Source organism: Klebsiella sp. MBT K-1 (genome assembly GCF_002556465.1).
Classification (GTDB): domain Bacteria; phylum Pseudomonadota; class Gammaproteobacteria; order Enterobacterales; family Enterobacteriaceae; genus Klebsiella; species Klebsiella grimontii.
Genome location: NZ_PDEL01000012.1, coordinates 1 through 55317 on the forward strand (window position 1 = coordinate 1; position 55317 = coordinate 55317).

The 55317-nt window shown below is 55.4% G+C and carries 60 protein-coding genes and 1 pseudogene (1 of these 61 only partly in view); 28 read left to right on the forward strand and 33 right to left on the reverse strand.

All coding sequences use genetic code 11. From position 1 onward, the window contains the following. Positions 1-192 (forward strand): carbohydrate porin (locus tag CMQ96_RS18360; protein WP_141522395.1); only part of this gene is annotated, 192 nt, incomplete at its 5' end. Between the two features lie 65 nt (positions 193-257). On the opposite strand, the gene CMQ96_RS18365 is transcribed toward CMQ96_RS18360, so the two are convergent. The 13 genes from CMQ96_RS18365 to CMQ96_RS18425 all read right to left on the reverse strand — a co-directional run bounded on the left by CMQ96_RS18365 (position 258) and on the right by CMQ96_RS18425 (position 11075). Then, positions 258-1217 carry a DUF523 and DUF1722 domain-containing protein gene (locus CMQ96_RS18365; protein WP_049131434.1) on the reverse strand — a complete coding sequence of 320 codons (960 nt, stop codon included), beginning with the start codon at positions 1215-1217 and terminating at the stop codon, positions 258-260. 14 nt (positions 1218-1231) lie between these two features. Further along, positions 1232-1765, reverse strand: a complete 534-nt coding sequence (locus tag CMQ96_RS18370; protein ID WP_098067125.1) for a DUF3833 domain-containing protein — start codon at positions 1763-1765, stop codon at positions 1232-1234. After that, positions 1762-2286 (reverse strand): hypothetical protein, encoded by a 525-nt coding sequence (locus CMQ96_RS18375; protein WP_049131433.1) that lies wholly within the window; start codon positions 2284-2286, stop codon positions 1762-1764. The genes CMQ96_RS18370 and CMQ96_RS18375 overlap by 4 nt, the downstream gene beginning before the upstream one ends. Next, positions 2283-2768, reverse strand: coding sequence for a DUF2878 domain-containing protein (locus CMQ96_RS18380; RefSeq protein ID WP_024358384.1), 486 nt, complete (start codon positions 2766-2768; stop codon positions 2283-2285). The genes CMQ96_RS18375 and CMQ96_RS18380 overlap by 4 nt, the downstream gene beginning before the upstream one ends. Further along, a complete protein-coding gene (locus CMQ96_RS18385; protein WP_098067126.1) occupies positions 2765-3985 on the reverse strand; it encodes a cyclopropane-fatty-acyl-phospholipid synthase family protein in 1221 nt (406 codons plus the stop codon). The genes CMQ96_RS18380 and CMQ96_RS18385 overlap by 4 nt, the downstream gene beginning before the upstream one ends. Then, complete coding sequence (locus CMQ96_RS18390; protein WP_024358382.1) at positions 3982-4704, reverse strand: DUF1365 domain-containing protein; 723 nt, start codon at positions 4702-4704, stop codon at positions 3982-3984. The genes CMQ96_RS18385 and CMQ96_RS18390 overlap by 4 nt, the downstream gene beginning before the upstream one ends. Position 4705: 1 nt before the next feature. Then, positions 4706-5965 (reverse strand): NAD(P)/FAD-dependent oxidoreductase, encoded by a 1260-nt coding sequence (locus CMQ96_RS18395; RefSeq protein WP_049086786.1) that lies wholly within the window; start codon positions 5963-5965, stop codon positions 4706-4708. Continuing rightward, entirely contained in the window at positions 5962-6681 is a 720-nt protein-coding gene (locus CMQ96_RS18400) for an SDR family NAD(P)-dependent oxidoreductase (RefSeq protein ID WP_064342559.1), read from the reverse strand. The genes CMQ96_RS18395 and CMQ96_RS18400 overlap by 4 nt, the downstream gene beginning before the upstream one ends. After that, entirely contained in the window at positions 6678-7112 is a 435-nt protein-coding gene (locus tag CMQ96_RS18405) for a nuclear transport factor 2 family protein (protein WP_024358379.1), read from the reverse strand. Before CMQ96_RS18405 ends, CMQ96_RS18400 begins: the two co-directional genes overlap by 4 nt. 264 nt (positions 7113-7376) lie before the next feature. Further along, positions 7377-8105, reverse strand: a complete 729-nt coding sequence (locus tag CMQ96_RS18410; RefSeq protein ID WP_004139240.1) for a MerR family transcriptional regulator — start codon at positions 8103-8105, stop codon at positions 7377-7379. A 99-nt stretch (positions 8106-8204) separates the two neighbouring features. Further along, positions 8205-8537 carry a DUF1294 domain-containing protein gene (locus CMQ96_RS18415; RefSeq protein WP_098067127.1) on the reverse strand — a complete coding sequence of 111 codons (333 nt, stop codon included), beginning with the start codon at positions 8535-8537 and terminating at the stop codon, positions 8205-8207. An 81-nt stretch (positions 8538-8618) separates the two neighbouring features. Beyond that, positions 8619-9806 carry an MFS transporter gene (locus tag CMQ96_RS18420; protein ID WP_176518992.1) on the reverse strand — a complete coding sequence of 396 codons (1188 nt, stop codon included), beginning with the start codon at positions 9804-9806 and terminating at the stop codon, positions 8619-8621. A gap of 132 nt (positions 9807-9938) precedes the next feature. Further along, a complete protein-coding gene (locus CMQ96_RS18425) occupies positions 9939-11075 on the reverse strand; it encodes an alpha/beta hydrolase (RefSeq protein WP_098067129.1) in 1137 nt (378 codons plus the stop codon). Positions 11076-11237: 162 nt separating this feature from the next. On the opposite strand from CMQ96_RS18425, the gene CMQ96_RS18430 reads away from it, so the two are divergent. Then, a complete protein-coding gene (locus CMQ96_RS18430) occupies positions 11238-12122 on the forward strand; it encodes a LysR family transcriptional regulator (protein WP_004139230.1) in 885 nt (294 codons plus the stop codon). A gap of 64 nt (positions 12123-12186) precedes the next feature. Here CMQ96_RS18430 and CMQ96_RS18435 read toward each other — a convergent pair whose 3' ends face one another. Then, complete coding sequence (locus tag CMQ96_RS18435; protein WP_098067130.1) at positions 12187-13098, reverse strand: LysR family transcriptional regulator; 912 nt, start codon at positions 13096-13098, stop codon at positions 12187-12189. Positions 13099-13256: 158 nt separating this feature from the next. On the opposite strand from CMQ96_RS18435, the gene CMQ96_RS18440 reads away from it, so the two are divergent. Next, positions 13257-14237: a nitronate monooxygenase family protein gene (locus CMQ96_RS18440; protein WP_098067131.1), complete on the forward strand. Its 981-nt coding sequence runs from the start codon at positions 13257-13259 to the stop codon at positions 14235-14237. Between the two features lie 103 nt (positions 14238-14340). On the opposite strand, the gene CMQ96_RS18445 is transcribed toward CMQ96_RS18440, so the two are convergent. Beyond that, entirely contained in the window at positions 14341-15270 is a 930-nt protein-coding gene (locus CMQ96_RS18445) for an aromatic alcohol reductase (protein WP_098067132.1), read from the reverse strand. 140 nt (positions 15271-15410) lie between these two features. Here CMQ96_RS18445 and CMQ96_RS18450 point away from each other — a divergent pair, with 140 nt between their 5' ends. The 5 genes from CMQ96_RS18450 to CMQ96_RS18470 all read left to right on the forward strand — a co-directional run bounded on the left by CMQ96_RS18450 (position 15411) and on the right by CMQ96_RS18470 (position 19511). Then, positions 15411-16316 carry a LysR family transcriptional regulator gene (locus tag CMQ96_RS18450; protein ID WP_004139221.1) on the forward strand — a complete coding sequence of 302 codons (906 nt, stop codon included), beginning with the start codon at positions 15411-15413 and terminating at the stop codon, positions 16314-16316. A gap of 690 nt (positions 16317-17006) precedes the next feature. After that, positions 17007-17195, forward strand: coding sequence for a cold-shock protein (locus tag CMQ96_RS18455; protein ID WP_071830654.1), 189 nt, complete (start codon positions 17007-17009; stop codon positions 17193-17195). Positions 17196-17411: 216 nt separating this feature from the next. Further along, complete coding sequence (locus CMQ96_RS18460) at positions 17412-18041, forward strand: winged helix-turn-helix transcriptional regulator (protein ID WP_004139219.1); 630 nt, start codon at positions 17412-17414, stop codon at positions 18039-18041. 125 nt (positions 18042-18166) lie between these two features. Next, positions 18167-18748, forward strand: a complete 582-nt coding sequence (locus CMQ96_RS18465; protein WP_024358371.1) for an outer membrane beta-barrel protein — start codon at positions 18167-18169, stop codon at positions 18746-18748. A gap of 199 nt (positions 18749-18947) precedes the next feature. Further along, positions 18948-19511, forward strand: a complete 564-nt coding sequence (locus CMQ96_RS18470) for a DUF1440 domain-containing protein (protein WP_024358370.1) — start codon at positions 18948-18950, stop codon at positions 19509-19511. A gap of 56 nt (positions 19512-19567) precedes the next feature. Here CMQ96_RS18470 and CMQ96_RS18475 read toward each other — a convergent pair whose 3' ends face one another. From CMQ96_RS18475 to CMQ96_RS18485, 3 genes are all read right to left on the reverse strand, one after another. Then, positions 19568-19870: a PTS sugar transporter subunit IIB gene (locus tag CMQ96_RS18475; RefSeq protein ID WP_024358369.1), complete on the reverse strand. Its 303-nt coding sequence runs from the start codon at positions 19868-19870 to the stop codon at positions 19568-19570. 177 nt (positions 19871-20047) lie between these two features. Next, the gene (locus CMQ96_RS18480; protein WP_004139207.1) at positions 20048-20239 is read right to left on the reverse strand and encodes a hypothetical protein; all 192 of its coding nucleotides are present in this window, start codon (positions 20237-20239) and stop codon (positions 20048-20050) included. Between the two features lie 154 nt (positions 20240-20393). Continuing rightward, positions 20394-20588: a hypothetical protein gene (locus CMQ96_RS18485; protein WP_014229113.1), complete on the reverse strand. Its 195-nt coding sequence runs from the start codon at positions 20586-20588 to the stop codon at positions 20394-20396. 275 nt (positions 20589-20863) lie between these two features. Here CMQ96_RS18485 and umuD point away from each other — a divergent pair, with 275 nt between their 5' ends. After that, the gene (umuD, locus tag CMQ96_RS18490) at positions 20864-21286 is read left to right on the forward strand and encodes a translesion error-prone DNA polymerase V autoproteolytic subunit (RefSeq protein WP_004139203.1); all 423 of its coding nucleotides are present in this window, start codon (positions 20864-20866) and stop codon (positions 21284-21286) included. After that, positions 21286-22551, forward strand: coding sequence for a translesion error-prone DNA polymerase V subunit UmuC (gene umuC / locus CMQ96_RS18495; RefSeq protein WP_004139201.1), 1266 nt, complete (start codon positions 21286-21288; stop codon positions 22549-22551). The genes umuD and umuC overlap by 1 nt, the downstream gene beginning before the upstream one ends. Before the next feature lie 47 nt (positions 22552-22598). On the opposite strand, the gene CMQ96_RS18500 is transcribed toward umuC, so the two are convergent. Both CMQ96_RS18500 and CMQ96_RS18505 read right to left on the reverse strand, forming a co-directional pair. Continuing rightward, positions 22599-23690, reverse strand: a complete 1092-nt coding sequence (locus CMQ96_RS18500) for an oxidoreductase (RefSeq protein WP_004139200.1) — start codon at positions 23688-23690, stop codon at positions 22599-22601. Next, complete coding sequence (locus CMQ96_RS18505) at positions 23683-24426, reverse strand: DeoR/GlpR family DNA-binding transcription regulator (protein ID WP_064342564.1); 744 nt, start codon at positions 24424-24426, stop codon at positions 23683-23685. Before CMQ96_RS18505 ends, CMQ96_RS18500 begins: the two co-directional genes overlap by 8 nt. A gap of 619 nt (positions 24427-25045) precedes the next feature. Between CMQ96_RS18505 and CMQ96_RS18510 the strand changes: the two genes are divergently transcribed. The 4 genes and pseudogenes from CMQ96_RS18510 to dbpA all read left to right on the forward strand — a co-directional run bounded on the left by CMQ96_RS18510 (position 25046) and on the right by dbpA (position 28836). Continuing rightward, positions 25046-25654 (forward strand): helix-turn-helix transcriptional regulator, encoded by a 609-nt coding sequence (locus tag CMQ96_RS18510; protein WP_098067181.1) that lies wholly within the window; start codon positions 25046-25048, stop codon positions 25652-25654. Positions 25655-25995: 341 nt separating this feature from the next. Next, positions 25996-26979, forward strand: a complete 984-nt coding sequence (gene zntB / locus CMQ96_RS18515; protein ID WP_004139195.1) for a zinc transporter ZntB — start codon at positions 25996-25998, stop codon at positions 26977-26979. Positions 26980-27257: 278 nt separating this feature from the next. Beyond that, a pseudogene (locus CMQ96_RS29015) lies at positions 27258-27422 on the forward strand (hypothetical protein); the annotation flags it as partial. A gap of 40 nt (positions 27423-27462) precedes the next feature. Beyond that, entirely contained in the window at positions 27463-28836 is a 1374-nt protein-coding gene (dbpA, locus tag CMQ96_RS18525; protein WP_098067133.1) for an ATP-dependent RNA helicase DbpA, read from the forward strand. A gap of 43 nt (positions 28837-28879) precedes the next feature. On the opposite strand, the gene ttcA is transcribed toward dbpA, so the two are convergent. The 5 genes from ttcA to nifJ all read right to left on the reverse strand — a co-directional run bounded on the left by ttcA (position 28880) and on the right by nifJ (position 35924). Next, a complete protein-coding gene (ttcA, locus tag CMQ96_RS18530; RefSeq protein WP_004139190.1) occupies positions 28880-29815 on the reverse strand; it encodes a tRNA 2-thiocytidine(32) synthetase TtcA in 936 nt (311 codons plus the stop codon). A 193-nt stretch (positions 29816-30008) separates the two neighbouring features. Next, positions 30009-30443 (reverse strand): universal stress protein UspF, encoded by a 435-nt coding sequence (gene uspF / locus CMQ96_RS18535; protein WP_004121089.1) that lies wholly within the window; start codon positions 30441-30443, stop codon positions 30009-30011. Positions 30444-30525: 82 nt separating this feature from the next. Further along, positions 30526-30738 carry a KTSC domain-containing protein gene (locus CMQ96_RS18540; RefSeq protein WP_004139189.1) on the reverse strand — a complete coding sequence of 71 codons (213 nt, stop codon included), beginning with the start codon at positions 30736-30738 and terminating at the stop codon, positions 30526-30528. Positions 30739-30892: 154 nt separating this feature from the next. Further along, complete coding sequence (ompC, locus tag CMQ96_RS18545) at positions 30893-32041, reverse strand: porin OmpC (protein ID WP_098067134.1); 1149 nt, start codon at positions 32039-32041, stop codon at positions 30893-30895. A 355-nt stretch (positions 32042-32396) separates the two neighbouring features. Continuing rightward, complete coding sequence (gene nifJ / locus CMQ96_RS18550; RefSeq protein WP_004139184.1) at positions 32397-35924, reverse strand: pyruvate:ferredoxin (flavodoxin) oxidoreductase; 3528 nt, start codon at positions 35922-35924, stop codon at positions 32397-32399. A gap of 458 nt (positions 35925-36382) precedes the next feature. Between nifJ and CMQ96_RS18555 the strand changes: the two genes are divergently transcribed. From CMQ96_RS18555 to CMQ96_RS18595, 10 genes are all read left to right on the forward strand, one after another. Next, a complete protein-coding gene (locus tag CMQ96_RS18555) occupies positions 36383-37084 on the forward strand; it encodes a S24 family peptidase (protein ID WP_049090298.1) in 702 nt (233 codons plus the stop codon). Positions 37085-37511: 427 nt separating this feature from the next. Continuing rightward, the gene (locus CMQ96_RS18560; protein ID WP_004139179.1) at positions 37512-37874 is read left to right on the forward strand and encodes a hypothetical protein; all 363 of its coding nucleotides are present in this window, start codon (positions 37512-37514) and stop codon (positions 37872-37874) included. Between the two features lie 76 nt (positions 37875-37950). Beyond that, positions 37951-38343 carry a phage holin family protein gene (locus CMQ96_RS18565; RefSeq protein ID WP_004139178.1) on the forward strand — a complete coding sequence of 131 codons (393 nt, stop codon included), beginning with the start codon at positions 37951-37953 and terminating at the stop codon, positions 38341-38343. Then, positions 38333-38605, forward strand: a complete 273-nt coding sequence (locus CMQ96_RS18570) for a phage holin family protein (RefSeq protein WP_024358358.1) — start codon at positions 38333-38335, stop codon at positions 38603-38605. The genes CMQ96_RS18565 and CMQ96_RS18570 overlap by 11 nt, the downstream gene beginning before the upstream one ends. A gap of 7 nt (positions 38606-38612) precedes the next feature. Further along, a complete protein-coding gene (locus CMQ96_RS18575; RefSeq protein ID WP_064410614.1) occupies positions 38613-39155 on the forward strand; it encodes a glycoside hydrolase family 108 protein in 543 nt (180 codons plus the stop codon). Positions 39156-39384: 229 nt separating this feature from the next. Beyond that, a complete protein-coding gene (locus CMQ96_RS18580) occupies positions 39385-40539 on the forward strand; it encodes a tail fiber domain-containing protein (protein ID WP_098067135.1) in 1155 nt (384 codons plus the stop codon). 3 nt (positions 40540-40542) lie between these two features. Continuing rightward, entirely contained in the window at positions 40543-40677 is a 135-nt protein-coding gene (locus CMQ96_RS28910; protein WP_255256991.1) for a hypothetical protein, read from the forward strand. Then, entirely contained in the window at positions 40667-42664 is a 1998-nt protein-coding gene (locus CMQ96_RS18585; protein WP_255256992.1) for an S-type pyocin domain-containing protein, read from the forward strand. Before CMQ96_RS28910 ends, CMQ96_RS18585 begins: the two co-directional genes overlap by 11 nt. After that, the gene (locus CMQ96_RS18590; RefSeq protein WP_024358354.1) at positions 42661-42933 is read left to right on the forward strand and encodes a hypothetical protein; all 273 of its coding nucleotides are present in this window, start codon (positions 42661-42663) and stop codon (positions 42931-42933) included. The genes CMQ96_RS18585 and CMQ96_RS18590 overlap by 4 nt, the downstream gene beginning before the upstream one ends. Before the next feature lie 410 nt (positions 42934-43343). Next, positions 43344-43616, forward strand: a complete 273-nt coding sequence (locus tag CMQ96_RS18595) for a DUF333 domain-containing protein (RefSeq protein ID WP_024358353.1) — start codon at positions 43344-43346, stop codon at positions 43614-43616. On the opposite strand, the gene hslJ is transcribed toward CMQ96_RS18595, so the two are convergent. The 3 genes from hslJ to CMQ96_RS18610 all read right to left on the reverse strand — a co-directional run bounded on the left by hslJ (position 43613) and on the right by CMQ96_RS18610 (position 45815). Then, positions 43613-44053 carry a heat shock protein HslJ gene (gene hslJ / locus CMQ96_RS18600; protein WP_004139159.1) on the reverse strand — a complete coding sequence of 147 codons (441 nt, stop codon included), beginning with the start codon at positions 44051-44053 and terminating at the stop codon, positions 43613-43615. The genes CMQ96_RS18595 and hslJ overlap by 4 nt on opposite strands. A 125-nt stretch (positions 44054-44178) precedes the next feature. Next, a complete protein-coding gene (locus CMQ96_RS18605; RefSeq protein ID WP_004139156.1) occupies positions 44179-45168 on the reverse strand; it encodes a 2-hydroxyacid dehydrogenase in 990 nt (329 codons plus the stop codon). Positions 45169-45317: 149 nt separating this feature from the next. Further along, a complete protein-coding gene (locus tag CMQ96_RS18610; protein WP_049130350.1) occupies positions 45318-45815 on the reverse strand; it encodes a DedA family protein in 498 nt (165 codons plus the stop codon). 195 nt (positions 45816-46010) lie between these two features. Between CMQ96_RS18610 and CMQ96_RS18615 the strand changes: the two genes are divergently transcribed. From CMQ96_RS18615 to CMQ96_RS18625, 3 genes are read left to right on the forward strand one after another with little or no spacing between them, the layout of a single operon-like run. Continuing rightward, positions 46011-48650 carry a YdbH family protein gene (locus CMQ96_RS18615; protein ID WP_098067136.1) on the forward strand — a complete coding sequence of 880 codons (2640 nt, stop codon included), beginning with the start codon at positions 46011-46013 and terminating at the stop codon, positions 48648-48650. Then, positions 48650-48835 carry a YnbE family lipoprotein gene (locus CMQ96_RS18620; RefSeq protein ID WP_004121063.1) on the forward strand — a complete coding sequence of 62 codons (186 nt, stop codon included), beginning with the start codon at positions 48650-48652 and terminating at the stop codon, positions 48833-48835. The genes CMQ96_RS18615 and CMQ96_RS18620 overlap by 1 nt, the downstream gene beginning before the upstream one ends. A gap of 7 nt (positions 48836-48842) precedes the next feature. Then, positions 48843-49166, forward strand: coding sequence for a YdbL family protein (locus CMQ96_RS18625; protein WP_098067137.1), 324 nt, complete (start codon positions 48843-48845; stop codon positions 49164-49166). On the opposite strand, the gene feaR is transcribed toward CMQ96_RS18625, so the two are convergent. After that, the gene (gene feaR, locus CMQ96_RS18630) at positions 49167-50075 is read right to left on the reverse strand and encodes a transcriptional regulator FeaR (protein WP_024358350.1); all 909 of its coding nucleotides are present in this window, start codon (positions 50073-50075) and stop codon (positions 49167-49169) included. 235 nt (positions 50076-50310) lie between these two features. Here feaR and CMQ96_RS18635 point away from each other — a divergent pair, with 235 nt between their 5' ends. Next, positions 50311-51810, forward strand: coding sequence for an aldehyde dehydrogenase family protein (locus CMQ96_RS18635; protein ID WP_098067138.1), 1500 nt, complete (start codon positions 50311-50313; stop codon positions 51808-51810). Positions 51811-51940: 130 nt separating this feature from the next. On the opposite strand, the gene CMQ96_RS18640 is transcribed toward CMQ96_RS18635, so the two are convergent. The 4 genes in view from CMQ96_RS18640 to CMQ96_RS18655 are tightly spaced (at most 27 nt apart) and all read right to left on the reverse strand, a layout consistent with a single transcriptional unit that may run on beyond the window. Then, a complete protein-coding gene (locus CMQ96_RS18640; protein WP_049086817.1) occupies positions 51941-52672 on the reverse strand; it encodes a class II aldolase and adducin N-terminal domain-containing protein in 732 nt (243 codons plus the stop codon). A 4-nt stretch (positions 52673-52676) separates the two neighbouring features. Further along, a complete protein-coding gene (locus CMQ96_RS18645; protein ID WP_098067139.1) occupies positions 52677-53507 on the reverse strand; it encodes an ABC transporter substrate-binding protein in 831 nt (276 codons plus the stop codon). 23 nt (positions 53508-53530) lie between these two features. After that, the gene (locus CMQ96_RS18650) at positions 53531-54403 is read right to left on the reverse strand and encodes a phytanoyl-CoA dioxygenase family protein (RefSeq protein ID WP_049086819.1); all 873 of its coding nucleotides are present in this window, start codon (positions 54401-54403) and stop codon (positions 53531-53533) included. Between the two features lie 27 nt (positions 54404-54430). Continuing rightward, positions 54431-55317: the 3' portion of an amino acid ABC transporter permease/ATP-binding protein gene (locus CMQ96_RS18655; protein WP_024358339.1), read on the reverse strand. 634 nt of this gene lie beyond the right edge of the window; the window shows 887 of its 1521 coding nt (coding positions 635-1521); its start codon lies beyond the right edge, outside the window; its stop codon occupies positions 54431-54433.

The window sequence follows — 55317 nt, forward strand, 5'->3', positions numbered from 1 at the left end:
GATAACCACGGCTGGAAGCTGACGCTGTCGCAGAACATCGCCATCGGAATGGGGCCGGAGTTCCGCCCGATGCTGCGCTTCTACGTAACCGGCGGCCAGGTGGATAACAAGCGCACCGCGAAGGTCAACGGCACCAAAGATGAACAGCTGGATTCGCTGAACGTCGGCGGCATGTTTGAAGCGTGGTTCTAAAAGCTGACGGATTCACCAGGGGAAACAGGCTGGCGCGCGCCAGCCTGTCCGCTCGCTCAGCCCTCTCAATGCACCGTCAGGCGCAGGGCCAGGTCCTGCGGGTAGGGGTCAAAGTAGTTCTGCGCCTGTAGGTAACGATCCGGATATTCGGCCAGATAGTGCTTAAGCAGCGTTATCGGCGCAAGGATGGGCAGCAGCCCGGAGCGATAGTTAAGGATCACCTCCCGCAGCTCGCCGCGCTGGCGGCTGTTTAGCTGGTTACGAAAGTAGCCCTGAATATGCATCAGCACGTTGGTGTGGTTTTTACGCGAGGCGGGCTGCTTGAGGATCGCCATCAGTTTTTCGCGGTACACCGCAAAGAAAGCCTCCAGATCCTGCCACTCGTGGAGCGACGCAACGAACGGACCAATCTCGCGATACCCCGGCTGATGATGGGCCAGCAGCTGAAGTTTATAGCGACTATGAAAATCCAGCAGCGCACGACGCGTGAGGCCATTTTTGCGCAGGCTATTCAGCTCGTGCAGGGCGAAGACCCGCTCGACGAAGTTTTCACGCAGCGCAGGATCGTGCAGGCGACCATCCTCCTCAACCGGTAGCCAGGGGTATTTCTCCATCAGCGCGGCGGTAAACAATCCTGTGCCTTCTTTACGCCCGCGGTTGCCCTTTTCATCGTACAGCCGAACGCGCTCCATGCCGCAGCTGGGCGATTTGGCGCAGACGATAAATCCCGACAGTTCGCCCAGCGTGGAGAGATGGGCGTTGGCGAAATCGGCCATCTTCTCCGTCACGTCGTCGTGCGGGGCATGGCTAAAGCGCATGCGAAGCTCCCCCTCGGTCGTCTGCACCAGCCGCAGCGCCGGGCGCGGAACGGGCAGGCCGATAGCCATCTCCGGGCAGATGGGTTTAAACGCCACCCACTGCGCGAGCTCATCCATTACAAAGCCCATTCGCTTGTGCCCGCCGTCGAATCGCACGGCTGAACCGGTTAAACATCCGCTGATCCCAATGACAGGTTGCGTGTTCATGGCGTTGTCCTCTTTTAATGTACCGCTCGGGTGAAGAAAAGGGTCACCGTGGCGACGGTAATGCCGAATTTCTTCATCTCGGTTTTGTTGAACAGATGCGCATCGTCCTGCAGGAACATCCAGTCGTCGAAGTGCAGCAGCCAGGTGCTTCCGCTGGCCGTCACGTTCATGCTGTAGCGCCAGTGAAAAGCGTTGCCCGCCGCCTTGCCGGTCGCCACCCCGGCGATGTCGCCCGCGGTGCCTTCATAACGGTCGGCGCCGATACGGCGAATGCGCCATACCCGCTGCTGCTTTTCGCCGTCGTCATAGACAAAGCGCTCGTGAAGCGTCAACGTGTCGCCAACCACGTCGCCGTCAATCGCCACGTGGAAGCGGCGCAGCTGCTTGCCGTTGCGATCCTGAATCATCCCCCAGGCTTCCGTTTTGCCCTGAAAGTAGCGGAAAATGTCCAGTGCCGGCTGCTGCTGCCGATAGTCGGCGACTTCAGCGCTGCAGCCCGCCAGCGCCAGCATCAGCAGCGCGAGGCCAAAGGTCAGAATGCGTTTCATGGTGTACCTCCGATCAACTGCTGACGCAGTTCGGGATAGGTGGTGCCGGGATCGAGCCAGATAGCGAGAAAGCGCGTACTGAACGCTGCCGACTGGCGCGGCCCCAGCGCAGTAAACGTGGGCTGCGCGGCGCTGGCGCGATACCAGAACTGGCCCTCGCCGCCGCTCACCACGAACGCCAGCTGCGTGCCCGATGCGACGTCCGGCCAGAGTCCTCGCAGCATGCGCAGCCAGGCCTCGCTTTGCGGCTCCTGTTGCAGAATGCCCTGCGCCCGCCACTGGTCGCGGGTAGCCTCGACCAGCTCGTCGCGATCGATGCTGCGCTGATAGGTGATAATCAGCGCCCGATCCTGATGCGGGCCGTCATACCGGCCGTCCGGCGTGCGTAGCTGCGAGGTATAGACGGTGAAGGGCCCCCAACTGAGGGTCGCTTCGCCAACGCGGGGCCACTCCAGCCAGTCGGCTGCGTGAGCAACTGGAGAGAATGCCGCCAGCCACAGCAGTAATAAAGCCGTTCTCATTGCCGCCTCCCCATCACCATATGGAACACGAGCATCATTGCCAGCCAGCCGCAGGCCATCGCGCCGAAGACAGCCGCCGTCGGCGCCAGCAAAGTCATCGCTCCCAGATAGGCGCCGAGCAGGTATGCCGTCGGGCCGCCAAAGGCCGCCGCCAGGGCCAGCAGCCATCCTGGCAACGTCGCGGCACAGATCAGGCGGATCCAGACGACGGCGAACATCAGCCACAGCGCGGCCATCCACAGGGGCAGCAGGGTATCGCCGTTAAAATCGACCAGCCCCGATAGCGCCCAGATCGTATCCAGCCCGCAGCCCGCGGCAGCCAGCAGCAGCGCAGACGCACGGTATTCTGGCGGTAGCCGTAGCCAGCAGAGGATTGCCAGCGCCAGCCAGATGAACAGACCGCGCTCGCGAAACAGCACCACCAGCGTCCAGTAGAGGTCGAACGCGATGGCCGTCAGCAGGAGCGACGCCGGGCGATTCATACCCGCTCCGCGGTGAGCTGTACAACGCTGATGGTGCGGGCGTTAAACCCGGCTTCGCAGTAGCCGAAGTAGTAGAGCCACATGCGGCGGAAGCGGTCATCAAAGCCGAGCTTCTCAATGTCCTGCCAGGCGTGGGTAAAACGCTGGCGCCAGTGGGCCAGGGTGCGGGCGTAGTCCGGTCCCATATCAAACAGATCGCGCACCACAAAATCGGTATGCCGCGTCATCAGTTCGTTCATTACGGTGATGCTGGGCAGAAAGCCGCCGGGGAAGATGTAGCGCTGAATAAAATCGACGCTTTTGCTGTAATCGCGATAGCGCTGATCCTGGATGGTGATGGCCTGGATCGCCATTCTTCCCCCCGGACGCAGGCGCGCCTGGCAGGTGCGAAAGAAAGCCGGCAGATAGCGCTGTCCCACGGCTTCAATCATCTCCACCGACAGCAGCTTGTCATACTGGCCGGTGAGATCGCGGTAATCGCAGAGCAGCACCTCGACGCGATCCTCCAGCCCGGCGCGGGCAATTCGCGCTTTGGCCCACTGGAACTGTTCCTGTGACAGGGTGGTGGTGGTGACCCGGCAGCCGTAGTGGCGGGCGGCGTATTCGGCCATCGCTCCCCAGCCGGTGCCAATCTCCAGCAGACGATCGCCGGGCGTAAGCGCCAGGCGATCGCACAGGCGCGCCATTTTGGCCCGCTGAGCCTGGGTCAGATCCTGGCCGTCGTCGGTAAACAGCGCGCTGGAGTAGAGCAGTTCGTCGTCAAGAAAGTGGGCGTAAAAGTCGTTACCCAAATCGTAATGGGCGGCAATGTTCTCCCGTGCCTGCGCGCGCGCGTTGCGGCGCGTCCAGTGGCGTAGCCGCGCCACGGGTTTGCCGAGCAGGCGGAAGCCGCGCTCCAGTCGTCCCAGCACCTGGCCATTACGCGCCAGGATCTGCAGCAGCTGCGTCAACTGCTGGCTCTCCCAGTCGCCGTCCATCCACGCCTCCGCGGCAGCGAGGCTGCCGCCGGTCAATAAGCGCCAGTAGACGTCCGCGGAAAGCACCCGCGCCTCGGCGCGCAGCGCGGCGGCGGGGTCGCCAAAATGAAAGGTCTGCGCCCCTTCGCGCACGGTGAGCGAACCTTCGCGAATGCCGCTCAACAGACGAAAGAGCAACCAGCGCGCGATACGCACATTGCGCGGAATATCGGGTTCAAGCGCAAAGACGGGATCGGTCATGAGCGTTCACTCCTGCTGACAGGATGGTTATACAGCGGCACGCGCTTGAGCCACAGCCGCAGCGCCTGCCAGTAGATCGCGAGGACGGTTTTCAGCGTCATCAACGGAATGCGCAGCAGCAGCCCGCGCAGGCTGGCGCGCGTCAAAGGCACGCGGCTCAGGGCCAGCGTGGCGTCGAAGATTTTGGCGGTCTGATGGTTCTCAATATGCATGTGCAGCGTTTTACCCGGGCTGTTAAAGCGCCAGCAGTAGACCATGTCCATCGGGTTAAACGGGGAGACGTGAAACGCTTTCGCCAGCGGGCGCGCCCGTTGACCGTCTACCGCGTAGTAATGACGCTCATTCCACGGCGTGTTGCGTACTTCGGCCAGCACCCAGCGCAGGGCGCCGGCGCCGTCATAGCAGTAGTAAAAGTTGACCGGATTAAAATGAAAGCCCAGGTAGCGCAGCTGGGTCAGCAGCATGACGCGGCCCTCCGGGCGGCAGCCGGTCAGGCTTTCCAGGCGGTTCAGAACCTGCTGTTTTAACGGCGTGCCCAGCGGATAATCCGCATCGTAAAAGGCGGCGGCGGCAAACCGATTGCGGCGGATGCCGACGGCCGCGAGCGCATCCAGTTCGTCCAGGTCGAGCCAGGCCATAAAGATGCGATAGCGAAAGTGGTGCGCCTTCGGCTGGAGACGGCGGTGGCGTAATACGCCCTCATAGAGGCAGCTGTTCATTTCAGAAGTTCTCCGCCGCCGCGATGCCGTTGACCACATCGAGGGCGCTGCGCACGCCATCTTCATGAAAACCGTTATACCAGTACGCGCCGCAGAACCAGCTCCGCTGGCGGCCGTTAATCTCCTCGCGGCGCATCTGGGCGGACCAGCTTTGCGGATTAAACAGCGGATGTTCATAGACCATGCGCTTCCAGACGAAGCGCGGGTCCACCGGCGTTGGCGGATTGAGGGTGACGCAGAACAGTGGGGCGTCGGCGGGCAGGCCCTGAAGAATATTCATGTTATAGGTGACGCAGGCGCTGGCCTGATCCTGCTCGCTCAGGCGATAGTTCCAGCTGGCCCAGGCGCGCTTGCGCGTCGGCAGCCAGCGGGGATCGCTATGCAGGACCACTTCATTTTGCTGCCAGCCGATATCTCCCAGAATCTCGCGTTCGGCGGAGGTCGGGTCCGCCAGCATGGCCAGCGCCTGGGCCGAGTGGCAGGCGAAGATCGCCTGATCGAAATGCTGCTCCCCCGATGCCAGCTGGAGCGTGACGCCCTCCTGGCGACGGATAACGTTTTGCACCGGCGCATTGAGGCGAAGGCGCAGGCGATCGCCACGCTGAGCCAGCAGGGCGCGCACGTATTCGCGCGAGCCGCCGGGCACCACGTACCATTGCGGACGCTGGCGGATATCGAGCAGGCCGTGGTTTTCAAAAAAGCGCAGAAACAGCGCCAGCGGGAAGCGGCGCATCTCCTGCAGCGATGAAGACCAGATCGCGGCGCCCATCGGCAGAATGTAATGGCGAGCGAAAAAGGGGCTAAAGCGGTGCCGCTCAAGGAAGGTCTGTAGCGTGGCGCCCGGGTCGAACGCCCCCGCCAGAGCCTGTTTCGCCTGACGATTAAAGCGGACGATCTCCGTCAGCAATCCCCAGAAGGCCGGCTTTACCAGGTTGCGCCGCTGGGCGAAAAGCGAGCTCAGGCTGTGGCCGTTATACTCCAGCCCGCTCTGCGGGTTGTGTACCGAGAAGCTCATTTGCGTTTTTTGACCGCTGAGTCCCAGCTCGCTGAGCAGCCCCATAAAGCGCGGATAGGTGCGATCGTTGTAAACGATGAACCCGGTATCGATGGCCCATGTGCCCTGCGGCGTGGCGATATCCACCGTGGCGGTGTGTCCCCCCGGCGTGGATGCCGCTTCGAACAGGGTGACCTGGTGTTGTCCGGCAAGGCGCCAGGCGCAGGTCAGACCGGCAATGCCGCTGCCAATAATCGCGATATTCATGAGCGTACCATCCTGCGCAACAGTAGGCGTTGCAGACCTTCGGGAAGCCCTGCCAGCAGGCGCAGGAGCATGCCAAAGCCTGTCGGGAAGACGATATGATTTTTACCTTTCGCCAGACCGCGGCGAATCGCCTTTACCGCGTGCTCCACGCTCACCTGGCCGGGCATGGAAAAATCGTTTTTGCGCGTCAGCGGGGTATCGACGAATCCCGGCGAGACCACCGTGATGGCAATGCCTTTCGGCTCCCAGTCCAGGCGCAGGCTGTTGGCAAACCAGGTTAACGCCGCTTTGGAGGCGCCATACGCCTCGGCGCGAGGAAAGGGCAGCCAGTGCGCCATTGAACTTACCAGCACCACGCGATTGCCGACAGACAGCTGCGGCTGAAGCGCCTCCAGGCAGTTCACCGGCCCGAGAAAGTTGGTGGCGATCGTCCGTTCCACCAGCGCGGCATCTACCGTTCCGTGGTCGAGGTATTCGCAGGTCCCGGCGCAGAGAATGATCAGATCGGCCCGGCACTCCGCGAGCGCCTGGCGACAGGCCTCCCTGTCCGTCATATCAAATGAGCGGAGGCTGATGTTGGGGCTGTGCCGCTGTAGCGCTGCCAGACGCGACGGATCGCGACCGCAGGCGATGACGGGGTGGCCGTCCGCGGCGAAGGATTTGGCGAGTCCGGCGCCAATCCCGGAGCTGGCGCCAGTGATAAGCACCGTCATCATGTCCGCACCCTCCGCTTGACGCCGCGTACCGCCCAGCCCAGCAGGGGAAGATGTTCGTACAGCATCTCCCCGGCGTCGTAGTAGTCGCGCTGGTGAATAATCCGCTCCTCTTCAACCGTAACCATCGAGCAGCCCGCAAGTTCTAACGCCTTCCCGCCGTCCAGGCGCGGATGCGACCAGTGCATGGTCCAGGCGACGGCAAACCGCTGAGCGTTGCAGACCGGCGTATCGATGTCGAAACGGCACCGCGCCACGTTGGCTAACAGATGGGAAAAATACCCCTGGATCGCGGACAGCCCCCGATGCTGGCCAAACGGATCGATCAGTACGGCATTCGCATGATAGAGCGCGGCCAGCGCCGAGGGCGGCTGGGTATCCAGCATGGCGTAGTACTCAGTAAAACGACTGAGAACGGAGGGCGAAGGACTCATGGCTCACATCCCGAGTGAATCAATATAGCGTATTTAAAACTTACACAATTAATAATATTTGTCCAAGTTTTGGTTGGAGTATTTTTTATTTTTATTAAAAATCAGATGGTTATTTTTATCTTTGCAGCGCAGGTTTTGAGGCTTTAACGAGAGGCGAAAGGGTATGTCCGCCGCGCCTTACGCGGACAGGGGGGCGCATTTTACGTACAGAGGATCGGTTTACGGGGGATATGACGAAGGACGTGTTAGCCGCGGCGCACTAAATTACAGCGCGACAATCTCCAGAGAGACCACCTGCTGCTGCCAGCGTTCGACCTGCTTCTGGCGAGCAGGAGAGAGTTTACCGGTCGTCACCAGCAGCCATTTGCGCTCCGGCAGGATCTCCGGCGCCAGGGTTGCGGGGGGCGCCGGAAGGACGTCGATGCGGTGGCCCTGTCCGGTGCGTTTGAGCGCTTCAAGCCAGATTTCGCAGGCGTCTGTCAGGTGCCAGCCGGTGATCAAATAGTTATCGCCGGGCGCCTTTTTGTCCCCTTCGAGGCAGAAGGAGGTGTAGGCGATGATGATACCGTCGAGGATTTCGCGCAGCGTCATAATTGCCGGTACGTTGGCGGAGACCTGGCTGCGCAGCGGGCGCAGCACCTCGGTGACCAGCTCGGGGCGAGGGGATTCGCGCCCGGCGTCGTAAATCAGCTGGCGCAGGGATTCGATTTTCCCCTCTTTCAGGCGCTGGAGCATGTTCTCCTGCAAGGTGAGCCAGTTATTCGTCCGCCGCGCGCCGGGACGCGCCAGCAGGGGTTTCACCTGGCTGACGGGAACCCCTTTTTTGACCCAGTCGAGAATTTTAAGCGCCTGCTGGATATCGTCATCGTTGTACAGGCGATGGCCGCCGTCGGTGCGCTGTGGCTTAAGGAGGCCGTAGCGACGCTGCCAGGCGCGGAGCGTCGTCGCGTTAATGCCGCAAAGCTGCGCAAATTCACCGATGGAGTAGGTCATAAGGGACACCTGATAATCAACAATACTCTCAATATACTACGAATAGCGGCGGGTTGAGTGCATTCCCGCGCTTTTGCAAGCCGTTAGCCTCGCCAAAACTTAGTGAAAAGAAAAAGGAGAGAACACATAAATCGCTGCCATCCCTACGAGACTGGCGATCGCGCTGATGATGAACCAGGTCCTGAACGGCTGCTTTTGCGTTTTGTGGCGGAACAGCTGCTGACCCGCTATCGCGCCAGCCCAGCCGCCCACGAACCCAAACACCAGCAACGTGGACTCCGGTACCCTGCGCGCCGCCATTTTATCCACGCCGTAAATCGCCAGCGTCAGGACGTTGACCAGCAGGAGCCAAATAGCAAAGGGCCAGGACGTAAAAATGCTGCCGAGCGCCGCAGCGATCAGGAGCAAATAACAACACCGATTGAGATTCATATTTTTAGCCGCAGTTTTTCAGCGCGTATTGAAACCGCATTATACGCACGACCCGCGGCGAGAAAAACCCGCGGCCTTAGCCTACTTCCTCGCCTGGCGGCCGGTGAGCGCCGTTATTCCGACCGCGGCAAGCAGCAATATTCCACTTAATCCAAAAGCACTTTGCCACCCCATGCGGTCAAATACCACGCCTCCTGCCGTCGAACCCAGCGCAATCGACAGCTGAATCACGGCGACCATCAATCCGCCACCCGCTTCCGCGTCGTCGGGCAGCGTCCGCGCTATCCACGTCCACCAGCCGGTTGGCGCCGCCGTCGCCAGCATTCCCCACAGGCTTAACAGAATGGCTACGGCCCAGGCGTGGTGTCCTGCCAGCAGCAACGTTCCGGCAATCGCGGCCATCAGTAAGGGGAGGGTGATTAAGGTCTGATAAAATCGGGCGGTGAGGAGTGGTGAAACGCCCAGGGTGCCGATAAAACCCGCGATGCCTATCGCGAGCAAAATCAGGGACAGGCCAGAGGCGCTGACGCCGGTTACCGTTTCCAGAAACGGCCGCACGTAGGTAAAGAGGGTAAACTGCCCCATAAAGAAGAGTCCGCAGGCCAGCAGGCCGATAGTGATGATGGGCGTTCTGAACAGGCGAAGCGCGGAGCCGCGCGGCCGGCTCGCGTTATCGCTTGCCATCGCGGGCAGGCTGACGCACTGCCAGATGAAGGCGGCTATCGCCAGCGGCGCCAGGCATAAAAAGGCACCGCGCCAGCCGACGGTTGACCCCAGGTAGCTGCCCAGCGGCGCCGCCACGACGGTCGCCAGCGCGTTACCGCCGTTGAAAATCGCCAGCGCGCGGGGAACCTGGCGCTGCGGCACCAGCCTGATGGCGGTGGCCGCCGACATGGACCAGAATCCACCGATGACGATACCAATCAGGGCCCTTCCCGCCATATAAACCGCATAGCTGGACGCCAGCGCGACAATCAAACCCGACGCCGCCATCAGAACCGTCAGCCCCAGCAGGAGATATTTACGATTCAGGCTCCCGGCAAGGTTGGCGATAGTCAGGCTGGTCAGGACCGCCAGGGCGCCGGAAATCGCAATGCCCTGGCCTGCCAGCCCCTCGGTGACGTTTAAATCTCTGGCAATCGGCGTCAGCAGGCTGACCGGCATAAATTCGGAAGCGATGAGGACAAAAACGCACAGCGTCATGGCAAATACGCCGCCCCAGTGGGCGTGCGCTGGCGTGGGGGGGGTAGTACGGCTCAGTGTGGACATGATCTGCATCCCGGAATATTTTCCCGGCCCGCTTCAGGCGCGGCCGGATCAGACGCTATTGATGAAAACGTGGATAAAGGTAAAGCGCGGGCGATGGAACGCCGCCCGCGAATACCGGACGGCTTTCGGTCGTTATCTCAGGCTGGTTTTGAAAAACTGTTCAAATTTGGCAAACGGAATTTTACCGGCCGCATTGTCATAGAGATCGACATGGTTCGCGCCGGGGACGATTATCAGCTCTTTCTCTTTGCTGCCGATGGCCTTAAAGGCGTCTTCGGCAAAATAGCGGGAATGCGCTTTTTCGCCGGTCACGATCAGCGTCGGGATGGTGACTTCATTGGCATAGCTCAGCAGCGGCATATTCATAAACGACAGCGGCATGGTCGCATTCCACGCGCCGGTTGAGTTGACGGAGCGGGCGTGGAAACCGCGCGGCATCCGGTAATAGTCAAAAAACTCTTTCAAAACCGGGTTCGGGTTGGCGGGTAAGGTTTCTGGCAAGATACGATCGCCCGCGCTGGCGTTGCCTTTCTCATCGACGTAAATATCATGTCCGCCCGGCGCGTAGGCGCCGTTTTCCGCATCCTTCCAGCGCTGTTCGTTGAGGTAGCGCAATACGGCGCGGCGATCGGCGGTGGTATAGCGATCTTTACCGTCGCCAACGCCATGGCCCATCGCGCGGCTCATGTCGTACATGACGCTGGTGGCCACCGCTTTCACGCGGGTATCCATCGCGGCGTCGTTTAGCGCCATGCCGCCCCAGCCGCAAATGCCGAGCAGCCCGATACGGTTGCGGTCCACCTCGCTTTGCAGACCTAAGAAATCGACCGCCGCGCTGAAATCCTCGGTGTTGATATCCGGAGAGGCAACGTTACGCGGATAGCCGCCGCTTTCGCCCGTATAAGAAGGATCGAAGGCAAGAGTGACGAAACCCTGTTCTGCCAGGGTCTGCGCATAGAGACCGCTGGACTGCTCTTTCGCCGCGCCGAAGGGGCCGCTGACGGCGATCGCCGCCAGCTTGCGCTCGCCGCGATCTTTTGGAATGTAGAGATCGCCGACCAGGGTGATCCCGTAGCGGTTCGGGAAGCTCACCTTACGGTGATCGACTTTCGCGCTTTCCGCGAAGGTTTTGTCCCATTTTTCGACCATCGAAACGGGCGCGTTTGGATTGGTTGTCTCGGCATAGCTCATGGTGGTGACTCCACTAAGTGACGCGCATAGCAGCATGGCAGGCATGGCGGCCGTCAGTTTTCTGGTAAACGCTTTCATTAATCATTCCCCTAAAACAGGTTCCAGGTACAGGTTGCATAAGGGCAACGCTGCGGTGTTTTGTTGCCATGCGCCGATTATAGTTAGCAGTAATAGTGCTGATTAGAGGGTGAAAAGTGCTAAGATTGATATCATATTGTTATGAATGGCGAGAAGGAAACGATGGCGAAACGGGAAAACTATAACGATCTGTACCTGTTTATGCTGGTGGTGCGGGAGGGCAGTTTTACCGCCGCGGCGCAGCGGCTTGGGCTGGCGCAATCCGGCGTTAGCCGTTCCGTTCGTGAACTGGAAGAGCGGCTGGGCGTGCAGCTTCTGGTGCGTACCACCCGCAAACTTTCGCTCACCCAGGCGGGCGAGCAGCTCTATCGAACCGTCGAATCCGGCTTTGATGCGTTAGACTCGGGGCTATCCACGCTGGCGTATTATCGCCATACCCCGTCCGGTACCGTCCGCATCAATGCCAGCCAGCACGCCATTGATAAAGTGCTGCTGCCGAAGCTGGCGGTCTTTAAACAACGCTATCCTGATATCCGCCTGGAACTGATCAGCGAAAGCCGGTTTGTCGATATTATCGCGGAGCGGTTTGATGCCGGGGTGCGTCTGGGGCCGGAAGTCGGCGGCGGCATGGTGGCGGTGCGCATTTCGCCCGATATGGAGATGGTTGTTGTCGGCACGCCCGAGCATTTTCGCCGCTACGGCTTTCCGCAAACGCCCGCAGATTTAGTGATTCATCCCTGCATCGCCTATCAGTTTGGCGACGGCAGCCTGTACGCCTGGGAGCTCGATCAGGACGGTAAAAAAATCACCCACCGTCCGCAGGGGCAGTGGGCCTTTGCGGACAGCTATATGGAGGCAAAAGCCGCCAGGTTGGGTCTGGGTCTGGCTTATGTCCCGCAGGAGCTGGTCGCCGACGACTTAGAGCGAGGCGCGCTTATCAGAGTTTTGCAACGCTACAGCCAGCGGCTGGAAGGCTCTTTTCTCTATTATCCCCATCGCAACGTGTCGCCCGCGCTGCGGGCGGTGATTGATACCCTGAGAATTTAAGCCGTCAATCCTGAGGGGTGTAACCTTCTCCGGGGTACTTTCTGGTTGATGACAGGCGCTACCGTTATTGTTTAACGTCGCATCGCACCTTTTGTAATAAGCTCTCTAGCCACTCGGTAAACGCCCGCACTTTGCGTGAGAGATGGCGGTGCGGGTACAAGAGTGACAGTTTGCGATCGGGGGAGGGATTGTCGGGTAAGACTTCCACCAAAAGGCCGCGGTCGAGATAAGGCTGTAAAAAAAGGTTCATCCCCTGGACTAATCCCAGCCCCGCCAGGCCTGCCGATAAATAGGTTTCAGAGTTATCGATGACCAGCTTACCGGGAAGCGTCATTTCGGCGATACCTTCTGGCGTCGCAAAGGTCCACGGCATAATTTGCCGGCTGCTGCTGTTAACCCAGTTGATAGCCTGATGATCCTGCAAATCCTCCAGCGTTTGCGGCGCGCCGTGGCTCGCAATATAGGCCGGGCTGGCGCAGGTCGTCATTTTGATGCTGCCCAACTTGCGGGCGATATAGTCCCCGTCGTCCAGTTCTCCCACCCGCAGCAGGCAGTCAAGCCCATCGCGCAGCATATCCTGACGACGGTCTGAGCTACTGAGGATGATTTCGACGCCAGGATGCTGACGATAAAAATCAGGCAGATGGGGAACGACCAATAACGTCGCAAAAGCGACAGGCATGTCGACTCGCAGCTGGCCGTGCAATACCCGGTCTGTACTAAACGATTCCAGCAACGCATCCGCCTGGGAGAGCAAAGGTTTGCTCTGACGGTAAAACGCTTCCCCGTCAGGCGTCAGGTTAATACGACGCGTTGTCCGCTGCAGCAAACGCGTGCCGCAGTGCTGCTCAAGTAGCTGCAAGGCTTTCGTAACGGCGGGACGATGAATCTGCAGGTTCTCCGCCGCCTGAGTAAAACTGCCCGCCTCGACAATTTCAATAAAAATGCGAATCGATTCAAAGAGATTTATTTGCATAGCTGGCTTCTTTTGCCCACATCGGGAGATTTTATTGTTACTTATTTTATAATAGTGATGAACTTTTTTGGCTATTTTTCTAAACAATGTAACGGCCTACACTCCTTCCACAAAGAAAATGAACCGCGCCATAGCGCTATTGTGAAGGATATTGCACCATGAAAAATAACCGTATCTGTCAGATCCTGAATATAGAAAAACCGGTGATTCAGGGGCCGCTATCGTGGCTGACCGATGCCCGTTTAGTCGCCGCCGTCAGCAATGCCGGCGGGCTTGGCGTGCTGGGGCCCAATGCCGGTTTATCCGCTGAGACCGCGGTTTCCACGCCGGAAGAAACCGCTGAAAAAATGCGCGAAGAGATCCGCAAAACCAAACGGCTGACCGAAAAGCCTTTCGGCGTGAACCTGATCCCAACGCCTGAAAATGATATCTGGACCCCGCCTATTCTGCAGGTGATAAAAGAAGAGGGCGTCAGGGCCGTGGTGTATACCGGTTACGGCGAAGGGGCGCTCATACCGGCGCTGTTCAACGAATTAAAAGAGGCGGGTATTGCTGTTATTTACCGTGATATCAATCCGACGCCTGAAAATACCCGCCTTGCTGAAGCCGCTGGCGCCGATATCATCGTCGCGACCGGCTTTGATGAAGGAGGGACATTGCCGGGCACCGCGCTGGGAACCTTTTCAATTGTGCCGCTGATCGCCGATGCGGTGAAGCGCATTCCGGTGATGGCCGCGGGCGGTATTACCGACCATCGTACCGCCAGAGCAGCGCACGCGCTCGGCGCGGAAGGGATATTTGCCGGTTCGGTTTTTATCGCGACGGAAGAAAGCAGAGTGCCAGCCTCGGTCAAAAATAGAATTATTGCCGCCAATGGCCTTGATTTGCGGCTTTTCCGCACGCTGCCGCATTACTATCGCTCGCTGCCGGGCAGGCTGGCCGAAAAACTGGTGTCGATGGATAAAGCCGGCGCCAGCCGCGAGGCGCTCGGCGAAGCCATGGGGGGATTACGCGGTTTGCGTATCGGCATGCTGGAAGGCAACGCTGATGAAGGCTATATCTCGCTCGGCACGGGGATCGGCAACATCCGCAGCGTCAAAAGCGTAGCAGAAGTGGTCGATGCCTTAACCGTGGACTGAGAGCGGGGCAAAAGAGCCTCGCTCGCACTTAATACTATGAGGATGGCTTATGTGCTGATGATAGCCATTCTCATCGCAATGATGTCCTGTGAAAGAAAATGGGTTAAATAACGCTTCTAAGCCAGGATTCAATATCCTGGGTTGGAATATTATTTTGTACATTCCAGGTTTCACTCATCGGCCACCACATCCCATCTCCGCGTGCGAAGGCGACGCGATAGCGAAGCATCCGATCGTCCGGCTTCATACGCAGCTGTTCCAGTAGCGTGGGCAGGGTAAATACCTGCCGGGTAAAGGTTCGCTTTGTTACGCGCTCAACGGTGTCCGCCAGTTTTCCATAAGAGGTCGTTTCTCCGGCGACAAAGACCACTTCATTGATTAATCGGGGTTCAAACAAATAAATGGCGGTGGTCAGGCGGCCAATATCCGCAGGTGACGTCACGGTGATTTGCGTATCCCATCCCCCGAGCGCGTTGAGGGTATTTTGGGATAAATTGACCACATCGAACGCCGGCTCGAAAAGAAAACTGGTAAACATGCCGGTTGAAATAATCACCCATTCCGTGGCGGTCTGAGCGCGTAATAACGTTCTGACGTCATACTGCTCGTCCCACACGGGTTGGCCGCTACCTTTTCCGACCGCATCGTAATTCACCCCAAACTGCCAGGGAAAATAACGTTTCACCCTGGCCTCCAGCGCCGCCCGGGTAATTTTTATCTGCGTACCCGCCCCAGCGACAAATCCCATACAGTTGATGATGGTAGCAAAATTCGCAAAGAGGTCTTTTAGCGAGGCTGGCGTACTGGATGCAACGTCGACGGCGATAAATTCCGCCCCCCTGTCGGCCAGTTTTTGATGAGCCGTGGAGCGCAGTTTTCCCCGCGCATCCCACGAGTCGGGCGACACGATAACGCTGACAGCGCCATTCCGTTGAATGACCGCCGGCACCAGCGAGTCGAGCACGGCGGTCCCGAGTTGTCCCGCTCCCAGCACCAATATTTTTTCATCTGTAGCGACATTATGCTCTTCCATTTTGACTCCTTATTCATTTAATCACGGTATTACGAGCTTTGGATGAAGCTTAGGCCGACGAGCCTGATTCGATAAGTACGCGGGGATAAGTTAGACTGTTCGTAGAAATGGAATAATCACGAGATGCCTTACGGGGAAAGATGGATAAGCTGGAATCAATGCAGGTCTATATGTGTGTGGTGGATACGCATAGTTTCGCCAGAGCGGCGGAGGCGCTTGGGCTGCCGCGCTCTACGGTGTCGCGGGTGATTAAGACGCTTGAAGCATACCTGGGGATTCAGCTTTTACAGCGTACGACCCGCAAGCTTAGCGTTACGCCTGACGGCCGCCACTATTATGCCGAGTGCAAAAGGCTTCTGGCTGAGATCGCCACGCTGGAGTCCTCTTTCCCCGGGCGGTCCGCGCGGCCCAGAGGCCGTTTCAAAGTCGGCATGCCGCAGTCCCTTGCGCGGCAGAGTATTATCCCCAGGCTCCCGGCCTTTCTGCAGCAGCATCCTGGTCTGGAGCTGATACTTTGCTCAAGCGATAGCGTGGAGGACATCATTCAGGAAGGGTATGACTGCGCGATCCGCGCGGGCAGGATCGACGATTCAACGACCCTGGTTGCCCGGCCGCTCGCCAACTTTTCATGGCGGGTTCTGGCCTCTCCGGCCTATATTGCCGCTTATGGTCAGCCGGAAACGCTCGGTGATCTGGAAAGGCATCGCGCTGTTGGCTATCTGGATCACCGCACCGGCAGAACCATCGAGTGGTTTTTCACGCTTGCTGAGGAGGATTACGCGATCCGCATGAAAGAGACCCTGGTCGTCGATGATACGGACGCCTACATACAGGCCGCAATACAAGGACTTGGGTTAATCCGCGTCGCCAGCTATCTGGCCAGGCCGTACCTGCGCAGCGGCGAGCTGGTTGCCTGTCTGGATAACGTCTCTTGTGCTTTACCGCTTTCGCTGGTTTATCCGCAAAATAGGTACCTTCCTCCTGCGGTTCGCGCGTTTTATGCCTGGAGCAAAGTGGTTTTGCAGCAGGCGGCCGAGGAGGCCTAATTTCGCGGCATGGCTTTTTTATCTGCGCCCAGCCGGCGAGGGCCGCGGAAACGTCTTTATGCTATGACCATCCGTTCGCGGTAGCGCTGAAAATAAAGCTTGCTATCGATCGTCATCTATGTGATTAATAGCAGGTCGATTTACTACACAGATCCAGTAATAAACGGTTTAGTGAAGCAGTTCTCATCTCAAGCGTTATCCATAGATAATCCTTCTTTAGACTCTCCCTATCGTGATTAATTAAGCTCTGTGAAGCGAATAATTTTAAAGTTTTTTGAACCTGCGACAACGATGACGGTCTAAACCCGAGTAGACAGGTTCACAAACCGGCAAACGGCGATAGAGAAGGGGTAGGCCCGGAATCTTCCGTTTAGCGTGCAAAAGTGCATAAGAGATAGCGTTATCCCAATAGCACAAGATTATTTTATTGAAATCTACCGAACATTACGTGCCCTAGGGCAAACTAAGAAACGAACAACATTAAAAAATCGCTGGTGCAGTAATAGAATTCAGTCTGAAGTGCGCTTCAGAGGTATCTATAAGCAGTAATGACAATGATGTCATTGTTATTCTCAACCATTCAGAGCAGCGTTTTTACGCTGTTACAGAAAAGCCGGGAAGGCGTTTTCTGTGAAATATGGCTAAATGTCCCTGCGGTAGAGAATGTTGTAGCAAAAAGAGGCTAACATCATGATTGACCACATTCATTTCAGATGCCCATGCTGTCATGGGTCGCAGTACAGAACATCCACCTACGATGTTTCTGAAAAAAATCCGTTTGGCGCGAAATGCATTTTTTGTAAATCCGCGATGATTACATTCGATAATATCGCAGCGCATATTTCCAGAAACTCAGCATCGCTTGAGTTACGGAAGTAAGATCGGGCCCTCGAAAAGGGCCTTTGATATCTGAATCGTAAGCGTTATTACCATTTCGATCGGGCTGCCTGCGGGCAGCTTTTTAGTTTGTTTAAATTTAAATCAGGCCGGACTTTTCTTGTCTTTGCAGATGTGAGTAAATGCGTAGTCACGCAATTCTTACGGAAATCTTGTTGCGTTCTATAATTTTTAAACCAGAACTAATCAGGTATTTCTATGCATATCCTACCGCCCGTCCGCCCGGAAGAGAGTATCCAGCGTTTAACGGCGCTCCTGACGCCAATAGCCGAAAAAATGATCGTCGTGCCGCGAAAACGTATGACCTGGACGCATAAAAATCAACCGCAGCTGTACCTTTTCCTCAACGGAGAGCTTTCTATCCTCAGAGCCTCGGACGGTCTGCTGATTGTCACGGTTTACCACCCGCATCTGTTTGGTATTGCCGAGATGATCCAGCCGGTACGCGGCCATCAGCTGCGGGCGGAAACCGAGTCGACAATACTGCGCGTTGATGCGCAAAAGGCGATGGAAACCTTTCGCCAGCATGGCGTCTGGGAAGATGTCGCCTCATTGTTGTCGTACCACACGGCTTATCTTTTCTATCGTGATGCATTAGTCGTCCAGCAGCGGACCTACGCCGTTATTCGCAACCATTTGCAGGAGATGGGGCAGCTTCCCGAAGAGACGCGGATGCGCATATCTATTCTGGATTATATTCAGGAGCGTACACACTTATCACGTAGCAGTGTATTAAACGTATTATCGGCGTTAAAAAGTGGTAACTATATTACGTTTAAACGCGGGGGGTATTTGATTGGCGTGAATAAATTACCCGAGCGGTTTTAAGTCTGGCGGGTTGTCCAAAATTAAATAAGAAAACGATTATCAGCGCGGCGTTAATATTTTATTGTAGGCCCACTTAATTTTTGACGATGACATTTATTCGACAACGGGTCGACAACGAGATGATTATGAAAAAGACGCTTATTACGTTAATTATTGCTCATGCTTTTACGGCGACGGCCGCTTTTGCTGCTGCGGAGACAGGAACCTGGTACGCGGGATCTAAATTTGGCTGGTCGCACTACGGCGATTCCAGCACCGATCGGCAAGTCGATGTCGACCGCGATAACGTCGGCGGCGGTGTGTTTACCGGCTATCAGATTAACCCCTGGCTGGCGGTTGAAGGTGGCTATGACTATTTAGGCAATATGGGCATTAATGGTCGCCATGGCGCATCCGGTTCGCAAATGAAAAGTCAGGGGCTACAGCTTTCGTTGAAGGCCAGCTATAGCCTGACCAGCGACTGGGATCTTTACGGCCGGGCAGGGCTGATGGGCTATCGCGCGGAATCCGATGTGAATGGAAAAAATCGATTTGATACCGGCGTGCGCCCGGTACTGGCTTTCGGTACCGAATATGCCTTTAATGACAGATGGTCGGGACGTCTGGAGTACCAGTGGGTCAACAATGTGGGTAACGAAAATCAAATTGGCGTGAGCAGCGACGTTAGCTCCATGATGGCGGGCATCAGTTACCGTTTTGGGCAATAAAAGCATCGTCCCGGAAGGAGCCTCCTTTGAATAAAAGGGGCTCTTTATCTGCTGGTAGTAGACCTATGGTCATAATGACAGTATATAATGGGTCGTCATGGCACCTGAGAAAAGTGTGATCGCGATCAATGTTGATAATCGCCAATGCCCTTAAATATGACACAGGGAAAATAAATGTAATAAATTAATGGTGATTTTTATGGCGATTAAGGATTTCTTTATACAAACAACACCCGCCCGACGTCGTTATGGCGTAGCGCTATTTGTCGGGGTGATTGCCGGAATTATGTCGGCGTTTGTTAAATGGGGGGCTGAAGTTCCATTACCGCCGCGTACTTTCTCCGGCGGCAGAGATGAGTTTAACCCGCCTTATCTTTTCTTACGCGACTATCTGGGAATTGACCCAACGCATACGGTATATACTTTCTCCGAACACATCATCAATCCGGTGATGGTCACACATATTATATTCTCGCTGGTGTTTGCCGTTGGTTATTGTGTCGTCGCGGAAGTCTTTCCGAAAGTGAAATTATGGCAGGGAGCATGGGCGGGGATTGTCGCCACCATCGCCGTTCACTGGATCTCATTTCCGCTACTGGGGCTGACGCCTTCTTTATTGAATATTCCTGCCGATGAGTATATTTCGGAATTGCTGGGGCATATTTTTTGGTTCTGGGCCATTGAGATGATTCGTCGCGATCTTCGTAACCGCATTACCCATGAACCTGACGCCGAAGTACCTCTTGACGCGCCGTTCAGATAATTCATCTCCAAAGAACCCGTGCTGTCGCGGGTTCTTTTGGCCGGGCAGCAAAGAGATTACAGCAGCGTATTCAGGGCGAAGTTAAGGATCTTCTCACCATCAAATGAGGCATAGGGCAAGCTTTCAATAACGGCAATGTCTTGTGGTGCATGCGGTGCGCGAGTGAACTGCTCGACCTTATACTGGATATGCGGGGCAACCAGCACGGCATCATAAGCCGGAGCGACGCTAAAGAAGTTTTCAACCCCAACGGCGCTGATTAATAAATCCAGTTGCCGATCGTCAGCAATTTTTTGCATTCTACGAGCAATAATCCCTGCCGTTTCGCCAAACAAACAGCATATTAATAGTTTTTTCACGGTTTAACCCTCGGTAAGATACCGCAGCTACATTATTCCTCCCTCGGCAACGAAAATGCGCGATGTATCAATATTCCAGGTTAATTTATGCGGATATTTTTATTCTGCTGGCGAGCATCACAGGCGCTAAAAACGAATGCCCCTGTGATGCTGTGAATGGCGGGGATAACGCTCAGGCTACTTTTTTTTACGTGAAATCAGGAAGCGATCGCCGGCTCGCGTAAGCTTCGCTCCATTCGTACAGTACTCGATAGCAAAATTAAAAAATTCATCAGAGTCGAGCTCGAAATCCAGTTCGAGTTTAATGGCGTCGCCGGACTGCAGAAGCTGCTTTGCCTGTTCCAGATTGCTGGCTTTAACTGTTCCCATCTCTTCACCTCGTTTTAGCGCTGGTGGCGTCCGGGCTTATCCTACAGGCTTTGTTTTACGATCGCGTGACACGGCTTTTTTGCGCTTTCTGCCGATCGCCCATCGTTACCATCGCTATGCGAATAAGCTGATAGCGATGGTATGGCGTACAATATCAGTCGACGTTATTGAAGTAGTCCCGCGCCGCCGCCTCAACGTTCTTTGCCTCAATGCCGGTTTTCTCGGTGATTGAGGCAATAAACGGCTTGAACTTCTCCGTCATCACGTGCCCTCCGTCCCAATGAGCGACATAAAAGCGGCACTGATAGCGATAAAAGTGGAGAGTTTTGTCTCCTAACGTGTAATACATATGAATCTCCGGTTCAGTATGTCGGGTGGACCACAACAGGCTATGAGCAAAGTACGCATCAACGGATTCTATCCTCCTCCCAATTAGCGGAAATTTCCAGCATGCAGTACAAAACCATCTGTAATACGTACGGGGAAGGCGCCCTATGCAAACCCGGATGCAAAATTCAGCGCAACTTCAACGTCTTCGCATCAATCTCAGACGGGCGACTTGAAAAACTCGGATGAACTATTGATACTGTATATAAATACAGTATTATCACGGGTGAATCTAATATGATGTTTTATCAACCGGTTGAATGGCGAAAGATCGTGTCGATTCCGCTGTTTAGCGACCTTGTTCCCTGCGGCTTTCCCAGCCCCGCGCAGGATTACATTGAGAAGGGGATCGATCTCAATGAGCTTTGTATCAGCCATCCCGCGGCGACCTATTTTGTCATGGCGACGGGCACGTCAATGGTTGATGCCGGCATTTATGAAGGCACACTGCTGGTGGTGGACCGCGGCCTGAAAGCGAAGCATGGTGATATCATCATCGCCTCCGTCGGCGGCGAGTACACGGTTAAACGCCTCTGTACGCACCCCATCATGCAACTCTTGCCGATGAATCCGGATTTTCCACCCATTGTGCTGCACAACGACGGTGAGGCGCTGGAGATTTTTGGTGTCGTTACTTTCAGTATCAACAGGCTCCGCTGATGTTTGCCCTGGTCGATGTGAATTCATTTTATGCCAGCTGTGAAACGGCCTTTCGCCCTGATTTACGCGGGCGTCCGGTGGTGGTGTTGAGCAACAACGATGGCTGCGTCATCGCCAGGAATCACGAGGCTAAACGGCTGGAGATTCCAATGGGCGCACCCTATTTCAAAGTGAAATCACAGTTTGAGCGCCATCAGGTGGCGGTGTTTAGCAGCAACTATGCCCTATATGGCGATATGTCCCGTCGGGTCATGACAATTCTCGAAGAGCTGGCCCCCGCGGTTTATCAATATTCTATTGATGAAGCGTTCGTGAATTTGACCGGGATCCATCGTTCTGAGGAGCTTGAGTCATTTGGTCGCCATGTGCGTAGTACATTACTCCAGTGTACCGGCCTGACGGTGGGGGTGGGGATCGGGCCGACGAAAACGCTGGCTAAGCTGGCTAATTATGCGGCCAAAAGGTGGCCAAAATTCGAGGGCGTGGTCGATCTCTCCTCACCGGTCAGGCAGAAAAAGCTGCTGGAGAAGGTGGTCGTCGGCGAGGTCTGGGGAGTAGGGCGCCGCATCGCGAAAAAGCTCAATGAGATGGGGATCAACACGGCGCTTCAGCTGGCCGAGACGCCCGCTTCGCTTATCCGAAAACATTTCAGCGTCGTGATGGAGCGCACCGTGCGGGAGCTGAGAGGCGAGCCCTGCCTTGAGCAGGAAGAGTATATGCCGACTAAACAGCAAATTATCTGCTCGCGTTCATTCAGTCAGAAGGTGAGCGAATACGAGTCGATGCGCGAAGCCGTATGCAGCCATGCGGTCCGTGCCGCCGAGAAGCTGCGCGCGGAGCATCAGTTCTGCCGCTATGTTTCCGTTTTTGTGAAGACCAGTCCGTTTGCGGGTAATGAAGTCTATTACGGCAATGATGCCGGCACGGAAATCCACATCCCGACCCAGGATAGCCGGGATATCATCGCGGCGGCGCTAAAATGCCTGGACGCCATCTGGCGAGAGGGATACCGATATCAAAAGTGCGGCGTGATGCTGGGCGATTTCTTTAGCCAGGGGGTGGCGCAGTTAGGCCTGTTTGACGACTATCGGCCGCGCGCGAATAGCGAACGGCTGATGACGGTTCTTGATTCTGTTAACCGACGTGAAAAAGGCCGGCTCTGGTTTGCCGGGCAGGGGATAGAGCGCAGCTGGGAGATGAAGCGGCAGATGCTGTCGCCAGCCTACACCACCCGGCTCAGCGATTTGCTGCGGGTGAAACTGTAGGCTGGCATTAAAGGGGGCGACAACCCCTCAGACATATTGCGCGGCGCTTATTGCAGACCCGCCAGTTCATCTGCGGTCAGCGCGAGCGTTTGCGTTGTACCGCTCTCGGCGGATTGCGCTGCCGCTTCCAGCACCGCCATCACGGCGAGCGCCTCTAATGGCGATACCGGATTGTTGATTTTGCCGGTCAGCGCGTCGCGGACGTGAATATAGTACTGGCGCTGATCGCCTCGTGGCGCGCTGATTTCACTGGCGCGCAGGTCTGCGTCAAACACCACCAGGCTATCGTCGTCCGCGCCCCAGCTTTCGCTGCCCGGAACCACGCCCGCCAGCAGTTGGCTCTCCTGCTGGTCAGCGCGTTGTTTGACGGCGCTGCCTTTATCGCCATGGACGGTAAAGCGCGATACGCCACCCGCGACCAGCATGCTGCAGTGCAAAATCACTTTGTGCTGCGGATAGTTCAGCACCACGTGCGCCCAGTCGTTGATCTCCGCGCCTTCACGCAGAGTGGCGATGTTTCCCTGCACCGACTGCGGCAGGCCGAACAGCTGCAGCGCCTGGTCGATCAGATGCGGGCCTAAATCAAACCACAGGCCGCTGCCCGGTACGTTCTGCTCCCGCCAGCGGACGCGTACTTCCGGGCGGAAGCGGTCAAAATGGGATTCAAAATGTTTCACGTTGCCGATGAGCCCCTGTTCGATAACCTGCTTCACTGCCAGATAATCGCTGTCCCAGCGGCGGTTATGGAACACCGACAGCACCCGCTGTTTCTCTTGCGCGAGCGCAATCAGTTCGCGGGCTTCCTGCATATCAAGAGTAAAGGGTTTGTCGACGACGACGTGCTTACCGGCGTTTAAGGCCAGACGGGCAAGCGGAGCATGGGTTGCGTTAGGAGAGGCGATGACCACCAGATCGATATCCGGATGCTGGATGGCCTCTTCAGGCGATGCGATGACGGTGACGTTTGGCAGGTCACGTTTCACTTTCTCTTCATCGCGCGAGGCGACAATCGCCAGATTCAGGCCGTCGACGGACTGGAGCAGCGGAGCATGAAAAGTTTTGCCGACGAAGCCGTAGCCAATCAGGGCAATATTAATGTTCTTACCGTTAGTCATAAGCATCTCCGCGTTCTTAAGCATCAGCGATAGTGAGTTGTATTGAGCCGTTATCCTTCAGTTCTTCCCATGGCCGGTCAAGAAAGAGCTGATGGATGTCGGCGAGTCCGGCAACCAGCCAGGGCTCGCAGTGGTTGAGTTTCATATGATCGGCCACCAGCCAATGTTCCGCGCTGGCCGCCAGCATGGCGCGCTTAACTTCGGCGTCCGCTTCCTGGCTGGCGCTGAGGCCGAGATCGGCATGGAGCGCGCAGGCGCCGAGAATAGCGATATCCGCCCGATAGCGTTCCAGCAGCGAAACCGTAGCGCTACCGGCAAACAGGCGCTGCTGCATATCCCATTTTCCCCCCAGCAAAATAAGCTGAATATCCGGACGCGCGCTGAAGTGCTGGGCGATATCCAAAGAGGTGGTGATAACCGTCATTGGGCCCTGTATCTGAGCGGCGACGGCCAACACGGTACTCCCCGCGTCAAGGAACAGCGTGGATCCGCTGGGGATTTTCTCCGCCACCATTTTACCTAAGCGCTGCTTGATATCCGGTAGCAGCGTATTCCTGTTCTGGCGATTCATGCTGGAGAGATTGAGCGCGATAGCGCCGCCGTGGTTTTTCTGGGCCAGCCCCTGTTTCTCGAGGTCGCTGAGATCGCGGCGCAGCGTATCTGCAGAAACTTGCAGGTTATCGACCAGCTCACTGATCGTGACCTGGCCTTTTTCGCTAAGAATATCAATTAGATATTTCTGTCTGGCCGTTTTGTGCATAATCTAAACCCGCAAAATGCTGCAATAAATCGCATAATACAGCATTTTGCGCAAAAAGAAATGCGCCGAACGTGATGCCCCACAGAAGGTGACGTTTTGTTGAATGCTTTCGCGGGATGGTTTGCCACTCTCCCATTTCTCCGCAGGGGAGTCCGCCCCTCTGCCAGCCAATAACCGCTGAGAGGAGCAACAAGGCAAGCTATGAATAGTCTAAAATGACACCGAAAAATAACTTGAGTTAATGAGTGTGTTTAGATGAAAATTCAATTCAGCCGTAATAGCGTGGGTTTTTACGATGCTTGATCGTAAGCCAGCTTTAGTGGCGACGCTCCGGCGAGCATAAATATATCCATATGAATGATATAACGTTTTTGCAATATCTCTTTTTTAGTCAAGGCGAGGGAGGGTAATCCACAACGGGGCGGGTCGATTTTAATTAGCCGGGGCTGATTCGCCGCGCCAGAACGCTATTTCTGCTTAAATTTAGTGGGGCGCCAGTTCTCAGGTCGAAAAATAATGTTTATTTATATCGTGTTTTGTAAAACGACGATAGCGGTACTCTGCGTATCGTTAGCTGTCTGGATAATACTTGATTTACTTTCTTCAGCAGGCTAAGTCGATGTTGAATATCGTCATTAAAAATAATAATCAGTTTTTTAATTTAGGATTGCACTTTATATTACAGGGCCTCTTCCCGGAGTACGCATTATCTACGCAATGTGCCACATCGCTTAATGAACGGATCGTGCAGGATGCTGATGTGGTCGTGCTGGATTTATGCCGCGGAGCAGAATTCGTATGTCATCCCGAGTTGTTAAATCGGAAACCGGGATTGCTGATTGGTTTGGTTGCCAGGCGAAACCGACGGGGAAGAGCCGCTTTGCCGCTCTGTCTGAAAGAGATCGTCTTTGTTGGGCGCGATGAGAAAATCTCTCAGGTTATGGCGAAAATTAAACTCTCATGGATTCTGCCTCCACCGTCAGCGGAAGAAAAATCGGTGTTGCGATGCGAGCGTTGCCCGCAGAGGAAACTATCCCCACAGCAGCGAATTATCGCGGCGGCAATCTATCAGGGGTTAACGGTGAACGCGATTGCCCGAAAACTTTCGCTTTGCAATAAAACGGTTTTTGCACACAAGCGCCTGATTATGTCTAAATTTCATCTACGCAACGATTTAGACCTGCTGCTATTGCTGCGCTATCTGAATAGCGCTAAAGGTCACGGTTAAACTTGCAAAGCGGCAATATCGCTCTATTCTTATTTTGCTTACTAAAATGGAGGAAAAAAGCATGTGTACTCATTTGCATGACAACGCTCGTCAATACGCAGAAGAGAAAAAATGAACGGCTCCTGCTAGCCTGCCCTCCCGTCAGCCCAGCGTCTGGCGGCGGCTAATAATGCAGGTTAGACACAGTATTGCAAAGTACATCCACAACCCGCCGCCGGCGGGTTCTTTTTTCAGACTCCTCGCTTTTCGCCAGTGAATTCAGCAGCATGCCCTGATTAGCTCTTGCGTAACCGTCGCGTAAGGCTAGACTACGGAAATGTGCATGAGTTAACGGAGGTCCAGTGGACGCCATTAAGGGATCGGAACTGAACGTGCCGGATGCCGTTTTTGCATGGGTGTTCGACGGGCAGGGCGGCGTAAAGCCGTTGGTCGATAGTGACACCATTGATAAAGAGCATCCTTGCTGGCTGCATCTCAACTATACCCATGTTGATAGCGCGGAATGGCTGGCATCAACGCCGCTGCTGCCCAATAACGTGCGCGATGCGCTGGCCGGCGAGAGCACTCGCCCGCGAGTGACGAGAATTGGCGATGGGGCATTAATCACGCTGCGCTGTATTAACGGCAGTACCGATGAGCGCCCGGACCAGCTGGTCGCGATGCGTCTTTATATGGACGAGCGTTTGATTGTCTCCACCCGGCAGCGCAAAGTCCTGGCGCTGGATGATGTGCTCGGCGATTTGCGTGAGGGCAACGGCCCGATTGACGGCGGCGGCTGGCTGGTGGATGTTTGCGATGCGCTAACCGATCACGCCAGCGAGTTTATCGAGCAGCTTCACGACCGGATTATCGATCTGGAAGATGATTTATTGGATCAGCAGGTCCCACCGCGCGGTTTCCTCGCGCTGTTACGTAAACAGCTTATCGTCATGCGCCGCTATATGGCGCCGCAGCGTGATGTGTATGCAAGGCTTGCCAGCGAGCGTCTGCCGTGGATGACGGACGACCATCGGCGACGGATGCAGGATATTGCCGAACGTCTGGGGCGAGGTCTGGATGAGATTGATAGCTGCATCGCCCGCACGGCGATTATGAGCGATGAAATCGCGCAAATTATGCAGGAGTCGCTATCACGTAGAACCTATACGATGTCGCTGATGGCCATGGTTTTTCTACCCAGCACTTTTTTAACCGGACTCTTTGGCGTCAACCTCGGCGGCATTCCCGGCAATAGCTGGCATATGGGTTTTTCTATTTTCTGCATAATGTTAGTCGTTCTCATTGGGGGTGTTACATGGTGGTTGCATCGTAGTAAATGGTTGTAAAGAATCGCCTTTTGGCGCGGTGATGATGATGAAAACCCGGCAATGTTTGAGCGAAATCAATAAACCGTCTACCCATTCAGGGCAATATCTCTCTCGCAGGTGAATGCAACGTCAAGCGATGGGCGTTGCGCTCCATATTGTCTTACTTCCTTTTTTGAATTACTGCATAGCACAATTGATTCGTACGACGCCGACTTTAATGAGTCGGCTTTTTTTTTGCGCTCTGTTTCTCAGCTTCTACGCTTAACTGGTGTACCCGCCCATAACCGGGAGTCAATATGCCTATTCATCCGCTGAACTCAATCCCCATTCCGCCGGAACCTAACGATCCCGTACCGGTCCACGATCCTAAACCCCGCCCGCGCCCGTTACCCGACCCACCGCCTGACGATGAGCCGATTAAATTGTCGCATCGGGAGCGGAGATCTGCGACGATACGCGCCAGCAGATTGTCCGCCCCTAAATGTAATGCGAGAAATAATTGTGACCGCTTTTTCAACTCTGAATGTTTTGCCCGCCGCCCAGCTCACTAATCTGAATGAACTAGGGTATCTTTCGATGACCCCAGTTCAGGCGGCGGCTTTGCCGGCGATTCTTGCGGGTAAAGATGTCCGCGTGCAGGCAAAAACCGGCAGCGGTAAAACGGCGGCATTCGGCCTCGGGTTGCTCCAGCACGTTGACGCCTCGCTGTTCCAGACGCAGTCGCTGGTGCTGTGTCCGACCCGCGAACTGGCGGATCAGGTCGCCGGTGAGCTGCGTCGCCTGGCGCGCTTTCTGGCAAATATTAAAATTTTAACCCTCTGCGGCGGCCAGCCTTTTGGCGCCCAGCGCGACTCGCTACAGCACGCGCCGCATATTATCGTCGCCACGCCGGGGCGCTTGCTCGATCACCTGCAAAAGGGCACCGTGTCGTTGAACGCGCTACAAACCCTGGTGATGGACGAAGCGGACCGCATGCTGGATATGGGGTTTAGCGACGCCATTGATGAAGTGATCCGCTTTGCGCCGGCTTCGCGCCAGACGCTGCTGTTTTCCGCCACCTGGCCGGAAGCGATCGCGGCGATTAGCGGCCGCGTGCAGAACAACCCGCAGACCATTGAAATTGATGCTGTTGATGCGCTGCCGGCTATCGAACAGCAGTTTTTTGAAACTTCGCAACACGGTAAAATCACGCTGTTGCAAAAGCTGCTGAGCCAGCATCAGCCCGCTTCCTGCGTGGTGTTCTGCAATACCAAAAAGGATTGTCAAGCTGTCTGCGATTCGCTAAACGCCGCCGGACAGAGCGCTCTGTCGCTGCACGGCGATCTTGAACAGCGCGACCGCGACCAGACGCTGGTGCGCTTTGCTAACGGGAGTTCGCGCGTGCTGGTGGCGACCGACGTTGCCGCCCGCGGGTTAGATATTAAGTCGCTCGAGCTGGTGGTGAACTATGAGCTGGCCTGGGACCCGGAGGTTCACGTGCACCGCATTGGTCGTACCGCTCGCGCCGGTGAAAGCGGTCTGGCGATTAGCCTCTGCGCACCGGAAGAGGCGCAGCGCGCGAATATTCTTGCCGAAATGCTGCAAATGAAGCTCAACTGGATGAACGGGCCGACGAATAGCACTGTTGTGCCGCTGCAGGCAGAGATGGCCACGCTGTGCATTGATGGCGGTAAAAAAGCGAAGATGCGCGCGGGCGATGTGTTGGGGGCGTTGACCGGTGATATCGGCCTTGATGGCGCGGACATCGGCAAGATTGCCGTTCATCCGGCGCATGTCTACGTAGCCGTGCGCCAGGGCGTAGCGCATAAAGCGTTTAAGCAGCTGCAAAACGGGAAGATTAAAGGTAAGGCCTGCCGGGTTCGTTTGCTGAAATAAGCGCGACAAAGGCGTCTCAGGCGCGCGCCTGAGACGCAAGACGTTATTTTACTTCCACCACGTTCAGGCGCAGTTCATCCAGCTGCGCGTCATCCTCTTCCGGCTGCCAGCCGGCCGGCTGCATTGGGATCTCTTCACGATCGAACGCCAGGTCGCCGCCGTCAATCACCGCAGAACCGTGATGAATGCCTTTAAAATCGAACAGGTTAACGTCGCTAAGATGGGAAGGCACCACGTTCTGCATCGCGCTAAACATGGTTTCGATGCGCCCAGGATAGCGTTTATCCCAGTCGCGTAGCATATCGGCAATCACCTGGCGCTGGAGGTTGGGCTGCGAACCGCACAGGTTGCACGGAATGATCGGAAAACCTTTCGCCTGGGAGAAGCGCTCAATATCTTTTTCCCGGCAGTAGGCCAGTGGACGAATCACGATATGTTTACCGTCGTCGCTCATCAGCTTCGGCGGCATACCTTTCATCTTCCCGCCGTAGAACATGTTCAGGAACAGGGTCTGCAGGATATCGTCGCGGTGGTGGCCCAGGGCGATTTTGGTTGCGCCTAGCTCAGAAGCGGTGCGGTAAAGAATGCCGCGGCGCAGACGGGAGCAGAGCGAGCAGGTGGTTTTACCTTCCGGAATTTTTTCTTTAACGATGCCGTAGGTATTTTCTTCAACAATCTTATATTCCACGCCCAGCTGCTCAAGATATTCCGGCAGAATATGCTCCGGGAAGCCCGGCTGTTTTTGATCGAGGTTGACCGCCACCAGTGAGAAAGAGATTGGCGCGCTTTTTTGCAAATTGCGCAAAATCTCCAGCATGGTGTAGCTATCTTTACCGCCGGAGAGGCAAACCATGATGCGGTCGCCTTCTTCAATCATATTAAAATCGGCGATCGCCTCGCCGACGTTACGGCGCAGGCGCTTCTGCAATTTGTCGAGGTTGTATTTTTCTTTCTTGCTAATTTCTTGATTTTGCAGCATTTAATAATGGCTCAATTCATAATGTGGCATCAGAAGCGCACGCGTTCTGCCAGCATGGTTGTGGCATTCTGCTGGTGCGTAGCATGTGGCGTGTATGGTACGGATTAGCGAAGGGAATGTCAGCACATTTAAGGTTAAATAAGCCCGGCGGGGGAAAAGACAAAAAGCCCGCACGGCGGCGGGCAGAGTCGGTTTAACGCACAACCAGCACCGAACATTCCGCATGACGGACAACGGCGGCGGCGTTAGAGCCCAGCAGGTAGGTGGTGATATCGGGACGGTGCGAAGAGATAATCACCAGGTCCGCGGGGAGAGACTTCGCCATAGCAAGGATTTTATCTTTCGGCGAGCCCTCTGAAACGTGAAAATGGATACGGTCTTCGGGGATATTAAACTTTTTCACAATCTCTTTGAGCCGCGATTCCGATTCGGCTTTGAGGTCATCCATCGCCGGCAGCTCTGCGGTGTAGGCCATTCCCAGCGAAGCGTAATAGGGAAGGGAGGGAATGACGGTCAGGAAATGCACCTCGGCATCATCGATTCTGGCTTCAGCTTCAACATGCTTGATAACGCGATCGGTTAATTCTGTATCAGAAATATCGATGGGCACAAGAATCATTCTGTTCATAAAACCTCCTGTTTAAGTAACCACTTAAAGTGTAGGTCATCCAGACGATTATTGTACATTGCGCGCAATCACACTTTCGTCATCAGGCGCAGCGGCGTTCGGTAAATTTTCCTTTAATGACGCCATCGTAAAAACGGCCTTTAGAAACCACCAGCAGAAAGTCGCGGAAAATGCGCGGCGGGACACCGATATACTGCAGCGTTTGGTTATCGCGAAAGCGGATTTCAAGAATGCCGGCGGATTCATCATAGGCGACGGAGGTGATTCGGGATGATGTTACGGGGTGATGGTGCATGGCGGGCGTCCTCTTACGGCTACGGCAATTCTAGGGAGCAATATATCATTTAACGGACGATTATTTTAAGGTAATCGATATATTGTTTTGCTTTGAATGCAGTCGATCGCCGGGAGGGGAAGACAAAGCCCGCCGTTGCCAGCGGGCCCGGACATTAGAACTGGTAAACCAGACCTAACGCGACGACGTCATCCGTAGAGATGCCGTTGTTAGAATAGAAGCTATCGTCTTCATCCAGCAGGTTGATTTTGTAATCAACGTAGGTAGACATATTACGGTTGAAGTAATAAGTCGCGCCAATGTCGACATATTTAACCAGATCTTTGTCACCGGTATTTCCTGCCGGGTTAGCAGCATTGCCCTGCATAACCAAATCCTTACCCTTAGACTGCAGGTAGGAGATAGCCGGACGCAGACCGAAATCGAACTGGTATTGAGCCGTCACTTCAAAGTTTTGCGTTTTGTTGGCAATAGTATCGCTGTTATTACCATATGGGGTCATATTACGGGTTTCTGAATACATGGTTGCCAGGTAGATATTGTTGGCATCATATTTCAAACCTGCGGTCCAGGCATCGGCTTTATCGCCACCGGCTGTAGAATAATGGGTCTGCTCATTGGTACGGTCAGAAGAACTATAGGCCGCTGCGATGCTCACGCCCATACCCAGATCGTAGGAGGAGGAGAGGCCAAATCCGTCACCGTTAGAGTTTTTGACGTTGCGACCATTATTGTTGGCGGTGCCTTCTTGATTTTCATCACCGGACTGATTTTCATTTTTACCCTGATACTGCAGGGCGAAGTTCAGGCCGTTAACCAGACCGAAGAAGTCATTGTTACGGTAGGTTGCAACGCCGTTAGCGCGGCCGGTCATAAAGTTATCGGCCTGGGTGTAGGAGTCGCCGCCGAATTCTGGCAGCATATCGGTCCAGCCTTCTACGTCGTACAGTACGCCGTAATTACGGCCATAGTCGAATGAACCGTAGTTAGCGAATTTCAGACCAGCAAATGCCAGACGGGTCCAGGCCTGGTTGTCAGCGCCTTCGGTATTGTTCGCCTGAACGTTATATTCCCACTGACCGTAGCCGGTCAGCTGATCGTTAATCTGGGTTTCGCCTTTGAAGCCAAGACGGACGTAGGATTGATCGCCATCTTTCGATGAATCATCGGAGAAATAATGCAGACCGTCTACCTTGCCATAGAGATCCAGTTTATTTCCGTCTTTATTATAAATTTCAGCAGAATGAGCAGCGCCAGCAGCTAATAATGCCGGAATAACGAGGGCCAGTACTTTTCTTTTCATTTGGACAATCCTTTAACGGTTTTTGTTTTAGCTTCCTCCTGGGAAGTGAACTCATGCTAAAGGAGCAAATAGAGATATGGTAAGTATCAATTGTTACGATATGAGTAAAATCTAAAATAAATAATTCAGATGAAATGATGATAATTATAATGAATGATTTGGTGGGAAATATACAAAATAAAAATTATACATATCGATTTTAGTATCGTATTATCCGCTCGTTATATGCCTTTTATTGTCATTCAAGAATTTATATTACCCTCCGTTCCTGAGAATGGTTTTTATTGAGCGGTAAAGCGACAAGCCCGAATGAATATTCGGGCTTTTTTTATGCGCTGATAAAAACGGCAGCGAATTAGCTTTCGCTGGTGGGTTTTTCCGCCTTACCGGCCAGCTGCGCCAGGAAGTCATAGCGTTTTTGTAGATCCGCGGTCGCATCTTTCCATAGCTGCTCCGCAACTTCCGGCTGCTGCGCGTTCAGGCGACGGAAGCGCTGTTCGTTCAGGAGCGTTTCCGCCAGCGCGTCTGACGGCGGACGGGAGTCCAGCGCCAGCGGAAGTTTACCTTCATCGGCACGACGCGGGTCAAAGCGATACAGCGGCCAGAACCCGGTCGCGGTCAGCTGGCGCATCTGATCGTGGCTTAGCGCCAGATCGTAACCGTGTTCTTCGCAAGGACTGTAGGCAATAATCAGCGACGGCCCCGGATACGCTTCCGCTTCCTGAATCGCTTTTACCGTTTGGTTGAGCTGCGCGCCAAGGGAAATCTGCGCCACATAAACATGACCGTACATCATCATGCTGACCCCAAGGTCTTTGCGCGCCTTGCGCTTGCCGTGCTCGCCAAATTTAGTCACCGCACCCAGCGGGGTAGCCTTCGATGCCTGGCCGCCGGTGTTGGAATAACACTGGGTATCGAGCACCAGAATATTGACGTTTTCGGTCAGGCTCAGCACGTGGTCGAGACCGCCGAAGCCGATATCGTAGGCCCAGCCGTCGCCGCCGATCAGCCAGATAGATTTCTCGACCAGCGCGTCGGCGTCGATTAACAGTTCCTTCGCACCTTCTTCATTTGCCAGCACCTTGCGCAGCTCGGCCACCTGTTGGCGGCGTACCTCAGGCGTTGCCTCCGCGTGCAGCGCATCGTTAAGTTCGGGCGGAAGTTTATCGGCGAACTGCGATAGCAGACGCATGACGCGCTGACGATGCTGATCGACGGTAAGGCGGAAGCCAAGGCCAAATTCGGCATTATCCTCGAACAGCGAGTTGGCCCACGCCGGCCCGCGGCCGTTGGCATCGGTGGTGTACGGCGTGGAAGGGAGATTGCCGCCGTAAATCGATGAACAGCCGGTGGCGTTGGCGATCAGCATCCGGTCGCCGTAGAGCTGAGTCAGTAGCTTGATATACGGCGTTTCGCCGCAGCCGGAGCAGGCGCCGGAGTATTCGAACAGCGGACTGATCAGCTGCGAAGTGCGGATATCGATACGTTCCAGCTTGCTGCGGTCCATTTCCGGCAGATTAAGGAAGTAGTCATAGTTCACTTTCTCTTCTTCGACATGTTCAAGGCGCGACATCATATTGATGGCCTTGATCTCTGGGTTCTGCCGATCTTTTGCCGGACAAACCTCGACGCACAGATTACAGCCGGTGCAATCTTCCGGCGCGACCTGCAGAACGTATTTCTGGCCGCGCATATCGCGGGATTTAACGTCCAGGGAGTGCAGACTGGACGGGGCGCTTTCCATCGCGTCCGGGGAGACCACTTTCGCGCGGATTGCCGAGTGCGGGCAGGCGGCAACGCAGTGGTTGCACTGGGTGCAAAGCTCTTCCTTCCAGATAGGGATCTCTTCAGCGATATTGCGTTTTTCCCAGCGGGTGGTGCCCATTGGCCAGGTACCGTCCGGCGGCAGGGCGGAAACCGGCAGCGCATCGCCGAGTCCGGCCAGCATGGCGGCGGTCACGGTTTTGACGAAATCCGGCGCGGCGTCGGAGACGACCGGCGGGCGGTTCGGGCTGTTGGCATCGACCTGCTGTAACGGCACTTCCGCCAGCGACTCGCGGGCCAGGGCCAGCGCCTGCCAGTTGCGTTCGACCAGTTCCTGGCCTTTACTGCTGTAGCTTTTCGCAATCGCGCCCTGCAGTTCCGCCAGCGCGCTATCGCCCGGCAGGATCTGCGTCAGATGGAAAAACGCCATCTGCATAACGGTGTTGATGCGCGCGCCAAGGCTGCACTCGCGGGCGATTTTGGCCGCGTTAACGATATAAAACCGCGCTTTTTTCTGATTCAGCGTGGCCTGGACTTCCTGCGGCAGGCGCGACCAGACTTCTTCGGCGCTGTATGGGGTATTGAGCAGGAAAATACCGCCGGGCTTCAGGCGCTCAACCATCTGATACTTGTCGATAAACTGTAGCTGGTGGCAGCCGACGAAATCGGCCTGCGAAATAAGATAGGAAGAACGAATCGGCTTCTCGCTGACGCGCAGGTGAGAGACCGTCAGGCCGCCGGCTTTTTTCGAGTCATAGACGAAATAGCCCTGCGAGAACCATGGCGTCGAGTTACCGATAATCTTGATATTGTTTTTGGTGGCCGAGACGCTGCCGTCGCTGCCGAGGCCGTAGAACAGGGCTTCCAGCTTCGCCTCCGACGGTAGGGTATTTTCTACCAGCGGCAGGGAAAGGTTGGTGACGTCATCGTAGATGCCAACGGTAAAGCGCGGCTTGGGTTTGGCGGCGCTCAGTTCGTTGAAAATCGCCAGCACGCACTCCGGTCCGAACTCTTTTGATGAGAGACCGTAGCGGCCGCCAATGGTACGCGGCAGCGTTTCCCGCTCGCCGCGGTTAAAGGCTTCCGCCATCGCGGTCATCACGTCGAGATACAGCGGTTCAGCCAGGGCGCCCGGTTCTTTGGTGCGATCGAGGACCGCCACGGCGCGGGCGCTTTCCGGCAGAACGTCCAGCAGGTGCGCGGCGGAGAAGGGCCGGTAAAGGCGAACTTTCAGCACGCCGACTTTTTCTCCGCGGCTCAGCAGTTCATCAACCACTTCCTCACAGGTGCCGATTGCGGAGCCCATAATCACGATAACGCGCTCGGCCTGCGGATGTCCGTAGAACTCAAACGGTTTGTACTGACGCCCGGTGGCGGCGGCAAAATCGTTCATCGCCGTTTCAACGTGTTCGTAAACCGCGTCGTACCATGGGTTAGTCGCTTCACGCGACTGGAAGTAGGTGTCCGGATTAGCTGAGGTTCCGCGGATTACCGGATGTTCGGGATTCAGGGCGCGCTGGCGATGTTCATCGATTTTATCCTGCGGCAGCAGGCTGAGAAGGGTATCGTCCGCCAGCGGGGCGATTTTGTTGATTTCGTGCGAGGTGCGGAAACCATCGAAGAAATGTATAAATGGCACCCGGCTTTGCAGCGTAGCGATATGCGAAATCAGCGCAAAATCCTGGGCTTCCTGGACGCTGCTGGCGCAGAGCATCGCGCAGCCGGTCTGGCGCACGGCCATGACGTCCGAGTGATCGCCAAAGATAGAGAGCGCGTGGGTTGCCACGGTGCGTGCGGCGACGTGCAGCACAAACGGCATCAGCTGACCGGCGAGTTTGTACAGCGTCGGGATCATCAGCAGTAAACCCTGCGATGAAGTAAAAGAGGTCGAGAGAGCGCCGGTTTGCAGCGCGCCGTGTACGGCGCCAATGGCCCCGGCTTCCGACTGCATTTCGACGACGCGGGGAACATCGCCCCAGACGTTCTTCAGCCCGTTGCCGGCCCAGGCGTCCGCCTGCTCCGCCATGGTGGAGCTGGGCGTAATCGGGTAGATGGCGATAACTTCACTGGTGCGAAACGCGACTGAAGCAACCGCGCCATTACCGTCGATAGTGATCATATCAATACTCACATTGCTAAATGTTTGATAAAAATGTTTTTATGCCCATTGATACCTTCTGAGCACTCGCTTATCTATTCTGCATTCTGCGCAACCGCTATCGGCGCGATTTCACCGGTAGCGTAAAAGTTCGTTTCTCCCTGCATGGTTACCGGCAGGGGGACCGGGTTTGCGAATTACTGTCTAAGTATAGACCCCGGAGGAACATGATTTTTTGATCTCCAGTAGCGACAAAATCCATAGTTCAGATAAATTAATTCAACGTATTACATAGGTGTCCACGTATGAACGACACCCTACACCAAAATCAATGGCGTCATTTTTCCATAAGTAGCAGTGTTGCGGTTCCGCTGCGACGAAGGAGCCGCAGCAGACCGTTTTTTATTACCTATAGGTAATTTAATTGGGTTTTGCTATATTTTAGATACCTGATGGTAAATGGCGTTAGAATCTTTGCGATGGATAAATACGAAATCAGACGGCAGCGCTTGCTCTATATCCGCGATAATTTATGCGGCGGCAAAGCCGTTGATGTGGCCCGAACCCTTGGCCGGGAGCCTTCTTACGTCTCAAGAATGCTCTACCCCGAAGGCAAAAAGCAAAAGAAAAGGATAGCTGACGAGATGGTCGAACTTATTGAATCTTCGTTCAATCTTCCCCGCGGATGGATGGACGGTATCACCGGGAATATTGATATTGAGCGAGAACCGGTAGAGGATTCGCCACAGATGCCATATGTCATTGAGGTTCTGGATGCCCAGGCCAGCGCCGGGCCGGGCTGCATTGTCTCCAGCGAGGTTGATGAAACGGTCAGCAGTATCACCTATGACTCTGCCGGCGCGCTGCGGCTTTTTGGTAACAGGCCCGCAGAGCATATCAAGGTGATCACCGTATCCGGCGATAGCATGTCCGGCACCATTGAGACCGGTGACTACATTTTTGTCGATGTCTCGAAAGACTACTTTGAAGGCGACGGCATTTACGTCTTTTCCTTTAAAGGCGCGGTGCTGGTGAAGCGCCTTCAGTTCACGGCGGATGGCCTGCTTGTTCACTCGGATAACAGTAAATATGCAGACTGGACGATTGGCGAAAGCCATGAACAGTATCTGAAGATCATTGGTCGCGTGATTTATAGCCACAGCGTTAAACGCTTCGTTTAAAGGCGTGCATTGCCACGCAGGTCGCCATTCGTACTGAGTTCAGCCGATAAGTTTTAACCCGGTATGCCGCGTGTAAGCCGGGCATACCTGCGTCTTTTCCCGCATAACCCTGCCACACCCTGTTCAGCGCGCTCCCTCGGCCTTTCCGGCTCTTAATGGTGTCGCTGGGCAACAGGTTAAAAAATATCTCTCATTTTTCAATGGATTGCGATTTATTCGCCATAAAGTATACCCATGGGTATTTATTTTTAAGTTACCTTAAGGTATTCTTTTTTCATCAACCTGATGTACAGCACCATCTTGATGATGAAATACAACGATTCCGTACGGAATCTACGTGGCTGAAAGGCCAGCGCCATGACGCAATGTGCTTTGGGGTATAGCCATTAAGGGTACATACCGCCAAAGCTCATTAAAGGAGACCGCAATGTCCCGTAAAACCGCGTTTAATGGCTCCGCCGCCGGCCGACGCCGCGCGCAGCGAGCCCACTTACAAAATCCGCAAACCCTCAGTTCCGATCTCATCCACCGGCCCACGCCTTCCCGCGCTCAGATTCAGGCAAAGGGAGGACACCACACGCCCAGCCGTATTGAGGATGCTTTGCCGATTAAATTTGTTGCGCAGGATATTTTCTGGCAGCGCGAGGAATATAAACGACAGATTGTGCGAGCGACCGTTATTTATCAGCACGAGTTTGCACACGATTATATAGAACCAGGCAGCTATCTCTGTCAGAGGGCAATTTATGCGCTTGGTTTGCAAAGAAGAAAGAAAGTAACGGCGAGGTAACGCCTCAGTGCCAGGAAAAATGACCCTGCGCTTCGTTATTTACCATCATTATTCATAGTGAAAGAAGGGAGGGTATATGTCCGATCCTGTTTCCGGTACGTCGATAATTGTTGCGGGTGGATTAATGGGCGCCGGTATGTTTGGCCTGGTGACAGGTATTGATTATGGCGTTGTATTTGGCGCGTTTGCTGGCGCGGTATTTTATGTGGCGACGGCGGTTAATATAACGCGTTTTAGACTAGTGGCCTATTTTATGACGTCCTTCATTGTTGGTGTCCTGGGCGCCGGGCTAATTGGGACAAAGTTGGCTATCTGGACAGGATATAGTGATAGACCGTTAGATGCGTTAGGTGCCGTACTGATATCGGCGCTGATTATTAAGATACTTACCTTTCTGAATAATCAGGATCTCAGCGACCTGTATAAAATACTCACCCGCAACAACAGTGGGCGCCCGAATGGAAAATGATCTTCCCGCGCTGGTAAACGCAACGCTCTGCGCTTTTATTACCCTAAGCTTGATGTTTTATCGGCGCGTCCGGCACCGAAGGTATCGACCATGGATATCGTATACGGCATATTTGCTGGTCATCACTTATGCCAGCATACCGTTTCGTTATCTCTTCGGCTTGTATACCTCGACCCACTGGTTGGTTGTTACCGTGAATTTTTTTGTCTTTATTGCCGTGTTCCTGGTGAGAGGGAATATCGCGCATTTAATCGATAAATGAGGAATAGATGAATAAAGATGAGATTTTTAATGCCATTCTGGAAAAGGAGGGCGGTTATGTAAATCATGCTGATGATAGCGGTGGGCCGACAAACTGGGGGATTACTCAAGTCACCGCGCGGGCTCATGGTTATGATGGCGATATGCAAAAACTGACGCGCCAGCAGGCGCTGGATATTCTCAACGCTGACTACTGGATTGCGCCCCGGTTCGATCATGTTGCTGAAATATCTACCGCGATCGCTGAAAAACTGTGTGATGCCGGGGTTAATATGGGGCCTGTTCTACCCGGTAAATGGCTTCAACGCTGGTTAAATGCGTTTAATCATCGTGGGGCATTTTATCCGGATCTTATGATCGATGGTGTAATAGGGCCCAGAACTTTAAATGCCTTGAGCCATTATCTTATTCGCAGAGGAAACGAAGGAGAGCTTGTACTGTTACGGGCATTAAACTGTAGTCAAGGGCAGTATTATCTGGAGCTGGCTGAAAGAAATGATGCCAATGAATCGTTTATCTATGGCTGGTTGCGAACGCGAGTATCTATGTAGTTTCTGTTTTATTAATCTAATCATTTCAGTAATCGAAATCTGGAGAAATTTAATATGTATACATCTAATGATTTAACCCTCTCAATGCTTTCTGGAATGAGCGTGACGGGTAATTAAGTTAAATGAATTGCAATCAGGTGTTAATGGAGTAATCCAAGTGGAAGTGCTGGATAAATATATTCAGCTATTCATACCGTAAGTAATTAAATCATCGATAAGGAATATAGAAATGGTTGACCAAAAAAGTAATGCGCAAGTTTTAAATGGCGTTAACGACGATATTTCAGAAATGAAATCATTGACCACATTGCGTAAACGTGTGGTGACAGATGGTGAAGTCGTTTCTAAATCGCAGAACGCGTTCCGCCTGGCAGGTAGCAAAACGGGAGTCGTCTTGCGCAATGACGGGAATGATTTTCACACCCTCGTCACCCCTGAAGGGCAGGCGCAAGACGGGCAATGGAATACCCTTCGCCCATTATCCTTTAACCTCAAAACCGGGCGCGTTGCTCTTCGTAATGGCGTGGATATTTCAGGTGGGGCTATGGTTTCTCACAATGCGGGAGTTTTTACCACATTGACCGGGCCAGATGCGCTTATTAACGGTCAAACCTATGACTCTGCCCCTATGTATACCGATTTCAAGACTGGCAGCGTCGTTACAAGAATGCTTATGGGGGCTCGGGTTAACGCCGGTCATGATGATTACGGATTACTTTCATACCGTGACTGGCATGGAAAGTGGAATGAGCTTCGCGTCCGTCCTAACAATGAACTTGATGCGGGTCAGTATGTTAAACGCAATTCAGACGGATGGTTTGTCGCGAAAGGTTATCGCCAGATAGATAACAACGCAGCCAGAATAACGAACGGTTTATGCATTCAGGGGGCAGGAGATTTATCCGCAGACCTCTATCACTCGGAACGTATTGGCCAGCATCATTTTCTCGGCCTACATGTGGCCAACGGTGGCGCGCAGGGCTGGTACGAGTTCCGTAATGATGGTCATGCCTATACTAATGGCGCCTGGCACAGCAGTTCTGACGCACGCATGAAAACCCAGGTTGAAAAAATCGATAATGCGTTTGAAAAACTGAATCGCATCAGTGGTTACACCTACCTGAAGCAGGGGGTTAGCGAAGCTGGCGTTATCGCGCAAGAGGTGGAGGCTGTTCTACCTCAAACCGTCTCTCGGACTGAAGTGATTTTAAACGATGGCCGTGTGCTGAAGGATGCCCTCAGCCTAAATATTAACGGGGTAGTAGCCCTGCTTGTTGAAGCGCTTAAAGAAGAACATCAGGCGTTGATTCAGGAGCAGGAAGCGAGACAGTCATTTGAGCAACGTCTTGCAGCGCTTGAAGAACGTGTAGGCCGGGAGGGCTGATTCATGGAAGAGTTTGATAATAATGATGCGCCGCCGGTGACGAAGAATTTCCGTCTGCCCGCTGAAGAAAACGGGACGGGCCTTCGGGTTACCTCCTCGGTGAAAAAACCGATTAAGGCTGAACACTATGACAACTGAACTAAATGGTCCGGGGCCTATTGCCGGGGAATATAAAGGTGGCAGTAGCGATAATCTTAATGAACAGAGTGATAATTCGACTCCGGGGGGGAGCAATAACGGTAATTCAGGTAATCATGACTCGAATACGGCCCCATTATCCGCGGCAGATAAACAGATTGCTGCCGTAAAAAGCGACCCAAAAGTGCGCCAGAGACTGGCGGATTTAATTAAAGGGGCAAAAGCGATTAATCCGAACGCGCACCTTTTTACCAGTGAGCTTTCGCAAAGCGGTATGCTGACTATTGGAATCGATGGTTTAACGGTTGATCAAACTTTCGCACTTGGTCTGCGTGGAATTATTACCATCACTGGCACTGATGGCCCTCATTCCTTTGGCAGTTTTGATACCGGACATAAAATCGGGGATTTCGATAGCACGCCGGGCGGCAATAATGGCAGTGCAGAAAATCTGGCTGAAAACAAGACGTCACTTGCAGCCTACGCCTCTGTCATGCAGGGGGATATCCCCAAAGGATTCTGGGTTGATAATGAAAGAATCATGACTGAAGTCATTGTGATATTCGAAATTAACGGTGGAGGAAAAGGAAACGACCGTACGGGTTTCAGAAAGGAAAAGGTAGAAGTTAAGTCTCTGACTGAAGCATTTAAAACATGGAAGAAAATCAAAGACGAGATTGCAGACGAGGCCCGTAAAGCAGAAGAGGCTCATAAAGCAGAGGAAGCTCGTAAGACCCTATTTGACAAAGTTGGAATTCAGGACACGCCTGTTTACACACCGGAAATGGTGAAATATGCAAATGCTCAACTGGCGGCAGCCGTAGCAACGGTCCTTAACAGAGCACCGTCCGGGATACAGCTGTCCGGTGTAGGTAAGGGGGTCGTTACTGCGCTCAGCGAGTGGGCGGGTTCGATAGCAAGCGCACTATGGCGGGGAGCTGTCGGGGTGGCTGAAATCGCCACTGCCAGTACCGCTGGTCCCATGGTAGCTGCGGCATCGACAATATTTTTCTCACCACCCGCAGGAGGCGGTAATGATAGTAAAGTCCCTGGACGTGATATTGATATGATGGCTGCCCAGGCCCGCCTGTTTACGGCCGGTAAGGTGAATATCGAACCAGGGATGAAAATGGTTGACCTGCCGGTACGCGGATTTATTACCACGGAGGATAACGAACGACAGTCGGTGATGCTGGTGAAAACCGGTTCCGGCAGCGTGTCCGCCACTGTACCGGTACTGAGTGGCGTGCGTGACAAGACCACAGGGCTTGATAAAATTACTGTACCAGCCGTGGCGGGCGCCCCGTCGCGGACCATCCTGGTGAATCCAGTGCCGGTCGGGCCCGCAGCCCCGCCTCACACCGGTAACAGTACGCCGGTACCGGTGACCCCGGTACATACTGGAACGGAGGTGAAGCAGGCGGACAGTATTGTTACGACCACGTTCCCGGTCGCAGACCTACCGCCGCTGCAGGACTTCATCTACTGGCAACCTGATGCGACAGGAACCGGCGTTGAGCCGATCTATGTGATGCTGAACGGGCCTTATGGCGAGACCAATGCTAAAGGGGAATACAGTCATCGTCCGTACAACACCGAAAAGGCAGGCGGCCCCGTTGAGAATCTGGACTGGAAGGCGGCAACCATTGACCGTGCAGGCATTGATAAAGTGAAACTACATACAGGTCGGTTTGCTGAGTCAGATGCTAATAAAGTGATGATTGCCAGGCTAGAAAAAATCCTAAAAGGTGAGCTACAGGCTACTGATACCGATAAGAGATACTACACGCATGAGATCAGAGAACTGGAGCGTTACAGACAGCTTGGAATTAAAGATAGTGCTCTCCCAGCTAATGAGGCTGAGGTATGGAATAATACACATACAGCCACTCTGGAGGACTATAAATTAGGTAATAGCGAAACTCTTTTATATACACCAGAAGCGCTGAAAGCAGCAGAAGAACAAGACTTAAGGGGGGTAAAGTGATTGATTTTGAACGTATAGTAGCAGAGCAAACGCTCGAGGATATTATTCTCTTCTTAACAAGGAGTGAGAATGGCTTTGGTTATCCTCAAATGGATCGTTTTTTCAGTCGTTATAAGTTTTCAGTAATAGAAAGTGGGGAGTTTATGAGGACCTTTGAACAGATGCGTCAAAAAGGAATGGTCGAATGGGGCGAAAAAATGCTTGTCAAAAAAGGTCTCAATTGGCAAGAGCCAAAATTCGTGACTGAAAAGAAATACGGTATTCAATAACTTTCATATTTGAAGTACTGCCAGCACATTCCCTGCTGGCTTTTTTATGTTTGACTGTGACGAATACCAGCCGCTTAGAGTTAGTCAGCTCTGAAGGTTGTCGCTGATAGGAATGACAGTGATTTGGATGCTCACCAGTGAGTCGAAGATGCTAAGATTGAGCGCACAGGAAATAATCATGCACAACAAAGCACTACATCTTTTTGTCGGGCAACTATTGCCTCATTATGATGCTTTTCAGTCGTACAGAGATGAATGTGCTTATGCTGAGAGGCTTCTGACGCCAAAAAATTTGCTAATAAATGTTAATACAGCGCATAAATACGTACTTCGCCTCTCGACGCGGCGCGCTGAGCTGCCTATTATCCTTAGGCTTGTTCATTTTAAGATGTATCTGAGGGGGAGAGAAGATGCGAGCTGCGTTTTTAGTGGGATGTGCTGCGCTGTTACTGTCGGCGTGTAGTAGTCATGACGAGCCTGTTCAGCAGGCGACGGCGGCGCACGTGTCGCCCGGGATGCGCGCCGCGATGAGCAGCTCCGGCCAGGCAAACTGCGCCATGGTTGGCGGCTCGTTATCGGTAGCCCGCCAGCTTGATGGCTCCGCTATCGGCATGTGCGCCTTGCCGAACGGCAAGCGCTGCAGCGAGCAGGCGCTGGCAGGCGGAAGCTGCGGTAACTATTAATTCATCAGGTCGGCGAGCTTATATACCAGCGTCTGGTCGGCGGTCGCCAGCGTCAGCTGCGTTTCCGTCAGGTCGACCTGCGCGCCTTCGCGCAGCATTTTGCTCAGCGTGGCGTCCAGCGTATTCAGCTGCGGGTCCGTGCAAAGCATGCGGGTCATCGCCAGCTCTTCAACCTTCAGCTCGCCGTCGGAAACTTTGCCCGTGCCGCTGAAGCGGTTGCACATATTGCCTGAAACATACATCTTGCCCGTAATAGGCATCTTTTCGCCGAAGCTCAGCTCCTGCGGCTTGTCCGCGGCATTCAGCGGCTGCCCGTTAACGCTGGTCAGCACAAACCGATGGTGCTGAAGCTGTTCCGCCCTGGTCGAAACCTTGCTGTTATAAACGCAGCCCGATAGCAACATTCCCACCGCCAGCAGCGCAGCATACTTGTTCATTTAATCTCCATAAATATTTATCGTATTAATAAATGAAGGGGATTGTAACTTTATCGCAGGCGATTTCTGTGAGGATTATCTGAATGTGCCCCCCGCCATGGGGGAGCACAAAAGGGAAAGGAATATCAGACCAGCGCGTTAGGGCAGGCGTCGCCAGCAGCCACCTGACGCAGATTGTCGAGGGTGGTTTGCGAAATGCTGATCAACGCTTCCGCGGTCAGAAACGCCTGGTGACCGGTAAACAGGACGTTGTGGCAGGCGGAGAGGCGACGGAACACATCATCCTGAATCACGTCATTAGACTTGTCTTCAAAGAAAAGATCGCGTTCGTTCTCATACACGTCCATCCCCAGCGCGCCAATTTTCTGGTGCTTCAGGGCGTCGATCGCCGCCTGCGAATCGATGAGCGCGCCACGGCTGGTATTGATGATCATCACCCCGTCTTTCATTCGCTCGAACGCGGCATGGTTCAGCAAATGGTAGTTTTCATCGGTCAGCGGACAGTGCAGGGAGATAACATCGGACTCTCTGTACAGCGTTTCAAGATCGACATACTCCACGCCCATATCCAGCGCGGCGGCGCTTGGGTAAGGATCAAACGCCAGCAGGCGCATACCGAAGCCTTTAAGAATGCGCAGCGCGGCGACGCCGATTTTCCCGGTGCCGATAACGCCGGCGGTTTTGCCGTGCATGGTGAAACCGGTCAGCCCTTCCAGAGAGAAGTTAGCGTCGCGGGTACGCTGATAGGCGCGGTGAATGCGGCGGTTCAGCGACATCATCATGCCGATAGCGTGTTCGGCGACCGCTTCCGGCGAGTAGGCCGGGACGCGCACCACGCGCAGGCCCAGCTCTTTGGCGGCATCGAGGTCAACGTTGTTGAACCCGGCGCAGCGCAGCGCGATGTACTTCACGCCGTGGGCTTTCAGTTCTTCAAGTACCGGGCGGCTACCGTCATCGTTCACGAAAATGCATACCGCTTCGCAGCCGTTGGCGGTTTTGGCGGTCTTTTCGGTTAGCAGGAAATCAAAAAATTCCAGTTCAAAGCCATATGCATCATTAACATGCTGCAGATACTTCTTGTCGTACTGTTTTGTACTATACACAGCGATTTTCATAAGACTTTTCTCCAGTGATAATACCGTCACGGTAGCATAATTAAAATAATCTTACAAATGTTAAAAACTAGTTTAATCAGCAGGTTATAGTAATAATTCTAGAGCATATCGCGGTGTTAAGAAATCTCTTTAAAAGACAATACCTTTCATCAAAAGCTGAGGCTTAACGCCCCTGGCGCCAGCAGGATCAGCGGCCAGAGCAGCCCGGAGCTGACGTTGGCGAGCTGAAAATACCAGAAAGAGGTGCCGCTGGCGCCGGTTACCAGCGGCACGGTGGCGCGCAGCGGAGAAAGAAAGCGGCTAAAAAAGAGCGCCCACGCGCCGTGGCGGCGCAGAAACAGCTGGCCGCGAGCGAGGCGCTCGGCATTGAGCCAGCGGATACGATACAGATGGCGCCGATAGCGGCGGCCCGTCAGCCATGAGAGCCAGAATCCGCCGATAGCGCCGAGGCTGGCGCTCATCCACATTAACAGGAAATGCCCCGGGCTGGCCGATGCCAGCGCGCCGAACAGCAGCAGCCCCGAGGTGCCCGGGATCAGCAGCGAGATGACGGCGCAGGATTTAGCGAACGTCAGCAGGAAAACCATCAGCAAAACCAATGAATAGCGGCCCTGAGCGTATTCCATCAGCGAGATAATTAAGTCCACAGCCTCATCCGTTTACGTTCGCAGGTATAAAGCAGTGTCGCAGGAGAAAACTAAACCCCGGCTAAATGACCCGCTGGAGAATCACATGGCGACGACTACGCTTAAACGGGATGGAAACTTTAACTCACAGGTCGAACGTGCCACAATAACGGCCTCTCGGCTTTTACTCATTTCGAATCAGGATATTAGCTGCCCATGAAGGGTAAATATAAAGCCGCCATCGCGCTATTATTAGCCCTCGTGCTGCTACCGCTGGCTTTGCTATTGACGCTCACCCACTGGGTGCCCACGCTGGCAGGTATCTGGCTACCTACGGGAACCCGAATCTCCCTCAATGAAAGCCCGCGCCTGACGCGCTCTGCGCTGCGCATTCCGGATCTCCGCTACCTGGTCGGCGACTGCGAAATCGCGCGCGTCACCGATGCCTCGCTTTCGCGTCCCAGCCGGTGGCGTTTACATATCGCCGAGCTGGATATTAACAGCGCCTGTCTGAACAAGCTGCCGGAAAGCGAAGCCGCGCCGGGGGCGCCGAAAACCCTCGCCGAATGGCAATCAATGCTCCCTTATAGCTGGCTGACGATTGACAACCTGCGCCTGTCGCCGTGGGACAAATGGCAGGGGCGGCTGGTGATGTCGCTCACGCCGCAGCAGCAGGATATCGGCTATGCCGGGAAAGAGGTCACCTTCCAGGCGCGACTGCGCGGCCAGGCGCTGACGGTCAGCGGCTTCTCCGCGCGTCTGGTGGAAGACCAGGCGCCGGTGAAGCTGGTGGGCGAGTTTCAGATGCCGCTGGTGCCGGACGGCTTGCCGGTCGATGGCCACCTGTTCAGCACCTTTGAATTTCCACAAACTCCCGGCCTGGTCGATGCCGAACTGGAGTGGCAAGAGAACCGCGGGCAACTGCTGGTCACGCCGCGCGGTGAGGTGGAGCCGATGCTTGACCTGCCGTGGGAAATCGCTCCGGATCGTATCACCATCAGCGATGGCCGCTGGCACACCGAATACGCGGGCAACGCGTTGAGCGGCCGCGTCGCGCTTTCGCTGGGCAACTGGCAGCAGGGCACCGAGCAGATGCAGGTCAGCGGGCGTCTTAACGTGCTCACTCAGGGCCAGGCCGGGAGGGGCAACGCCGTGCTGAATATCGGCCCCGGCAAGCTGAGCATGGACAGCAGCCACATGCCGCTACAGCTGACCGGCGAGGCCAAGCTCGGCGATCTGATTTTTTACGCCAAACTGCCCGCGCAGCTGAGCGGGCCGCTTACCGCGCCGGTGCTCAACTTTCACCCCGGCGCGCTGCTGCGTTCGCGCGGGCGGGTCATCGATTCGTTGAATATCGATGAAATCCGCTGGCCGCTGGCGGGCGTCAAAGTGACGGAGCAGGGCGTTGATGGCCGCCTGCAGGCTATTTTACGCGCCCATGAACAGGAGATGGGCGATTTTACCCTGCATCTTGACGGCCAGGCCGACAACTTTATGCCCGACCATGGCCGCTGGCAGTGGCGCTACTGGGGCGAGGGCCATTTCACCCCAATGCAGGCGCGCTGGGATGTGAAAGGCGCGGGCGAATGGGCCGACAGCACCATCGTGCTCAACAGCCTGTCGACCGGGTTCGATAAGCTGCAGTACGGTTCCATGCTGGTGAGCGCGCCGCGTCTGACCCTGGAAAAACCGATCCACTGGCTGCGCGATGAGCAGCATCCCAAACTGACCGGCGCGCTATCGCTGGATGCCGGGAAAACCACCTTCAGCGGCGGCAGCGAACTGCCGCCGTCGACGCTGAAATTTAATATCGACGGCCGCGATCCGACCTGGTTCCAGTTCAACGGCTCCCTGCATGCACAAAAAATTGGCCCCGTGCGCGTTACCGGGCGCTGGGACGGCGAACGTCTGCGCGGCGAGGCATGGTGGCCAAAACAGTCGCTGACCGTTTTCCAGCCGCTGTTGCCGCCGGAGTGGAAGATGAACCTGCGTGAGGGAACGCTTTACGCGCAGGTGGCATTCTCCGCCGCAGCCGGGCAGGGCTTCGAGGCGGGCGGTCACGGTGTGCTCAAGGGCGGCAGCGCCTGGATGCCGGATAACCAGATCAACGGCGTCGATTTTGTGCTGCCGTTCCGCTTTAGCGACGGCACCTGGCAGCTTGGCACTCGCCATCCGGTATCGTTGCGCATTGGGGAAGTCGTCAACCAGTTCACCGCGCGCAATCTGACGGCGGATCTCCAGGGCGCCTGGCCCTGGAGTGACGACGCGCCTTTACAGTTGAGCAACGTCAGCGTCGATATTCTCGGCGGCAAGCTGACCATGCAGCAGTTGAGGATGCCGCAGCATGACCCGGCGCTGCTGCGTCTGCAAAACATCTCCAGCAGCGAATTAGTGAGCGCGATTAAAGTGAAGCAGTTCGCCGTCTCTGGCCCGTTTAACGGCGCGCTGCCGCTGTGGCTGGATAACGATAAATGGATTATCAAAGACGGCTGGTTCAGCAATCCGGGGCCGATGACGATGCGCCTCGATAAAGACACCGCGGACGCGTTGGTGGCCGACAACGTCTCCGCCGGGGCGGCCATTAACTGGCTGCGCTATATGGAGGTGGCCAGATCGTGGACGCGGATCAACCTCGATAACCTCGGCGTACTGACGCTGAAGGCAACGATTAGCGGCACCAGCCGGGTAGAGGGCAAAAGTAATACGGTGCACTTAAACTACTCCCATGAAGAGAATATTTTTGACCTGTGGCGCAGCTTGCGTTTCGGCGACAATTTGCAGGCGTGGCTGGAGCAGAACGCCAGGCTGCCCGCGCCGCGCTGTCAGGACAGTCATACCTGTAAGGAACAACAATAATGATCAAACTATTCGCCGCTTTTCTGGCCACCGCGCTGCTGGCGGGCTGTACGCCGCGTATTGAAATCGCGGCATCGAAAGAGCCGATCACCATCAATATGAATGTCAAAATTGAGCATGAAATTCATATCAAGCTGGATAAAGACGTTGAGAATCTGCTCAAATCGCGTAGCGATCTGTTCTGAGGCGATGATGAGAATACGACTGATAACCATGACGCTGGCGCTGGTGCTGTTCAGCGCTCAGGCGCTGGCCCTGACCCTCAATGAAGCTCGCCAGCAGGGGCGGGTCGGCGAAACCCTCAATGGCTATCTTGAACCGCTGCGTCAGGATAAGGAAACCCTTGAACTGGTGAAGCAGATCAACGCCGCCCGCAGCGACAGCTATCAACAACTGGCGGATGACAATAATCTACCGGTGGATCAGGTGGCGAAAATGGCCGGGCAGAAGCTGGTCGCCAGGGCGCAGCCGGGCGAGTACGTGAAGGGCCTTAACGGCAAATGGCTGAAAAAATAGCTATCGGCAGCGCTTGCGATACTCTCCCGGCGAGACGCCGAAACGCTGCTTAAAGGCGGTGGAGAAATGGCTATGATCGCTGAACCCCCAGCTGTAGCCAATCCCCGCGAGCTTTTCATCATCATGGGCGCTTTGCAGCGCGCGGGCGCACAAATCGAGCCGACGATTCTTAATATATTGCGCCACCACCAGCCCTTTTTCAGCAAACAGCCGGTAAAGACTGCGCACCGACATGCCGGTTTCGCTGGCCAGCCACTCCGGGCGCAGATGTTCCGCCTGAATCGACTCATCTATTAACGCCATGATTTTCTGAAACTGCTTATCGCGCCGGGACGGCTGGGCTTCCTGATGATGCAGCATCGGACGCAGCAGGCAGACGATGGCCTCCAGCGCCGCTTTGCTTTCGCTGGCCGAGAGTTCAGGGCTGTTCATGCTTTCATGTAGCAGGCGCTGGCTGAGCTGGACCATCGGCAGGCTTTTCGCCAGCCGCGTAGCGATGCTGATTTCACTGCCGCGCAGCTGCTGCTCCAGCAGCGATCTTGGCAGCAGCAGGGAGGCCTGGCGCGAGGTTTGCTGCCAGATAATCGAGCATGGACGAGACGCATCAATCAGGGTGATATCGCCGCTCTCCAGCATCGCCTGGCGGCCATCCTGCTCGATCGTCGCCTGGCCCGCGAGCTGGAAGACGGTATAAAACCAGGCGTCATTATCGCGCTGGATCTCTTGTCGGGTACGGTAGAGGTTGATGCCGCGGGCGGTCACCGTGCTGACTTTCAGGTCGCCGGCATAGCTGGCGTCGATCTCACCGTGGAAATGATCATCCAGCGGACGGGCGGCGAACTGCCCACAGACCTGATTGATTTTTGCTAACCAATGCTGGTAATTCTGCCCACGATTTGCCGTATTCATCGCGCATCCTTTGTAATAATAATGTTTTTGCATTGTTGCATTTATGATGCTGGAGGCAAGGGCAGAAGGCGGAGTATATGAAAGAACTATTACCTGCTGCACATTTTCTGTCCGCGTCATCGACTTAATTGCGGCGGCTGTCACAGCGGCAAAAACGAATGTCACAGAGAAAAAAGCGTGAATCGCGACCACGGCATAGACTGATACCACTATCCGCGAACAATAAGGAAGGGGTATGTCCACATCACAGGTCGCGCTACTCGCCAGCGTGCAGCAGTTTTTAGACAGACAGCATGGTTTGTACCTCGACGGTACGCAGCAGGCGGCAGAGAGTGAACAGCGTTTAACCGTCTGGAACCCGGCCACCGGTCAGGCTATCGCCAGCACCGCAGACGCTAACGCCGCGGATGTCGATCGGGCGGTAATGTCCGCCTGGCGCGCTTTCGTTTCCCGCAGCTGGGCAGGGCGGACCCCCGCCGATCGCGAACGGATCCTGCTGCGCTTCGCCGATCTGGTGGAGCAGCACGGCGAGGAGCTGGCGCAGCTGGAGACCCTTGAACAGGGGAAATCGATTAACATTTCCCGCGCCTTTGAAGTGGGCTGCACCCTGAACTGGATGCGCTATACCGCCGGGCTGACCACCAAAATCAGCGGCAGCACCCTGGACGTATCGATTCCCTTCCCGCCGGGCGCGCGCTATCAGGCGTGGACCAAAAAGGAGCCGGTGGGCGTTGTGGCCGGGATCGTGCCGTGGAACTTCCCGCTGATGATCGGCATGTGGAAAGTGATGCCCGCGCTGGCGGCTGGCTGTTCAATCGTCATTAAGCCGTCGGAGACCACCCCGCTGACCCTGCTGCGGGTGGCGGAACTGGCAACCGAGGCGGGCGTGCCGGACGGCGTCTTTAACGTAGTGACCGGCAGCGGGGCCGGATGCGGCGCGGCGCTGACCTCGCATCCGCTGGTCGCCAAGGTGAGCTTTACCGGATCGACCGCTACCGGTAAACAGATTGCCCGCGTGGCCGCCGATCGCCTGACCCGGGTCACGCTGGAGCTGGGCGGCAAGAACCCGGCTATCGTGCTGAAAGATGCCGATCCGCAGTGGGTGATTGAGGGCTTAATGACCGGCAGCTTCCTGAATCAAGGGCAGGTGTGCGCCGCCAGTTCGCGAATTTATATCGAAGCGCCGCTGTTCGATACGCTAGTGAGCGGCTTTGAGCAGGCGGTGAAGTCGCTACAGGTCGGACCCGGAATGCTCGAGAGCAGCCAGATTAACCCGGTGGTGTCGCAGGCGCACTGCGCCAAAGTGGCCGCCTATCTTGATGAAGCCCGTCAGCAGAAGGCTGAGCTAATAAGCGGTCACGCGGGGCCGGATGCGCAGGGCTACTATATTGCCCCGACGCTGGTGATTAACCCCGACGCCGGGCTGCGCCTGTGCCGGGAAGAGGTGTTCGGCCCGGTGGTGAATCTGGTACGCGTGGCCGATGGCGAAGAGGCGCTGCTCCTGGCCAACGACAGCGATTTTGGCCTGACCGCCAGCGTCTGGACCCGCGATTTGACTCAGGCGCTGAGCTACACCGACCGCCTGCAGGCGGGGACGGTGTGGGTCAACAGCCATACGCTGATTGATGCCAACCTGCCGTTTGGCGGCATGAAGCAGTCCGGTACCGGCCGCGATTTCGGCCCCGACTGGCTGGACGACTGGTGCGAAACGAAGTCGGTTTGCGTGCGTTACTAGCCGCCTGTTCCCCGGCGGCGGCTGATGCCTTACCGGGCTACAAGCTGCTCGGCGCCTTGAATCCTGCACGACCCCGCAGGCCCGGTAAGGCGCCAGCCGCCACCGGGCGTTTTTCTCCGGGAGTAAGCCGTCAGTCCAGCAATGACGGGTCGGCGTCGATCATCATCTGCTTCATCTCTTCAAAATGCTGGCGTGAAAAGTCGGCGATCCCCTCCCAATCCTGCGCGGTTTTCTCCGCTACCGCAGCGGAGAGCACCTTCAGCGGCTGCCCCGTTGACCAGGCGGTCACCAGAATCTGACAGGCGCGCTCCAGGGTCCAGATATCGTCGAAAGCCTCGCCAATCGACGGCGCGGTCACCAGCACCCCGTGATTGCCCATCAGCAGCCGGCGCTTATCGGCCAGCAGCGCCGCCAGACGCGCGCCTTCCGCCGTGGTATCCGCCATACCGCCGTATAACGTATCGACGGCCAGCCGATTAAAATAGCGCGCCGTATTCTGATCGATCGGCGGGATATGCGGCGTCTCGAGGCAAGCGACGCTGGTGGTATACACCGGATGCAGGTGCAGCACCACCCGCACCCCCGGCAGGCGCTGGTGGATTTGCCCGTGAATCGCCCACGCCGTGGCGTCGACGTCAGATCGCCGGGCGCAGGCTTCATCATCGGCGTCCAGCAGCAGCAGGTCGCTGGCGCGGAGGCGCGAAAAGTGTTTCCATTTCGGGTTCAGCAGGAATTTTTTGCCGTCCGCCGAGAGGGCCGCGCTAAAGTGGTTGGCCACCGCCTCGTGCATTCCGAGATGGGCGATGATACGAAAGGTCGCCGCCAGGTCGATGCGGGTCTGTTCTTCATAAGACCGGGCCATGTCGTTACTCCGCCTTCGGCATCAGGGTTTGCAGGTCCTCCGGCGTCGGCGCCTGGAAGTTATATTTCTTCAGCAGCGCGGCGTATTCCGGCGTCGCGCTGTATTTCTTCAGCCCTTCCTCCAGCGCGGTTTTCACTTCGCTATTGCCTTTTTTCACCCCAAAGCCGTTGAGCACCGGATAAATCAAGGTTTCGGAAGAGATCGTCACCCGATCGCCAAGCTTATAAATCACGCCGCGCGCCACCGCCGCATCGGTGATTTGCGCCTCAACCGCCCGCGACAGCAGCGCCTGGGTGGTTTGCGGGTCGGTGGTATATTCGCTAAGCGCTATCGGCTTCAGGCCCTTTTTCACGCAGTAGTCGGCGGAGAGCTTTTGCAGCTGCGCCAGCCATGAGGTCGCGCCCATAGAGCCAATTTTATGACCGCAAAACTCTTCCGGCGTTTTCGGCTGATAGTCGCTGCCTTTCAGCGCGAGGATCGCTTCGCCGCTTTTCAGGTAGGGCACCATATCGATAACCTTCAAACGCTCGGCGGTGATGTACATCGAAGAGTTGGTGATATCGAAGCGTCCGCCCTGCAGACCCGGAATCAAATTCGGAAACCGGGTATCAATATTCACCGCCTCGCGGCCCATGGTTTTCGCCAGCCCGGCAAGAAACTCGATATCGAACCCGGCGGGCTTGTTGTTTTCCATATATTCATACGGGAAAAAGGTCATATCCGAACCGGCGGTGATTTTCCCCGGCTGCTGGAAGGCCAGGGCGCTAAAGGACGACAGGGCGCCGGCGGCGCAAAGGAGCAGGACAGCAGGGCGCAAAGCATTAATACGTTTCATAGAACCTCCAAAGAGTGGGCAAATTACATGCTGGCGCGATCGGTACCGGCCTGCTGGACGAAAAAGGATGCGCCGCGCGGTTTTTGCGGCAGACGTAAATGATTAACGGTACTACGCACCAGGCCGCTCTCTTCGCCGGCAACCATCTGCCCGGCGTGAAGGCTGGGCAGCGGATTTTCGCCGAACGGCAGGGCATCTTCCGCTGCGTAGACGCTGATAAACAGCGTGCGCGGGAGGTCGGTTTCATTAGGGCTGGAGGCGTGAAGCAGGCGGGTATGCATAAAGCACACCGAACCCGCCGGGCCGAAACAGGCCTGCGGCTGCTGGCAGTGGGCTTCTTCGACCTGCGGGTCCACGGCGCCGGTAAAACGCGCGTTTTGCCAGTGGGACCACAGCGGCCCCTGGTGGCTTCCCGGGACCACGTTGAGCGGACCGTTTTCCGGCGTCACTTCGCTAACCATCAGCAGGGCGGTGATAATGTCGTCGTTGCTGTGGGGGGTGAACAGAAAATCCTGATGCCATTTCACCTGCGTAGCGGTGTGCGGCAGCTTGGAGTTGATTTTGCTGTGATGAAAACGGGTCCCGCTGCCGCCGATGAGCTGGCCGGCAATCGCCGCCATCCGCGAATCAAGGGCGGCGCGGCGGTAGGCGGCGGAAATCTCGGTGGGCGAACTCACCCGGCGCAGCGAGGGGTGATGCGGCGTGTGATCGCTTTCGAGGTCGAAGCGCGGACGGCCGTCCAGGGTTTCGCCCCACGCCTCGCTATGCTGGCGGCTCTCTTCGACCCAGGCGTCGAAATCGGTCTGCAGCAGAGCCACCTCCTCGGCGGAGAGCACCTCTTCAACGACCAGAAAACCCTGCTGATGAAACTGTTCGATTTGCCACTGCGCGATCATATTTTTCTCCTTTCGGGAACGGAGGCGTTAAGCCAAAGAGACATCTTTCAGGAAGGCGTCCACGCGCGGATGCTGGCCGTCGCGCATTGCCTGAGGCGTGTCGTCGCAGACCACGCGTCCTTTTTCCATAAACACAATTCGGTCGGAAACCTTAAAGGCGAAGTTCATCTCATGGGTGACGATCACCATGGTGATACCTTCATGGGCCAGCGATTCGATAACCTGCAGAACCTCGTTAACCTTTTCCGGATCCAGCGCCGAGGTGGGTTCATCGAACAGCATAATTTGTGGGCGCATCATCAGGGCGCGGGCAATCGCTACCCGCTGCTGCTGGCCGCCGGAAAGCTGATGCGGATATTTCCACGCGTGTTCCAGCATCCCGACTTTATGCAGCAGTTCGCAGGCGTGCTGCTTAAGCTCGCCTTCGCTGGCGAGATGGTGATAGCGAGGCGCCAGCAGCAGGTTGCCGAGCACAGTCAGGTGGGGAAACAGGTTGAAGCTCTGGAAGACCATGCCGATATTCTGGCGATGCTCGCTGTTCTCCATAAAACGCGGCTTCTGCTGCCCCTGGCGGTCGAGGTGAATAAATGGCTGGCCGTTGATTTTGATCTCACCGTTATCGATCTGCTCAAGGCCGTTCAGCAGGCGGATCAGCGTGGTCTTACCGGAGCCGGATGGGCCAATGACGGAGACGACTTCGCCGGGCTGAATTTGCAGGCTGACCGCGCCCAGCACTTCGACATTGTTATAGGCTTTATGCAGCTTAGACGCCTGCAGCGCCGGCTCCTGCGCGACGCTAACGCTGCGGGCCATTGCCGGACGTCGCGCCGTGGCCATTTGCTGCATTTCTTCATCCACCGGACGCGTGGTTTTACGTTGCGTGACGTCGAGCCAGGTCTCGAGGCGCTTAAGCA

Bases quoted from the DNA above. Each gene is read 5' to 3' on its own strand.
- CMQ96_RS18365 (WP_049131434.1), bottom strand. From the start codon at position 1,217: ATGAACACGCAACCTGTCATTGGGATCAGCGGATGTTTAACCGGTTCA.
- CMQ96_RS18370 (WP_098067125.1), bottom strand. From the start codon at position 1,765: ATGAAACGCATTCTGACCTTTGGCCTCGCGCTGCTGATGCTGGCGCTG.
- CMQ96_RS18375 (WP_049131433.1), bottom strand. From the start codon at position 2,286: ATGAGAACGGCTTTATTACTGCTGTGGCTGGCGGCATTCTCTCCAGTT.
- CMQ96_RS18380 (WP_024358384.1), bottom strand. From the start codon at position 2,768: ATGAATCGCCCGGCGTCGCTCCTGCTGACGGCCATCGCGTTCGACCTC.
- CMQ96_RS18385 (WP_098067126.1), bottom strand. From the start codon at position 3,985: ATGACCGATCCCGTCTTTGCGCTTGAACCCGATATTCCGCGCAATGTG.
- CMQ96_RS18390 (WP_024358382.1), bottom strand. From the start codon at position 4,704: ATGAACAGCTGCCTCTATGAGGGCGTATTACGCCACCGCCGTCTCCAG.
- CMQ96_RS18395 (WP_049086786.1), bottom strand. From the start codon at position 5,965: ATGAATATCGCGATTATTGGCAGCGGCATTGCCGGTCTGACCTGCGCC.
- CMQ96_RS18400 (WP_064342559.1), bottom strand. From the start codon at position 6,681: ATGATGACGGTGCTTATCACTGGCGCCAGCTCCGGGATTGGCGCCGGA.
- CMQ96_RS18405 (WP_024358379.1), bottom strand. From the start codon at position 7,112: ATGAGTCCTTCGCCCTCCGTTCTCAGTCGTTTTACTGAGTACTACGCC.
- CMQ96_RS18410 (WP_004139240.1), bottom strand. From the start codon at position 8,105: ATGACCTACTCCATCGGTGAATTTGCGCAGCTTTGCGGCATTAACGCG.
- CMQ96_RS18415 (WP_098067127.1), bottom strand. From the start codon at position 8,537: ATGAATCTCAATCGGTGTTGTTATTTGCTCCTGATCGCTGCGGCGCTC.
- CMQ96_RS18420 (WP_176518992.1), bottom strand. From the start codon at position 9,806: ATGTCCACACTGAGCCGTACTACCCCCCCCACGCCAGCGCACGCCCAC.
- CMQ96_RS18425 (WP_098067129.1), bottom strand. From the start codon at position 11,075: ATGAAAGCGTTTACCAGAAAACTGACGGCCGCCATGCCTGCCATGCTG.
- CMQ96_RS18430 (WP_004139230.1), top strand. From the start codon at position 11,238: ATGGCGAAACGGGAAAACTATAACGATCTGTACCTGTTTATGCTGGTG.
- CMQ96_RS18435 (WP_098067130.1), bottom strand. From the start codon at position 13,098: ATGCAAATAAATCTCTTTGAATCGATTCGCATTTTTATTGAAATTGTC.
- CMQ96_RS18440 (WP_098067131.1), top strand. From the start codon at position 13,257: ATGAAAAATAACCGTATCTGTCAGATCCTGAATATAGAAAAACCGGTG.
- CMQ96_RS18445 (WP_098067132.1), bottom strand. From the start codon at position 15,270: ATGGAAGAGCATAATGTCGCTACAGATGAAAAAATATTGGTGCTGGGA.
- CMQ96_RS18450 (WP_004139221.1), top strand. From the start codon at position 15,411: ATGGATAAGCTGGAATCAATGCAGGTCTATATGTGTGTGGTGGATACG.
- CMQ96_RS18455 (WP_071830654.1), top strand. From the start codon at position 17,007: ATGATTGACCACATTCATTTCAGATGCCCATGCTGTCATGGGTCGCAG.
- CMQ96_RS18460 (WP_004139219.1), top strand. From the start codon at position 17,412: ATGCATATCCTACCGCCCGTCCGCCCGGAAGAGAGTATCCAGCGTTTA.
- CMQ96_RS18465 (WP_024358371.1), top strand. From the start codon at position 18,167: ATGAAAAAGACGCTTATTACGTTAATTATTGCTCATGCTTTTACGGCG.
- CMQ96_RS18470 (WP_024358370.1), top strand. From the start codon at position 18,948: ATGGCGATTAAGGATTTCTTTATACAAACAACACCCGCCCGACGTCGT.
- CMQ96_RS18480 (WP_004139207.1), bottom strand. From the start codon at position 20,239: ATGGGAACAGTTAAAGCCAGCAATCTGGAACAGGCAAAGCAGCTTCTG.
- CMQ96_RS18485 (WP_014229113.1), bottom strand. From the start codon at position 20,588: ATGTATTACACGTTAGGAGACAAAACTCTCCACTTTTATCGCTATCAG.
- umuD (WP_004139203.1), top strand. From the start codon at position 20,864: ATGATGTTTTATCAACCGGTTGAATGGCGAAAGATCGTGTCGATTCCG.
- umuC (WP_004139201.1), top strand. From the start codon at position 21,286: ATGTTTGCCCTGGTCGATGTGAATTCATTTTATGCCAGCTGTGAAACG.
- CMQ96_RS18500 (WP_004139200.1), bottom strand. From the start codon at position 23,690: ATGCTTAAGAACGCGGAGATGCTTATGACTAACGGTAAGAACATTAAT.
- CMQ96_RS18505 (WP_064342564.1), bottom strand. From the start codon at position 24,426: ATGCACAAAACGGCCAGACAGAAATATCTAATTGATATTCTTAGCGAA.
- CMQ96_RS18510 (WP_098067181.1), top strand. From the start codon at position 25,046: ATGTTGAATATCGTCATTAAAAATAATAATCAGTTTTTTAATTTAGGA.
- ttcA (WP_004139190.1), bottom strand. From the start codon at position 29,815: ATGCTGCAAAATCAAGAAATTAGCAAGAAAGAAAAATACAACCTCGAC.
- uspF (WP_004121089.1), bottom strand. From the start codon at position 30,443: ATGAACAGAATGATTCTTGTGCCCATCGATATTTCTGATACAGAATTA.
- CMQ96_RS18540 (WP_004139189.1), bottom strand. From the start codon at position 30,738: ATGCACCATCACCCCGTAACATCATCCCGAATCACCTCCGTCGCCTAT.
- ompC (WP_098067134.1), bottom strand. From the start codon at position 32,041: ATGAAAAGAAAAGTACTGGCCCTCGTTATTCCGGCATTATTAGCTGCT.
- nifJ (WP_004139184.1), bottom strand. From the start codon at position 35,924: ATGATCACTATCGACGGTAATGGCGCGGTTGCTTCAGTCGCGTTTCGC.
- CMQ96_RS18555 (WP_049090298.1), top strand. From the start codon at position 36,383: ATGGATAAATACGAAATCAGACGGCAGCGCTTGCTCTATATCCGCGAT.
- CMQ96_RS18560 (WP_004139179.1), top strand. From the start codon at position 37,512: ATGTCCCGTAAAACCGCGTTTAATGGCTCCGCCGCCGGCCGACGCCGC.
- CMQ96_RS18565 (WP_004139178.1), top strand. From the start codon at position 37,951: ATGTCCGATCCTGTTTCCGGTACGTCGATAATTGTTGCGGGTGGATTA.
- CMQ96_RS18570 (WP_024358358.1), top strand. From the start codon at position 38,333: ATGGAAAATGATCTTCCCGCGCTGGTAAACGCAACGCTCTGCGCTTTT.
- CMQ96_RS18575 (WP_064410614.1), top strand. From the start codon at position 38,613: ATGAATAAAGATGAGATTTTTAATGCCATTCTGGAAAAGGAGGGCGGT.
- CMQ96_RS18580 (WP_098067135.1), top strand. From the start codon at position 39,385: ATGGTTGACCAAAAAAGTAATGCGCAAGTTTTAAATGGCGTTAACGAC.
- CMQ96_RS28910 (WP_255256991.1), top strand. From the start codon at position 40,543: ATGGAAGAGTTTGATAATAATGATGCGCCGCCGGTGACGAAGAATTTC.
- CMQ96_RS18585 (WP_255256992.1), top strand. From the start codon at position 40,667: ATGACAACTGAACTAAATGGTCCGGGGCCTATTGCCGGGGAATATAAA.
- CMQ96_RS18595 (WP_024358353.1), top strand. From the start codon at position 43,344: ATGCGAGCTGCGTTTTTAGTGGGATGTGCTGCGCTGTTACTGTCGGCG.
- hslJ (WP_004139159.1), bottom strand. From the start codon at position 44,053: ATGAACAAGTATGCTGCGCTGCTGGCGGTGGGAATGTTGCTATCGGGC.
- CMQ96_RS18605 (WP_004139156.1), bottom strand. From the start codon at position 45,168: ATGAAAATCGCTGTGTATAGTACAAAACAGTACGACAAGAAGTATCTG.
- CMQ96_RS18615 (WP_098067136.1), top strand. From the start codon at position 46,011: ATGAAGGGTAAATATAAAGCCGCCATCGCGCTATTATTAGCCCTCGTG.
- CMQ96_RS18620 (WP_004121063.1), top strand. From the start codon at position 48,650: ATGATCAAACTATTCGCCGCTTTTCTGGCCACCGCGCTGCTGGCGGGC.
- CMQ96_RS18625 (WP_098067137.1), top strand. From the start codon at position 48,843: ATGAGAATACGACTGATAACCATGACGCTGGCGCTGGTGCTGTTCAGC.
- feaR (WP_024358350.1), bottom strand. From the start codon at position 50,075: ATGAATACGGCAAATCGTGGGCAGAATTACCAGCATTGGTTAGCAAAA.
- CMQ96_RS18635 (WP_098067138.1), top strand. From the start codon at position 50,311: ATGTCCACATCACAGGTCGCGCTACTCGCCAGCGTGCAGCAGTTTTTA.
- CMQ96_RS18640 (WP_049086817.1), bottom strand. From the start codon at position 52,672: ATGGCCCGGTCTTATGAAGAACAGACCCGCATCGACCTGGCGGCGACC.
- CMQ96_RS18645 (WP_098067139.1), bottom strand. From the start codon at position 53,507: ATGAAACGTATTAATGCTTTGCGCCCTGCTGTCCTGCTCCTTTGCGCC.
- CMQ96_RS18650 (WP_049086819.1), bottom strand. From the start codon at position 54,403: ATGATCGCGCAGTGGCAAATCGAACAGTTTCATCAGCAGGGTTTTCTG.